Below are 56,853 nucleotides of genomic sequence, written 5' to 3'. Positions count from 1 at the left end.
CACCTCCGCCGAAGCGCTCGCCGGGCCGCTGCGCGATCGCGGCCACGAGGTCGAGATCGAGACGATGACGAGCGGCCTGCACGCGATCGAACGCCGCGACGGGCGCCTTTACGGCGGGGCCGATCCGCGCCGCGAGGGCGTGGCGCTGGGCGACTGACCCGACGCCCGTGCAGGGCCCCGTCGTTTCACGGCCTTGGACACGCTGGGGGCGGATCGGCGATAAGGGGGCGGGGACATCGCCCCGGGCGCGCTGTTCAACTATCAGCTCAAGGAAGACTTCGCCGGTGACCAACGTTCCCCCCGCCAAGCGCACCGCCGCGGCGCTGCTGGCCGCCGCCGTCCTGACCGGCTGCGGCAGCGACGACGGCCCCAGCGTGCAGGAGAAGCTGACCGCCAACGCGCGCGCCTCGGCGGCGGGCGAGACCAGCTACGCCCTGCCGCCGTTGTCCCGCCCGCCGGAGTTCGGCGCCCGCCCGGACATCGACAGCGAAGGCACGCTGAACGACGACGAATCCACCGTGTTCCGCCAGCCGGAAGGCCAGGGGCAGGACATCCCGCCACGGATCGCGCGGATCCCCGGCCTGTCGGACGGCAGCCGGGCGTTCCTCGCCAAGGCCGTCCCGGCGGAGGCGCGCGCCGACCCGCGCGACCGCGGCCCATCGCCCGAGTTGGTCGAACGGCTGGCGACCGGCGGCGACGTCGCCGGTCCCGGTGGGAAGGCGAACGGTGGCCGCGCGGTGCGGATCGAACGCCAGAGCGGCTGGTTCGACTAGCGGCTGGTTCGACTAGCGGCTGGTTCGACTGACCCCGCGCGCGCCCGCAGCCGCGGCGCGCGCTCACCCAAGGCCGATGAAGGAGCGCCCTTGCGACCCGGACTGCGCATTCTCCTCGCCCTGCTGATCGCCGTCGCGGTGGCCGTCTACCTGTATTTCGCGGCACTCGCCCAGGCCGCGCCGGCGGCCGGGCTATAGGCGCCGCGACGCCTCTCGAAAGGACCCCTGATGCCGCGCGCGCCCCTGACCCGACGCTCGCTTCTGGCCCTGCTGCCGTTGGCCGCCGGCGGCGCCGTGCTGTCCGCCGGCCGTGCGCGGGCGGACTGGCTCGACCGGGGCACCAAGCTGTTCAACGACTTGACCGGCGAAAGCGGGGCCGGCGGCCTGAGCGAGGGGCGGATCGTCGACGGCTTGCGGCAGGCGCTGCGGGTCGCCAGCCGCACGGTGGTCGACCGGGTCGGCCAGCCGGGCGGCTACCTCGACGACCCGCGGATCCATATCCCGCTGCCCGACTACCTCGCCAAGGTGCGCCCGACGCTGTCGATGCTGGGCATGGGGGGTCTGCTGGACGACGTCGAGACCCGCCTGAACCGCGGCGCCGAGCAGGCCGCGCCGGAGGCCCAGCGTCTGTTCCTGGACGCGATCGCGGCGATGACCATCGAGGACGCGCGCGGCATCCTGGACGGCCCCGACGACGCGGCGACGCAGTACTTCCGCCGCACCATGGGACCCGAGCTGCGCGAAGCCTTCCGCCCGATCGTGGAGAGCGAACTGGAGCAGGCCGGCGCGGTCGCCGCCGTGCAGGAGGTCGCGGCCGGCCTGGACAGCGTGCCGTTCGCAGGCTCGCTGGGCGCGCAGGCGACCGACCGGCTGGTCGGCCACGGCCTGGATGGCGCGCTCGACGGGCTGTTCCACTACCTCGCCAAGCAGGAGGCGGCGATCCGCACCGACCCGGCCGCGCGCACGACCGAGGTGCTGCAGGAGGTGTTCGGATGAGCGCCCCGGCCAAGCAGCGCATCCGGGTGGCGGCGGCGGAGTGGAACGAGCCGCTGGCGTTCGCGCAGGCCACCCGGGTCGGCGACCAGCTGTGGCTCGCCGGTCAGGTCGCGGTCGACGGCGACGGCACCCCGGTCGGCGTCGGCGACCCGGAGGCTCAGGCGGAGCGGGTCTGGGCGAACCTCGCCGGCGTTCTCGCGGCGGCGGGCGGCGGCCTGGACGATCTGGTCGCGACCACTACCTACATCGTCGACCGCGCCTACCGCGACGCGGCGACCGACGCGCGCCGGCGCTGGCTGGCCGGCACGACCTATCCGACCAACACCTTGCTGATCGTCGACGGCCTGGGCCGGCCGGAATATCTGCTGGAGGTGTCGGCCGTCGCGGTTCTGGGCGGCGGCGGGTGATGCCGGGGCCGTTGCGATCGCGCGCGCGGCCTGCCAAGAAGCCAGGGTCATGACCCAGCCGAACCATCCCCAGCCGACCGCCGCCAGGCAAGCCGGCCTGGCGGCGGCGCTCGATCCGGCGGCGCGCCCGACCGTCCGCCTGAAGCCCGCGGGCAAGAAAAAGCGCCCGCACTTCGGCTCGCCCTGGATCTACGCCAACGAGGTCCAGATGACGGCGGAGACCAAGGCGCTCGAGCCCGGCACGCCGGTGCGCCTGGAAACCGCCGAGGGCGCGCCGCTCGGCTGTTTCCTGTTCAACCGGCATCCGCTGATCTGCGCCCGCCTGATCGCGCGCGATTCCCGTGCGGTGCTCGACACCGATTTTTTCGAGCGGCGGGTCCGCGCCGCCGTGACCCTCCGCGACCGGCTGATCGGCGGGCCCTACTACCGCCTGGCGCACGCCGAGGGCGACGGCCTGCCGGGCACGGTGATCGACCGCTACGGCGACACGCTGGTGCTGCAGGTCAACACCGCCGGGCTCGACCGGCTGTGCCCGCAGCTGCTGGACGCGTTGGACCGGGTGGTCGCGCCCGCGACGGTCGTGCTGCGCAACGACAGCCCGGCGCGCGAACTGGAAGGGCTGCCCACCCAGGTCGAGGTGGTGAAGGGCGCCCTCGACGGCCCGGTCGAGCTGGTCGAGAACGGCGCGCGCTTCCGCGCCGATCCGGGGACCGGGCAGAAGACCGGCTGGTTCTACGACCAGCGCGCCAACCGCGCGTTCGTCGCCGGGCTCGCCGAGGGCGCGCGGGTGCTCGACTGCTACGCCTTTTCCGGCGGCTTCACGGTGCAGGCCGCGCTCGCCGGTGCGCGCCAGGTGACCGCCGTGGACCGGTCGAACGACGCGCTCGAGCTCGCGCGCGCCTCGGCCGAGCTGAACGGGGTCGCCGACGTCTGCCGGTTCGAAAAGCGCGAGGTGTTCCAGGACCTGGAGGCGCGCGCCCGGGCGGGCGAGCGCTACGACCTCGTGGTGGTCGATCCGCCGGCGTTCGTGAAGTCCAAGAAGGACTACTGGCAGGGCATCAAGGGCTACCGCAAGATGACCCGCTTGGCGGCCCCGCTGGTGGCACCGGGCGGGATCCTGGCGGTCTGCTCCTGCTCGCACCACGTCGAGCCCGACACCTTCGCCGACCAGGTCCGCCGCGGCCTCGGCCAGGCCGGACGCGACGGCCGGATCCTGCGGTTTGCCGGCGCCGACGTGGACCACCCGGTCGACCCCTGGCTGCCGGAGACCGGCTACCTGAAGTGCCAGGTGCTGGCGCTGGATTAGGGGCGGTCGGCGGGGGTTTGACGAATGCCCGGCGGGTGCCCTCCTCACCAGGAGGAGGGGCATCAGTTGGGCCGGCCCGAGCCGCTGCAGCGCCCGCGCGCACGCCCCTAATAGAAGCGCGCAAGCCCCTTGAGAGAAGAAGGAGGTCCCATGTCCGCGCACGATTTCACGTTTCCCGCGCTGGAAGGCGGCGACATCAACCTGGCGACCTTCGCCAACCGCGCGCTGCTGTTGGTCACGACAGCGAGCGAATGCGGCTACGCCGGCCAGTTCGCCGAGCTGCAGCAGCTCTACGACGCGCTGGGCGGGCGCGGGCTGATGGTGGTCGCGGTGCCGTCGAACGACTTCGGCGCGCAGGAGCCGCGCGACGAGGCCGAGATCTCACGCCATTACCGCGCGGACCTGGGCCTGAACTTCCCGGTCACCGGCAAGCAGCAGGTGATCGGGGCGGGCGCGCACCGCTTCTTCCACTGGCTGCGCGAGGAAGCCGGCGAGGCCGCCGAGCCGCGCTGGAACTTCCATAAGGTGCTGCTCGATACCGACGGCGAACTGGCCGGGGTCTGGCCCAGTTCGGTCAGCCCCCAGGACCCGGAAGTCGTCGAGGCGATCGAGGCGGTGCTGCCGCGGTGACCCCGCCGGGGCGTGCCGCCGGGGTCAACCCGCCGCGACTTGGTAATTTCCTGTCGCCCGCGGGCCCGGCCGCGCCATCTTTAGAAAAAGCTGCGATCTGAACGGCTTAACGCGGTGTCCCCGGCGCCCGACGACTTGAACGGCCTTGACTTCTCATCGCCGTTCTCGCATATCAAGAGGACGGCGCTGGGTCGCGAGATCCATCGGCACGACACGCATTCCAGCCTGTCTCCCGCGATCGGCGGAGCCGGGCTGCGAGGGCGGACCCGGGCAAAGCACGGTCGTCGTCGATCACGCGTCGTATACCCGAACGGACGGACGGTGCCGGGGCTTCAAACGCCACCCACCCCGTCCGTTGTTCTTTTTCCGGGCTTGGCTTGCGCGCGCAATCGCGGGGGCCTGAGCGCGGACGCGATGGAGTGCCGGGCGCCCGGATCGATGGCCCGGCCTTCTGGTTCATCTGCTGGTTTAGGGGGTCCTAACGAATGCCGGCCACTACCACCCTCAAATTGGGGATGAACTCGGACGCGTTTCCGAGCGACGCCCAGGCTGAGATCTACCGCTTCCCGCACGAGGGCGAGGCTGCCGTCGAGCAGACCGCCCAGCGACAGGCCGCGGTCCACCCCGCTCCCGTCCAACCCGTCGAGGGGTATGGCGCCGACACCGCCTCGGACGAGAACGCGGACCACTTCATCACCCGCGACGGCAAGACCTATGCCGGCACGCACCTAATCATCGACGTCTACGGCGGCAGCCGTCTGGACGACATCGAGCACATCCGACAGATGATGCACGATGCCGTGACGGCCGCCGGGGCGACGCTGCTGCACACCCACCTGCACCACTTCACGCCCAACGGCGGCGTGTCCGGTGTGGCCGTGCTGGCGGAGTCGCACATCTCGATCCACACCTGGCCGGAGCGCGACTACGGCGCGCTCGACGTGTTCATGTGTGGGGACAGCGCGCCCGAAAAGGCGGTCGAGGTGATCCGCGAGGCGTTCCAGCCGAGCCATCTGGCCGTCGACACCCACCTGCGCGGGGACGAGGTCGACGCGGCCCCCGCGCGCAGCGCGGGCTGAGCGACCGACACACGGTCGACCGACTGAAAAAGCCGCCGGGGCGGGCGCCCCGGCGGCTTTTCCGTGCGGTTTTAGATGGTGAGCGTGGGGTAATTCCCCTCTCCCGTGACGGGAGAGGGAGCCGCCCGCGCGGCGGCGCGGCGTGGGAGGGTGAGAGTCCGCGCCGTACGCCGGGGAGTCCCACCCTGACCCTGTCCCATCGAGGGAGCGGGAACCCGCCGAGACGCCCGTCACGCGCGCCCGGCGGCAACGGCTACTCCGTCTTGCGCGTCTCGATGCTGGCGAGGACGGTGCGCTTTTCCTCGGCCGTCATGATCGGCCAGTCGCGGATTTCGTCCATCGTGCGCAGGCAGCCGACGCACAGGTCGTCCGGGCCAAGCTGGCAGATCGCGATGCACGGCGAGGCAACCGTGCTGTCGAACGTGCGCTCGCGCACCCGGCGCCGGCGCTCGGCGCGCCGCTGGGCGCGCGCGTCGTCGTCGGCCGGCCGGCCCTCCGCCGGTCGCTCGACCTCGGGGTGTCCGCTGTCGCGGTCGTCGCGGAACTCGTCGCTCACGTACCCTCGCCGCTCGTCAGGTGTGGGGATGCGGCGGGCGTGACCCGGCCCGCCAGATTAGGGCCGACACCCTACACATGCCGCGGGGCCGGTCAAACGGCTGGCGGCGACACCGTCTGATACGGATGCGACGCCGGCGCGGCTCAGCCGCTCGGCAGCAGGCGTTCGATCCGGCTGACGATGGCGTCGTCGGTCGGGCGGACGCCGGACCGCCAGCCGCCGACCGGCTGGCCCCGCGGATCGATCAGCACCTTGTGGAAGTTCCAGCGCGGCCGGCCTTGCGCCCCCAGCTTGCGGCCCAGCCACTGGTAGAGCGGATGCGCGTCCTGGCCGCTGACGTGGCTGATCCCGGTCATCGGGAAGGAGATGTCGAAGGTGGCCTCGCAGAACTGCTTGACCGCCTGCTCGCTGCCCAGTTCCTGGCGGAAGTCGTTCGACGGCACGGCGATCACCACCAGGCCCTGGTCGCGGTAGCGGTCCCACAGCGTCTCGAGGTCGGCGTACTGGTCGGTGTAGCCGCAGCGCGAGGCGGTGTTGACCAGCAGGATCGGCTGCCCGGCGTAGCGCGACAGGTCCAACTCCGCCCCCGCGATCGAGGTGAAGGAGAAGGCGTGCGCGCTGGCCGCCGCGCCGTCGGCCGCCGCGCCCTGGCGCGCGGGCAGCACGGCCAGCATCAGGGCCGCGCACAAAACGGTGGTCACACGCATCGCCGGCATCGCCGAAGTCTCCCTTGCCGCCGGCCGGGGGCGTCGCGCGACCCCGGCGATCCTGTGGTGCACGAGAAGTGGCGGCGGTGGCCGGCAAGTCAATCGGGCCCGCGGGCGTCGGGGGCCGGGCCGATGCCCGCGTCGGTGCCCTGGTCGATCCCGGTTTGATGGCTTGCACGCGGGGGTGCCGGTCGCTATCCCGGCGCGGACTTGACGTTGAAGCCCCCGGAGCCCGTTCCCGATGCTGTCCCGCGCCGCCGGCCTCGCCCGCCCGTCGATCGCGTTCCTGTTCGGTCTGCTGCTGCTCGCCCTCGCGGCGCTGCCGGCCGCCGCGCAGTCCGGCGACGGCGGGTCCGCCGCGGTCGACAGCTTGCCGTCCGGCGCCGTCTCGGCGAGCGCGCAGGAACTGCGGAACCTGGTCGACACGCTGCGGGACGACCAGCAGCGCCAGGACTTCGTGCGCAAGCTGGAAACGCTGATCCAGGCCAAGCAGGCCGGCCGTGCCGGCGCCGCGCCGACGGCCGCGGCCGCCGAGCCGGAGCCGGCCGGCCTGGGCGGTCAGCTGCTGCAGGCGATCACCGACCGTCTGGACCAGGCCGGCGACGCGCTGGCGGCGATGGTGGACACGCTCGAGCGGGTCCCCGGGATCGCCGTGGAACTGTGGACCACCGTCCAGGACGCCGACCTGCGCGAGGCCTGGACGGCCACCGCGATCAACCTGGTGCTGATCATCGGCGCGGCGATCCTCCTGGAACGCCTGGCGCACGGGGTGCTGCGCGTGCCGCGCCGGCGGATCGAGGCGCGGGCGAACGACAACCTGCTGGTCCAGGTGCTCTACCTGATCGCCCGCACGCTGCTCGACGCGCTGGCGATCGCGCTGTTCGCGGCGGCCGCCTTCGCCACCATGGCGGTCGTGCAGCCGCGCGAAGTCACGCAACTGATCGCGGTCGCGCTGATCAACGCCAGCGTGCTGTCGCGCGTGGTGGCCCTGCTGGGCCGCGCGGTGCTGGCGCCGGATGCGAACGGGCTGCGTCTGCCGCGCCTGACCAACGAAACGGCGAACTACCTGTTCATCTGGCTGCGCCGCGTCGCACGCACGGTGATCTACGGCTACGTCGCGACCGAGGCGCTGGGTCTGCTGGGCCTGAGCGCGACGGCCGTGGTCACGATCCAGAAGCTGATCGGCTTCGCGGTCGCGCTGATGGTGATCGTGTTCGTGCTGCAGAACCGCCAGCCGGTGGCCCGCTGGCTGCGCGGGCCGGCGGACGAATACGCCAGCATCCGCGGCCTGCGCGCGCGCCTGGCGGAGCTGTGGCACGTCCTGGGCGTGCTCTACGTCCTGGTCGTCTACGGCGTCTGGGCGCTGGGCGTGCCGGGCGGTTTCGTGTTCCTGGCGCGCGCCACGCTGGTCACGATCGCGGTCCTGATCGGCGCCCGGGTGATCAACCTGGGCCTGGACCGGCTGATCAACCGCGGCTTCCAGCTGAGCGACGACATCCGCCAGCGCTACCCGGGGCTGGAGGCGCGCGCCAACCGGTATCTGCCGAGCGTCAAGCGGATCCTGCGCGCGCTGGTCACCGCGGTCGCCGCGCTGATGATCCTGCAGGTCTGGGGCGCCGGCACGCTCGACTGGCTGAGCTCGTCGGTCGGGCGGGACCTGGTGTCCACCGCCGCCACGATCGCGGTGATCCTGGGCCTGACCTTCGCCTTCTGGGAGGTCGTCAGCGCCACCATCGAGCGCGTGCTGACCCGCTCCAGCCAGCGCGACACGGCCAAGCGCAGCCAGCGTCTGGCGACCCTGCTGCCGCTGCTGCGCAACGCGCTCCGGATCCTGCTGATCGTCGTGGTCACGCTGATCGTGCTGTCGGAGATCGGGGTCGACATCGGCCCGCTCCTGGCCGGTGCCGGCGTGATCGGCCTGGCGATCGGCTTCGGCGCGCAGACGCTGGTCAAGGACGTGATCACCGGCGTGTTCATCCTGCTGGAGGACAGCCTGGCGATCGGCGACTGGGTCGACCTGGGCGGCCACGGCGGCGAGGTCGAGAGCATGACCATCCGCACGATCACGCTGCGCGACCTGCACGGGCACATCCACGTGGTGCCGTTCTCCGACGTGACCTCGATCCTGAACATGGCGCGCGACTACGGCTACGCGGTGATCGACGTCGAGGTCGCCTATCGCGAGGACACGGATGCGGTGATCGCGCTGTTGCAGGAGGTCGCCGAGGAGCTGAAGGCGGATGCCGAGTGGGGCCCGAAGATCATCGGCGAGTTCGAGGTGTTCGGCGTCAACGACCTGGGCGAGTCGAGCGTGCAGATCCGCGTGCGCCTGAAGACCAAGACGCTCGCCCACTGGGGCATGCGCCGGGAATTCCTGCGCCGGGCCAAGCAGAAGTTCGACCAGAACGGCGTGGAGATCCCGTATCCCCACCGCACGCTGTACTTCGGCCAGGACCGCGCGGGGATGGCCCCGCCGGCCCGCGTCGCCCTGCAGCGCCCGCCCCGCGAAGGCGAGGGCGCGCTGGAGGAAGGCACGCCGCAGCAGCCCACCTCGACCACGCCCAGCGACGATCCCGACGCGGGGTAGCCTGCGCGCCGCCTAGCCGAGCGGGCCCGGCTGGGCGCCGGCTTCCTCCTCCAGCGTCTCCAGGTCGTCGGTCAGCACCACCTGGCGGGCGAGGTCGAGCGAAAAGCCCTTGCGGGCGAGCGCGGCCATGTCGCGTTCGGCGTTCGCCGGACGCTGCTCCGGCGCGCGGTAGGGACCGAGCCGGCGCTTGCGGGCGTAGCGCAGCGCGGCGGCCAGTTCCGGCGCCTCCGCCTCCTCCTCGAGGCTTTCCAGCGCGGCCCCGGCGGTGTCCGCGTCGACCCCTTTCTGGCGCAGCTTCATCCGGATCGCCTGCGCGCCGTGGCCGGCGCGGTGCAGGCTGATCGCCCGGCCCCGGGCATAGGCCGCGTCGTCCAGGTAGCCGGCCCGGGCCAGCCGGTCGAGCAGCTGCTCGACCGCCCGCGCGCCGTCGTCCCGGTCGGTGCCGTGGAACCGGGCGGAGCGCTCGACCTTGCCGATCAAGACGCGCCGCAGGTTGGCGCGCGACGAGGCGTAGCGCTCCAGGTAGTGCAGCGCCGCCTTCTCCAGGTAGTCCGGCGTGGCCTTCTTCGGCCCCTTCGGCTTGCGCCGCTTGCCGGGGCGCCCATCCAGATGGGCGCCGCGTTCGCCGCCGTCGTCGGAATCCGCGCGTTCGGTCATGCCGGCAGGGATAGCGCGCGCGGCGCGGATGCGCCAAGAGGCGGGCCGGGCTGGCCGGATAAACATGCGGATCGCCGCGGCGACGTGGCGGGCAATCACTTTTAAGATGAAGGTGCGGTCTGACGGACCCGTTGGCCTCCGTCGGGCGTGGTCCATCGGCCTCCACCCGCCGCCGCCCGATACACGACGTTGTATTCGCACGGGCGAAGAATCTTTTGACATAGGTTAATTGGTTTCGTGCCGACGGTGGGGCGTCGAGATTGCGCGAACTCGGCTGGCCGTTATGAAATATAGTCGTTCTGTATTTGGGTAATAGTAAACTCAGATCGTAGTGTAGGCCTCCGGCGAGCTTGCGGGTTAACAATTCGGCAAGTCATGAGCGCTTAAGAGGTTCGAGACGACCGGAAGCGGGCCGCTGTTACCGGACCCGCGGGACAACAAGGAAGCACCAATCCCAATGACGACCGAGAATGTGCGGCCCGGCCGCGTGACCGATCTGACGATCGCCAAGAAAATCCTGCTGCTCGTGCTGGTTCTGCTGGGCGGCACTCTGCTCGCCGGCGGCGCCGGCCTCTGGGCCGAAACCAGCCTCTCGAGCGCCACCCGCCTGCTCGGTGATGCGGCGCAGGAGGTCAAGCACGGCGCCCGCAGCAACCAGTCCGTCCTGAACCTGCGCCGCCTGGAGTATCGTCTGGCGGCCAACCCGAGCTTCGCCGGCGAGGCGCGCGAGCGCGTGGCGACCATGGAGGCCGACCTGGACAGCCGTTTCGACGTCCTGCAGCAGACCGCCGTCGGTCAGCAGGAGCGGATGCTGCGCGAGACACGCGCGGCGGTCGATGCCTACCTGGGCGCGGTCCGCAAAACCATCGTGCAGGCCGAACAGGCGGCGGGCGTCGCCAACTCCCCGGCGCGCGAGGCGATCGTCGCCGCCATCAGCGCCAACGAGCAGATCGCCCAGGCCGCGGAAACAGAGGTCGGCGCCTACGTCGATCATGCCGAAGCGGTCGGCCATCAGGCGAGCGTCTCGGCCGAACAGACCGGCCAATTCGCGCGGCAGGTGATCTACGGCGTCGGCGCGCTCGCGGTGCTGGGCGGCTTCGCGCTCGGCTGGGCGATCGCGCAGGTCGGCGTGGTCAAGCCGCTGAATAACGCCCTGCGCTCGCTCAAGGGGCTGGCGTCCGGCAAGCTCGACACCGAGGTGTTCGGCGTCGGTCGGCGCGACGAGATCGGCGACATCGCTGCGGCGATGCAGGTGTTCAAGGACAACATGCAGGAGACCGACCGGCTGCGCGCCAAGCAGGTCGAGGACGAGAAGAAGGCCGCCGAGACGCGCAAGCGGGAGCTGGACGAACTGGCCAGCAAGTTCGAGCGCCAGGTCGGCCAGATCGTCAAGTCGATCAGCGCGACGATCACCGAGCTCGACACCACCTCGCAGTCGATGAGCGCGATCGCCGAGGAGACCAGCACGCAGGCGACCACCGTCTCCGCCGCGGCCGAGCAGTCCGCCAACAACGTCCAGACGGTCGCCTCCGCGACCGAGCAATTGACCGCATCGATCGAGGAGATCAACGGCCAGGTCACACAGTCGACCCAGCTGGCGTCCAAGGCGGTCCAGAACGCCGACGGCGCCGCGTCGAAGGTGAAGGCGCTGGCCGAGGCGGCCGACAACATCGGCAATGTCGTCGAACTGATCCAGGACGTCGCCGAGCAGACCAATCTGCTGGCGCTCAACGCGACCATCGAGGCCGCGCGCGCCGGCGAGGCGGGCAAGGGCTTCGCCGTGGTGGCGCAGGAAGTGAAGAACCTGGCGACCCAGACCGCCAAGGCGACCGAGGAGATCTCCAGCCGGATCGCCACGGTGCAGAAGGAAACCGGCGCCGCCGTCTCCGCGATCGAGGAGATCGCCGGTCAGATCCGCACGATGAACGAAACCGGCACAGCGATCGCCTCGGCGGTCGAGGAGCAGGGCGCGGCGACGCGCGAGATCGCCCGCAACGTGCAGGAGGCGAGCCGAGGCACCAGCGAGGTCACCAGCAACATCTCCGGCGTCACCCAGGCCTCCCAGGCGACCGGCGCGGCCGCGACCCAGATGGTGCAGGCGGTGGGCGAACTGAACCAGCAGGCGAACCGCCTGGACAGCGCCGCCGGCGACTTCGTGCAGGAGGTGCGGGCGGCGTAAGGCAAGGGGTTCCCTCTCCTCCACTGGGCCAGGGAGAGGAGGTTGCCCGCGGCGCTTACGCTCGTGGCGCCTCCTCCCCTAGCCCCTCCCTTGGTGGAGGAGGGGGATTAGTTTTTCGTCCACCTGATCCTCTTTAGCGCATAACCCGGTTGCACAGCGCGCGCTTGCACGGCTGGCGGCTGGGCTCTATGTCGCGCGCCATGGCCTTCGAGAAAATCTCCTCCACCCCGCCGCGGCCGCGGCCGATCGGCCGGGTCAACTGGCTCGGGCTGTGGACGTTGTACCGCAAGGAAGTCATGCGGTTCGTCAACGTCTTCACCCAGACGCTGGCGGCCCCGGTCGTGACCGCGCTGTTGTTCTTCGCCATCTTCAACCTGGCGCTGGGCCGCGCGGCGCCGGCTTGGGAGGGCGTGACCTACGAGGAGTTCCTGGCCCCGGGGCTGATCATGATGACCCTGGTGCAGAACGCCTTCGCCAACACCTCCTCCTCGATCCTGATCTCGAAGGTCCAGGGCAACATCGTCGATGTGCTGATGCCGCCGTTGGCGCCCTGGGAACTGACGGTCGGCTTCGCCATGGGCGGGGTCAGCCGCGGCCTTGTGGTCGCGCTCGCGGTCCTGCTGGGCCTGTTGCCGTTCGCGCCGATCGAGATCCATAGCCCGCTGATCGCGGTCTACTTCGCCTTCATGGCCTCGCTGATGCTCTCGCTGCTCGGCATGATCGGCGGCATCTGGGCGGAGAAGTTCGACCATATCGCGGCCGTCACCAACTTCGTGATCACGCCGCTGTCGTTCCTCTCGGGGACCTTCTACTCGCTCGAGCGGCTGCCGGAGAACTGGCACATCGCCGCGCACGTCAACCCGTTCTTCTACATGATCGACGGGCTGCGCTACGGCTTCACCGGCTATTCCGACGGTGACGTGCTGGTCGGCGCGCTGTTGGTGCTGCTGGTCAACGTCGCGCTGTTCGCCTGGGCGCACCGGATGATGGCCACCGGCTACAAGCTGAAGGCGTGAGCGCGCAGGACCCCCGCGAAGCCCTCGGCGACGCCCCGCGGGTGCGTCCGATCGGCCGGCCGCACTGGCGCGGCCTGTGGACGATCTACCGTTTCGGCGCGGTGCGCTTGAGCCGGATCGTCCTGGAGACGATCGTCGGCCCGATCTTGTCCGCGCTGTTGTTCCTGGCGGTGTTCGCGATCGCGCTGGCGGACACCCAGGGGTTCGGCGGCGAGGTCAGCTTCCTGCAGTTCCTGGTCCCCGGCATCGCCGCCTTCGCGATGATCCAGGCATCCTACGAGATGGCGGCCTTCCCGGTGGTCTACGACAAGCTCGAAGGCACGCTGGCCGACCAGATCATGAGCCCGCTGATGGAGTGGGAGATCGCGCTCGGCTACGCGCTGGTCGGCGCGACCGCCGGGCTGATCGTGGGCGCGGGCGTGCTCGCGGTCGCCTGGGCGTTCGTGCCGCTCGCCTTCGCCAACCCGTGGATGGTCGTGGCGGTGGCGCCCCTGGCCGCGCTCGCGTTCGCGTTCCTGGGCACGGTCACGGGGCTGTGGGCGCAGAAGTGGGACCAGCTGTCGGTGGTCGACACCTTCCTGATGCTGCCCTTGGCGTTCCTGTCGGGCGCGTTCTTCGCCCTCGACCGCGTGCCCGCGGTGGGCGAGACGCTGATCCGCCTGAACCCGGTGACCTACGCGATCGACGCGGTGCGCTACGCGGTCTCCGGCTGGCACGCGACCGAGCCATGGTTGGCGCTGGCCGTTGTCGCAGCCCTGACGGTGGGGGCCGCGAGCCTGTCGCTGCGGCTGTTCTCGATCGGATGGAAGATCAAGGCGTGAGGCGCTTGACCACGTTAATTTTCCATGCCACAAATGAGGAATTTTAACGAGGCATGCGATGCAACCGACAATCATCATTTCTGACCCTGAGCAGGCCGAGGATAGGCTTAAATCCTTTGGTGTAACGAAAGACGATATAGCCGTGGTTGTGGATGCTGTCGTGGCCGCAAAAGGAGACATGATTGCCGCGGATGCGGCAATTGCAGCAGGTACTCAGGCCTACCTAGCGGGAGTGCGCCACACGCGCCTATTGTTCCTGTCGAAAGGTTGGGAAAAGCATAACGAAAGTAATATTGAGGCAGTAAAAAGCTCTGAGAATGGTATCAGAGTAATATATCAGAATGTGGACCAGGCATGTCGCGAAAGTGTAAGTCCACAGGCAATATCCGGAAAAGGAACAGCGGCGAGAAGGATGATCGAGCCGCAAGGCATGCTGTTCTCACCGAAAGCTTTGCCGGAGATGGTGAACCCAAAATTTTTTCAGAATGAGACACAGTATTGGTTTTTATGTATCTCGGCAATTTGGGTGCCTTCGGATGATGGCAGTGGCGAGCGCATTTCCGTCGCAGCGGAACTTTCTTGGCGCAATTCTACGTGGGTGTGGATAGGCCGTCTCGGAGCAGCTTGGCGGCCTCAAAGCCGGGCGACCTGATGGCGCGCAGCCAGCCCAGGTAGAGCGGCAGGTAGCGGGTCGAGACGCCGCGAGCGCCCCGGTTCACGAAGGTTTTGACGCGCTCGTGGTGAGCGTTGACGTGCCCCAGGCCGAGCCGGCCTGGACGTCGGGGCTTGCCGCCGATCGCCTTCTTCAGCCAGTCGGTCCGTGGGGGCTGGATACGCCGGTGCTCGGAGCCGGCGGCAACAGCGACGTTCACGTAGGCTTTCAGCCCGTCCGAGCAGATGACCGAGCCGGGCTTGATGCGGCCGCGCAGAGCCGGCTCGATGCCGGCGCGACTGCGCAGCACCTGCTCGATCACGGCACCACCGCGGTCCACGGCGGTCAGCACCGGCACCCGCTCGCCGGAAATGCCGGGGCTGAGCGCCGGCCCGCCCCGGTAACGCGGCGGGCGGTTCTCGGGCGGAGTTCCGCGGACCCAGCCGCGATGGCCCTTGTAGGACGTCCGAAAGAAGGTCTCGTCGGCCTCAACGACGCCGCCGAGCTGGGCGGCCTGGGCGTCGGCCTGGGCCTTGAGCAACCGATGACGCCAACGCCAGGCCGTCAGTCGGGAGATCCCGAGATCGCTGCTCGCGACCTCGTCGACGCTCCGGAAAGCGCCCATCCGCTCAGCGAATTCCAGCCATTTCTCGGGCTTGCGCATCCGGGCCAGTGCCGTGCCGGTCAAGGCGTTGAACGTCCGACCACAGCCGGCCTCCGCGCTACGCCGGCATCGGAACCGCTGACGCCCGGCCTTGTCCCGACCGTGACGGACCACGTCGTCGTGACCGCAGTGCGGGCAATGCCCGGCTTCCGTCACCTCGCGCGTTCGCTCGACGAGAGACGTCTCGGAGGCCCGGCTGGCGACAACCTCTCGGAGATGCGCTTCCAGGTCGAGGCACTGTTCAGCCGTCAGATCGCGCGCCACGGCCGTCTTCAGGCGCTGAAAGCGTTTCCGGTCCATACCCGCCTCCGCGAAAGAAGCGAGAAGCTACGCCGCTATGCCGCGGCCCGCAAGGCTTTTCGACCCATATCCACACCTATGTAGAATTGCGCCACTTTCTTTGCCTGCGAAAGTAGAGGATAAAAACTTCGGTGGTTTCATTGAACGAATTTTCATAATTAATGATGACGATTGGCGTTCGCCAGTGCTTGACACGAGCGATGGTCCAGTCGGTGACGGTAGCGAGCACGACTTTACCGTTCCTAGGAAAACATGACGTATTTCAATCCAAAGCGACTCGATCTGGCTCTTAGGCGGCGTCGAATGACGGCTCGTCAGCTATCAGAAGAAACTGGTATTACGAACGTTAGCCTTTCCAGAATTAAACAAGGTAAGCAAGGCCCAGAGAGTGAGACGGTCGATCTGATCGCTAAAGCTCTTAAATATCCTAAAAGTTTTTTCTATGGGGGCGATATTGACAAAATACAAGGTACGTATGTGAGCTTCCGAAGTCTTGCCGCTGTGACTCAGCGTGAGCAACATGCCGCTCTAGCTGCAGGGTCGATCGGGTTTATGATTTTTGACTGGGTTGAGAAGCGATATGATTTACCTGAGCCAGATTTGATAGATTTTGGGCAAGAAAGAGACCCTAGCGTCGCAGCTCGAGTTCTTAGGCAGCATTGGTCGCTCGGTGAACGACCAGTTAGTAATATGGTTCGCCTTTTGGAGTCAAAAGGAGTAAGAATTTTATCATTGAACGAAAATACGAAAAATATTGATGCATATTCCTGTTGGAGGGATGGGACTCCCTATGTCTTCCTGAACAATTTTAAGACTGCGGAAAGAAGTAGATTTGACGCAGCCCACGAGCTTGGTCATTTGGTATTGCATAAGCATGGAGGCGCTAGCCAAGGAAAAGAAGCTGAGAACGAGGCTAACAGTTTCGCAAGTTCGTTCCTTGTACCTAAAGCTGACTTGTTAGCGAATACGCGAAATTTGCGTACTTTAAATGAGGTTATCGAAAAGAAGCGACGGTGGGGAGTATCGGCCGCTGCATTGATTTATAGAGCGCATAAGCTTGGACTAATTACGGAATGGCAAAATAGAACACTCAATATACAGCTCCGCTCGACGTACAAGAGCTCTGAGCCTAATCCTATGAGTAAAGAGACATCAGTGATTTGGTCTCAAATCTTGAAAGATCTGTGGCGGCAAGGGGCGACGCGTGAGAGAATAGCTAGAGATCTTGGGTTTCCCTCTGATGAGATAGAAAGCTTGCTTTATGGGTTGGCGGAAACTGAAAATGTAATGGCTCCTGTCCAAAATGGGCCCAAATTGCGTCTGGTTTGATACGCATCAGTATGTTATTGGATAGAGGGCGACGATATTATCGAATGAGTTTTACATGAGAAAGCATCCGCGGCGTAGTAAGGTTTATCGTTGTGTTTTAGATATCCAGTTAATAGGTGTTTAATCGGCACTTCAGGTTTTTGAAAGCGGCATCAACGTCGAAGTCTTTGCTTAGCAGGTCGTCCAGTGAGAACGGGCAAAGGGTGTCGGCCGCCAGCCGTTGCGCGTCCTGGGCAGCGAGGTCGCGGTTGGTCTGCCGGATCGCCGTGCGCCAAGCATCCGACAGGTCCAGCTTGCCGCGCATGCTGGGCCAGTAGGCTTGGCGCGCCTGATCCTGGTGCAGGTCGGCAGCGTTGAGCCAATCGGCTTGCGGCTGATCGCCCAAGCGATAGGCGGCCTTCAACAGGGAAATCAGGGTCTGGGTGAGATGGCTGTCCGCCGCGCGCAGTTCGGTTCGGCCGAGCCCAGCGACCTCCTCCGCCAGGTTCTCGACATCCAGCCGGCTGTCGCCGACCTCGCGCAGGCGGGCGGCCTGGTCCCGGGTCCAGGCGTAGAAGTCGGTGTCGTACAGGCGTTGCCGGGTCATTCCTGCGCTGCCCCAGATGGTCGTTGCCGCCGGAAGGATAGCACATTTATCGGCCTTTAAGGCGTTTGGCAGAGCAAGCGTTGCCCGTTATGCACGAATCGTGATATATGACAACTCGCTAAGGTGGCGATGAACTATAACGGAGGCTAATATGGCGGAATATCGCAAGAAAAAAAGGTAGCGATACGTGGCATTGGTGTCGCAATTGCTCAAACTGGCCGACCAGCGACTATGACACGTCGAACTCTAACCCAACCAGTGGCGAATTGGATAACGAATGCAAAGCTAAGGAAGACGCTGGTAACTTCACCTAATAGTGCCGAGCAGCCTACCTAAGCTTACGAGGGGTCGTCTGCGAGGATGGCCCCTTTTTTAATTGGCCTGTTGAAATTCCGACGCACCCCGCGTCCCGCGCGCGCCTTGACGTGTGCCTGCGTTCCCGCTTAGGTCCCGGTTCCGTTCGCGGGTCCGTACGCACCGCGTTTCACGCTGGCGCGCGAGAGGCGGCCAAGGGTCTTCATGCGCTTCAAGCCAGCTTGCGGTGTTGTCCGCACGACCAGACGCGGTTCTTGCCGCACGAGAGGAGGCCCCCTCGTGACCGACGCCCTGATGCCCACCTACAACCGGGTCGACCTCAGCTTCGAGGCCGGCGAGGGTCCCTATCTGATCACCGACCAGGGCGATCGCTACCTCGACTTCGCCAGCGGCATCGCGACCACCAACCTGGGCCACGCGCACCCGCACCTGGTGCAGGCGCTGCAGGCGCAGGCGGGCAGGGTCTGGCACGTCTCCAACCTGTGGCGGATCCAGGAGAGCGAGCGGCTGGCCAGCCGCTTGGCCGCGGCGACCTTCGCCGACCAGGTGTTCTTCTGCAATTCCGGCGTCGAGGCGTTCGAGGCCGCGATCAAGCTGGTGCGCAAGTACCACGACGACAACGGCCAGCCCGGGCGCTACCGCGTGATCACGGTCGACGGCGCGTTCCACGGCCGCTCGCTGAACGCGATCTCGGCGGCCGGCAGCGAGAAGCTGCTGAAGGGGTTCGCCCCGCAGGTCGACGCGTTCGACCACGTCGGCTTCAACAACACCAACGAACTGGTCAACGCGATCACCGACGAGACCGCGGCGATCCTGGTCGAGCCGGTGCAGGGCGACGGCGGCATCCGTCCGGCCGACCTGGAATACCTGAAGGCGCTGCGCCGAATCGCGGACGAGCACGGCCTCTTGCTGGTGCTCGACGAGATCCAGTGCGGCATGGGCCGGACCGGCAAGCTGTTCGCCCACGAATGGGCCGGCATCGCGCCCGACGTGATGATGTCCGCCAAGGGGCTGGGCGGCGGCATGCCGATCGGCGCCTGCCTGGCGACGGCGGAGGCCGCCAAGGGCATGACCGCGGGCACCCACGGCAGCACCTTCGGCGGCAATCCGCTGGCCACGGCCGTCGGCAACGCGGTGCTGGACGTCATGCTGGCGCCGGGCTTCCTGGACGGCGTCGACCGGGTCGCGCGCGATCTGTGGCACCGCCTGCAGGAGCTGGCGCCCAGGCATGCCTCGGTGATCCAGGAGATCCGCGGCGCCGGGCTGATGCTGGGCATCCGCTGCCGTGACCAGGTGGCCAACACCGACTTGGGCGCCGCGCTGCGCGGGCACGGCCTGCTGACCGTGCCGGCCGCCGACAACGTGGTGCGCCTGCTGCCGCCGCTGGTGATCGACGACTCCCAGGTGCGCGAGGCCGTCGACATGATCGACGCCGGCTGCCGCCAGGTCGCCGCCTGAGGCTGTCCCCAATACGAAGAAAGCGATCGCGATCCGATGAGCGCCGAAACCTCCCCCGGCCGAACCTCCCCCGGCCGAACCTCCGGTGGAGCTAACGCGGGCACGCCCAAGCATTTCCTGGACCTCGACCGGTTCGACCGGGAGACGCTGCGCGGCATGATCGAGTCCGCCAAGGCGATGAAGCGCGGCGACAGCCCGGGCGGCGATCCGCGGCCGCTCACCGGCAAGACGCTGGCGCTGATCTTCGAAAAGCCGTCGACCCGTACCCGCGTGTCGTTCGAGGTCGGCATGCGCCAGCTGGGCGGCGAGCCGATCGTGCTGGAGCCGTCGGGCATGCAGCTCGGCCGCGGCGAGACGGTCGCCGACACCGCGCGCGTGCTCTCGCAGTACGTCGACGCGATCATGCTGCGCACCACCGCCGAGGAGAAACTGCTGGAGCTGGCCGGGCACGCCCGCGTGCCGGTGATCAACGGCCTGACCGACCGCACCCACCCCTGTCAGCTGATGGCCGACGTGCTGACCTTCGAGGAGCACGTCGGCGCGATCGCCGGGCGCACGGTGGTCTGGGTCGGCGACGGCAACAACATGGCGACTTCCTGGCTGCACGCGGCCGCGCGGTTCGACTTCGAGCTCAAGCTCGCCACCCCGAACAGCCTGCAGCCGCCCCAGGACGTGGTCGACTGGGCGCGCGGCGAAGGCGCCGCTGTCACCGTCACCGACGACGTGGACTCGGCCGTCGCGGGCGCCGACGCGGTGGTCACCGACACCTGGGTATCGATGGGCGACAGCGACGACACGATCGACCGGCGGCGCACCGACCTGCGGCCCTATCAGGTCGACGAGCGGGTGATGAGCCTGGCGGCCGACCACGCGATTTTCATGCACTGCCTGCCCGCCCACCGGGGCGAGGAGGTCACCGACGCGGTGATCGAGGGGCCGCACTCGGTGGTGTTCGAGGAGGCGGGCAATCGCCTGCACGCGCAGAAGGGCATCCTGCTCTGGTGTCTGACATGAGCGACGGCAACGGCTCCGGCAGCCGCCACGGCCATCCCGACCTCGCGGCGGTGCGCGGCGACGACGACGTGATCCAGCCGTTCATGCTGGAGCGCACCGGCGTGCGCGGCCGGTTGGTGCGCTCCGGCCCGATGGTCGACGCGATCCTGACCCGCCACGCCTATCCCGCCCCGGTCGCCCAGCTGCTGGGCGAGGCGCTGGCGCTCGCCGGGCTGATGTCGGGGATGATGAAGTACGACGGCATGTTCACCCTGCAGATGGTCGGCGACGGACCGGTCAAGATGCTGGTCGCCGACTTCACCAGCGACGGCGCGGTGCGCGGCTACGCGGACTTCGACGCCGGGCGGGTGGCGGCGCTCAACCTGGACGACCAGGCGCCCAACGCGGAAGTGGTCAAGCTGCTGGGCCAGGGCCGGCTCGCCTACACGGTCGACCACCAGGGCGCGCGCGACCGCTACCAGGGGATCGTCGAGCTCAACGGCGCGACCCTGGCGGAATGCATGCACCACTATTTCCAGCAGTCCGAGCAGGTGGTCTCCTCGATCCAGCTCGCCTGCGGCCGTCTGACCGAAGGCGACGGCACCGAGCGCTGGCGCGCCGGCGGCTTGATGCTGCAGCGCCTGCCGGAAGAGGCGGGCGAGCGCACCGTCGAGGACCCGGACGAGGACTGGCGCCGCTCGGTGATCCTGATGTCCAGCGTGACCCAGACGGAAATGGTCCGCCCGGACATCACCGCCCACGAACTGCTGTTCCGCCTGTTCCACGAGGAGGGCGTGCGCGTCTTCGATACCTGGCCGCTGAAGGACCAGTGCCGCTGCTCGCGCGAACGGGTCGAGACGGTGCTGATGCAGATGGACCAAGACGAACTGCAGGACCTCAAGACCGACCGCGGCCTTGTCGAGGTGACCTGCCAGTACTGCTCGACCGTCTACGAGTTCGACGACGCCCAGATTGAAGCCCTGCACGCAAGCGCCCGGCGCGGCGGGCAGCGCGGCAGCGGGTAACGCGCTTTCGTGCCGCATGGTTCGCACGGCCTATCGGCGCGTCCCCCGTCCGCCGCTGGGCCGAACGTCGTGCGCAGCTCGCGCACGATCCGTCCTCTTGATCGCCGGTCGCCCGGCTGCGCATGCTCGCGGTCAAGTTAACAAGACCGCCGTTGGGAGGCTTTCGAACATGTCCGCGCCGATCCGCGCCCTGGCATCCCTTGTGCTGGCGCTGCCGCTGCTGGCCGCCTGCACCACCCCGCCGCAAGAGCCCAAGTTCGCCGACATCACCTTCGCGCACCGGCCCGATATCGAGATGGACGTCGGCGATATCGTGGTGAAGCAGGACTACGACGCGCCGATGGCGGCGCCCAACGTCGACCACCTGTTCCCGATCCAGCCGGCCCGCGCGCTGATGTCCTGGGGTCAGGACCGGCTGGTCGCGATGGGCGACGACGGGGTGGCGACCTACACGGTCACCGACGCCTCCGCGGTCGCGGAGGACCTGGAGACCGACGACAGCCTGTCCGACTACTTCACCACCGAGCAGGCCGAGCGTTACACCCTGAAGATGGCGGTGCGCCTGTCGGTCGATCATCCCGACGGCACCGGCTCGATCCGCGTCACCGGCCAGCGCGCGACCACCGTGCCCGAAGGCGCCTCGGTGTTCGAGCGCGAGCGCATCTGGTACCAGATGACCGAAAAGCTGATGGCCGACATGGACGAGGAGCTCGAGGTCACGCTGCGCGAGGAGCTCAGCCGCTACGTCCTGTCGCAGTAGCGCCGCGCGGGCCCGTAGGGTGGGGTCGCGCAGCACCCCGCCTTCCCCGGTCCCGCGCGTGCCGCACGGTGGATTGCCGCCGTCGCGGCGACTCCACCCTACGCGACCTGCGCGAACGACCCGACTTATCGGTGGTGAAACGACCGCTTCGGCGGGTCCCTCTCCCTTGAGGGGAGAGGACAGGTGAGGGTGGGACTCCCCGGCGTCCAGCGGGGAGTCCCACCCTCACCCTCCCACGGACCTGACGGTCCGCGGGCCCCTCCCTCTCCCCTCAAGGGAGAGGGGACCCGCCGACACACCCGTCTGCCCTGATCGACTTATCCCCGTTATCCACATGTTTCCCAGGCCGCGCGCGGCCCTTCGCGCGGGGTCTGCGCTTCACGCTGTCGGGCCGGCCTGCTAGGATGGCGAAAGCTACATTTAGTGGGCGCGGCGCCATGAAGCTCTCAGATATAGATATCCGGCGGTACCTGGACGAAGGCTGGCTGGCGATCGACCCGCTGGCGGAGCGGCACATCGGGCCGATGTCGGTCGACCTGTCGCTCGCCACCCGGTTCCTGTTCTTCAAGCACTCCCAGTTGGAGCTGATCAACGTGCGCGAGCGCACGCTGAAGGAGGAACTGAAACAGGCCGATCTGATGGACGAGATCGACGTCGGCCAAGACGGCAAGTTCATCCTGCAGCCCGGCCAGTTCGCGCTCGGCGCGACGGTCGAACGGGTGGCGCTGCCAAGCGACCTCGCCGGCTGGCTGGACGGGCGCAGCAGCCTGGCCCGCGTCGGCCTGATGGTGCACGCGACCGCCCACACCCTGGAGCCCGGCTGGGACGGCGCGATCACTCTGGAGTTCTTCAACGCGGGCAACGTCGCGCTCGCGCTGCACCCGGGCGTGCGGATCTGCGCGGTCAGCTTCGAGAAGCTGACCACCCCGGTCCAGCGCGACTACGGCGAAAAGGGCGGCCGCTACCAGGGCCAGGACGGCCCGCAGGCGAGCCGGCTGAACGGCTAGCGAGTTTTACGGCGCGCTGGGGTCCCGCCGCGCGCCCACGAATAGGGAGATCAAGCGAGATGGACGCAAGCAGCGCGCAGCGCCTCTGGGGCGAACACGCCTACCTCGACATGTGCCGGCGGATCCTGGATTCCGGCGCCTACCGCAAGCCGGACGACGAGGAGGGCCGCTACGAGGCGTTCGCCCAGCCGCTCAAGTTCGACCTGCGCGACGACAAGCTGCCGCTGCTCACGACCAAGCGGATGCAGTGGAAGTCGCTCGCGGTGGAGATGCTGTGGTTCATCTCCGGGTCCTCCAAGGTCGACCTGTTGCACGAGAACAACGTCAAGATCTGGGACATCTGGGCCAACGAGGACAACGACGTCGGCCCGCTCTACGGCTACATGTGGCGCAACTGGTGGGTCGACCCGAACCTGGTCGACCTGAACGGCGGGCGCACCGAGATCGACCAGCTGGCCCAGGTGCTGACCACCCTGAAGGAACGGCCCGAGGCGCGCAGCCACGTCATCACCGCCTGGCGGCCGGACTGGCTGAAGGCGATGTCGATCAAGCCCTGCCACGTCTACCTGCAGTTCTACCGGGTCGGCGACGAGGTCTCGCTGCTGCTGACCCAGCGCTCCTGCGATACCTTCCTGGGCGTCCCGTTCAACATCGCGCAGTATTCGCTGCTGTGCCATCTGGTGGCGCACCAGCTGGGCTGCACCGCGGGCGAGTTCACCTGGGTCGGCGGCGACGTCCACATCTACGAGAACCACGTCGACCAGGTCCGCGAGCAACTGACCCGCGAGGTCAAGCAGCCGCCCAAGCTGAAGATCAAGCGCACGCCGGAGACGATCGACGGCTACCGCTTCGACGACTTCGAGATCGAGGGCTACGCGTACGCCCAAGGCCTCAAGGGCGAGATCAGCGCCCAGGGCACCCCCAAGGCCGGCACCGACATCGACAAGCTGCGCACCGTGAAGAAGGCGTGATCTATGCGATGCCGATCACTCCCATTTTTAAATAAAAGTGGAGTGGTCGGCATTTCTAACATCCGTCAGTCTTCGAGCGCGCGCCTCCTTCTTTATTTTTAACCTTCATCGTGCTGAGAGTTTGTAATTAAATAGTCTTCGCTACCAATTATGCCTGTGAGATCCCCCGCCGCCTCATGAAGTATATCGAGGTAAGGAGTGAATGCGTATACGCGGTCTCTTGAGCCTCCCCGAACTTTCTTAACGAAACCAAAATCTTCAAACTCTCTTACTAAGGAGTTTGCGGTCGGGTAAGTGATGCCCAATGCATCTTTGACTTGGGGGATTTTCAAGTATGGCCGACTGAAAAGGGTTTCTGCGAATGTGCTCGCTTTACCAGAACGCATGTCGGTTCGGGCTTTCTCAAGCATGCTCTCTCTAAGCGTAGTTATGTCATACGATGTCTTAAGTGCGGCGCGTGAGGTGGTAGTCACGCCACGGAGGAAGAATATCACCCAGCTTTCCCAATCACCATCGTCACGTACAGCCTGAAGTAGTCGATAGTATTCATCTCTATGTTGCTTGAAGAAAAGACTTAGGTATAGAATTGGACGAGACAGCACCTTTTCGCTGCACAGAATAAGCGTGATTGCCATCCTCCCAAGCCGCCCATTGCCATCCCAGAAAGGGTGTATTGTTTCGAATTGTGCGTGCGCCAGTGCGCACTTTATTAGGGGAGGTATCTGTATTTCTTCATTAACGAAAGTTTCCCAGTCGGATATCGCTGTTAACATTACATCTACAGGTGGTGGAACGAAAGTCGCTTCTTCAATAGAACACCCAGGCGGCCCGATCCAATTTTGGTTCTCACGAAATTCACCCGGGTTTTTCTCTGATCCGCGACCTTCTGACAGCAATCGCGCGTGAAGTCCTCTCATGAGTCGTGCGCATACTGGAAGTCTATTTAATTCGTCAAGACCGTAGTCCATGGCGCTCAAGTAATTGATTACTTCTGTGATATCTAGAGTTTTTTCAAGTTCCGTCCCTGATTCGAACTCAAGCACATCCTCGATAGAGGCTTGCGTGCCTTCAATTTGTGAACTAAGAACAGCCTCTTGACGCATGAATGCGTAAACAAAAAGATCTGGATTTAGCAAATATAGAGTGGCACCATCAAGACGCGCAAGCGCTCTATCTGCGGCTGATAGCGCCCAGGTTAACTCCTGATTCATTTCAAGTGGTGGGCTTGGCGGTAGAGGTTTTGGTATAAAACGGCGTTGGCGTCCTAACTTGTCATATGCGCCAGCGCGTCCGGGCAACTTCATTAGTGTCTCGTCCTGTAAGAAAGGCTGTTTTTGCATACGCGGGCGCTATTAAAATATCAAGAAAAAAATTTTCATAAGCCTCCAAGGTCTCCAAGTGCGCTTTCATAGGCGGGTCTGCACGGGCCAGCGCAGGTGCCGCTCACTCAGTCGCCAGACACGCGAGAGAAACAGAAAAAGCTTCCGGCAAGTCAAAGAAACGCGGGAGCATGAAAATTTAACAGAGCTCTCATGCGCGATATATCAATGTGAAAGGGGCGGGATTGGTGTGCCGGATTCGCGTCTCACTCGTGGCATACTGGCGGGCGCGTTTTGAGGCCGGGAATGTGAAGAGGCGATGATGCAGGGTCGGGCTGGCTGGTGGGCGCTGTTCGGGATCGGCGGAGCGGTCACCGCCGGCTGGCTGGGGGCGGCCGGCTGGTACGTCGGCCGGGCGGTCGGCTGGGCCAACCTGGGCTTCATGCTGCCGCACGAGCTGGCGGCGATGGCGGGCGGCGTGTTCGCCCCGCTGGCGTTCCTCTGGCTGGTGCTGTTGTTCGTTCTGCGCGGGCGCGAAACCCGGAAAGAAACCCGCGAGCTGCTGCACCGGCTTGGCGACCTCGCCTATCCGGACGAGCAGGCCGAAAGCCGCGTCGCCCGCCTGACCCAGCAGATGAAGCAGGAGGTCGACCGCGTCGCCGGTGCCGGCGAGGCGGCCGCCCAGCGCCTGCAGGAGGTGCAGCGCGGGGTCGCCGACGGCACGCAGGAGCTGACCGGCGCCGGCGCGCGGGCGGCCAGCCAGGCCGAGCAGCTGCGCGATCACCTGCAAGCCGAGCTTACCCAGCTGGCCGAGGTCCGGCGCGAGATCGCCGAACTCCTCGACCGCACCCAAAGCGCCACCGAGCAGCAGACCCAGGCGCTGGAAGCCGCGGCGGAGCGTGCTGCCCTGGCCGCGCGCAAGACGCGGGAGACGCTGGACGCCCCCACGGCCGAGCTGGACGCGACCGCCGGGCGCTTGACGGCGGACGGCGAGCGGCTGAACGCGACGCTGGCGGAGCGTAGCCGTCTGCTGCACGAGGCAGCGGCCCACGCCCGGGATGCCGCCCAGACGGCGCAAGCCGAACTGGACTCGCACACCGCCCGCCTGAGCGACGCGCAGGCCGAGGCCGCCCGCCGCACCACCGAGATCGGTCAGAGCCTGCACGGCCAGACGGCGGAGCTGGAAAGTGCCGGCGAGACGGTCGCCAAGCGGCTGGAGAGCGTGCAGCGCGGCTTCGCCAAGCAGTCGCGCGAGCTGACCGGGGCGGGCGTGCGCGCCGCCAGCCAGGCCGAGCAGGTGCGCGACAGCCTGGCCCAGCAGCTCGACAAGATCGCCCAGACCCGCGGCGAGATCGCCGGCATGCTGGAGGAGACGCGCGGGGCTACCGGCGAGCAGGCTGCGGCCCTGGAAGCCGCGGCCGAGCGTGCGGCCCAGGCGGCCGGGCGGGCGCGCGAGGTGCTGACCGAGCCGACCGGCGCCCTCGACGCCACGGCCGCGCGGCTGCGCGACGATACCGCCACGCTGAACGAGACGCTGGCCGAGCGCGCCCGTCTGCTGGACGGCGCCGCCGAGGCGGCGCGCGCGGCGTCCGAGGCGGCGCGCGCCCAGCTGGACGCGGAGACCGGCCGGCTGAGCGAGAGCGGCGCGCGCCTGGCCGATCAGGCCGGCAGCCTGATCGAGGGGCTGCGCGACCAGGTCGCCGAACTGGACGCCGCCGGATCGCGCACCCTGGAGCGCGCGGAGACGATGGCCGGCCGCCTGGCCCAGCGCAGCGACGATCTGTCCCGCCTGTCGGGCGAGGTCGCGGAGCGCGCCAACCAACTGGGCGCGGCCTTGAAGGAGCGCACCGGCGAGTTGCGCCAGACCTTCGACGCCGCCGACCAGCGCGCCCAGGACCTGGGCGCTCACGTCCGCGCCCAGGCGCAGGATCTGAGCGCGACCGCCGACCGGCTGCAGCAGCGCCTTGGCGAGGCAAGCGCCGCCCTGAGCCGGACGCTGGAGGAGACCGAAACCGCCGCGCACGATCGGGTGCAGAAGCTCGGCGACAGCGTCGGCCGCGAACTCGACGAGAGCGCGCGCGCCGCCGCCCAGCGCCTGACCGGCCGGGCCGAGGAGGTCGCGCAGCGCCTGAGTGCGGCGGCCGAAAGCCTGGACGATCAGCTGGGCGAGGTCGCCCAGCGGATCGAACGGCGCCTGGAGACGACGCGCGACGGGACCGCCGAGGGGCTGGCGGCGGCGAGCGCGTCCGCCGCCGAGCGGATCGACGCCGCGCGCACCCGCCTTCTGGACGGCCTGGACGGGGCGGTCGAGGAAATCACCCGCGTGCTCGCCGCGCGCGGCGCGGGCACGACGCGCGATCTGAGTGAGCAGATGAAGGCGCTGGACAGCCAGCTGTCGGAGGCGACCGAGCGGCTGAGCGCGCGCCTGGACGACAGCGCCCGCAGCGTGCGCGAGACGCTGGACAGCGCCGGCGCGGGTCTGGGCACGCGGATCGACAGCGACACCCGCACGCTGGAAACCCGCCTGCGCGCGGCGGCCTCGGAGATCGAGGTGCGGCTGCGCGAGGCCGGCGGGAGCGTGGAAAGTCAGCTGAGCGAGACGGTCGAACGGACCGCGCGCCACCTGCGCGAAACCGGCGAGGGCGAGAGCGCGCGCCTGAGTGCTGCGGGCGAGACGGCGCGCGCCGCCGTCGCGCAGGCCGGCCAGGAGCTGACCCCGCAGATCGAGGCGCTGTCAGAGGCCGGCGAAAGCGCGGTCGCGCAGGCGGCCGCGGCCGGCGCGACCTTCCGGGAAGAGGCGCTGTCGCTGGGCGCGGTCGCCGAGCAGACCGGCCAGCTGTTGATCCGCGGCAGCGGCGAGGTCGCCCGGCGGGCCGAGCAACTGGCCAAGACCGCCGACGGCGCGCTCGCCCGCAGCGAAACCGCGGCCGGCGCGATCAAGGGCCACGCCCAGTCGCTGACCGAGGCCGCCCGGCAGACCCAGGAGGAGGCCGCGCGCCTGCGCCGGGCGGCGTCGGACGAAACCGCCGATTTGGGCCGGGTCGCCGCCGAGCTGCGCCAGCTGACCCAGGAGATCGGCGAGGCGCTGGGCCAGCCGACCCGCGACCTAGTCGCCGCGGCGGGTCAGGCGCGCGAGACCTCCCGGGAAATCCGGCAGGAGCTGGAGGCCCAGGCCGGCGATCTGGCGGACGGCCAGGAGGCCGCGCTGGAGTCCCTGACCCGGGTCGGCGAACTGGCCGAGCGCAAGGCCGAGGCCCTCACCCAGGCGGCGGAGACCGCGCTGACCCGCACCCAGGACCTGGGCAAGGCGATGGAGACCCGCGGCACCGGCCTGGAGACGCGCGTGCTCGAGGTGACCCGGCGGGTCGAGGCGATGGGCCAGAGCTTCCGCGAGCAGGCGACCGACCTGATCGCCGCCTCCGACGCTGCCGCGCAGCAGGCGCGCGAGCTGACCGCCAAGGCGGGCGAGCACAAGCGCGAGATCTTCCTGCGCTCCGCCACCGTGATGATCGAGGACCTGAACGCCGCGGCGTTCGACATCGACCGGCTGCTCGAAGACGACGTGCCGGACGACCTCGTCAAGCGCTACCAGAAGGGCGACCGTTCGGTGTTCGCCCGGCGGCTGCTGCGCCAGCGCGACCGCTTCACGCGCGGCGAGGTCGAGCGCCTGTACGCCCGCGACCCGAAGTTCCGCGACCAGGCCGGGCGCTATATGAGCCAGTTCGAAAGCCTGCTGAACCAGGCCAACGACAGCGACCCCGACCAGGTCCTGAGCGCGGCGTTTTTGACCGCCGACGTCGGCAAGCTGTATCTCCTGCTCGCCCGCTCGCTGGGCCGCCAGCAGTAGCCGGGCGTGACACGGGCGCGCCGTTGCGCCATGTCACGCTCAGCGATCGGCGCGTCGCCGATTGGATGGAACCGTCATCGCAGCGGGTCCCCTCTCCCCCGATGGCGGAGAGGGGACCCGCCGATGCGGCGTGCGAACCTGTGCGCCGCGGTGTTTGGGATCGCTGGCGATCCCCGATAGCCTCAGCCAACCACCACGCCCGGATAGGCCATGCGCTCCACGACCGCGTCCAGCGAGGCCAAGCTGGAGTTCAAGAAGCAGCTCCAGGTGGTCCGCCGCCTGCTGCCCTACCTGTGGCCGCGCAACCGGCGCGACCTGCGCATCCGTGTGGGCATCGCGCTGGTGCTGATGATCGCGGCCAAGGTGGCGAACGTCTACGTGCCGATCGTGCTCAAGTACGCGACCGACTCGCTGGCCCCGGAGGCGGAGAACCTGCTGGTCGCGGTGCCGATCGGGCTGCTGCTCGCCTACGGCGGCGTCCGGCTGGCCAGCCGGGCATTCGGCGAGGTGCGCGACGCGGTGTTCGCCCGGGTGGCGCAGAACGCGATCCGCCGGGTCGGGCTGCAGGTGTTCCGCCACCTGCACCGCCTATCCCTGCGCTTCCACCTGGACCGGCGCACCGGCGGACTGTCGCGGGCGATCGAGCGCGGCACCAAGGGCGTCGAGTTCCTGCTGTCGTTCGTCCTGTTCAACATCGTGCCCACGCTGATCGAGATCCTGATCGTCTGCGGCATCCTGTGGGTGATGTTCGACTGGCGCTTCGCGGCCGTGACCTTCTTCACGATCGCCGCCTACGTCTGGGTCACCTACAAGATGACCGAGTGGCGGATCCGCTTCCGCCGGGAGATGAACGACGCCGACAGCGGGGCCAACACGCGCGCGGTCGACAGCCTGCTCAACTTCGAGACGGTCAAGTACTTCAACAACGAGGAGCACGAGGCCGAGCGCTACGACCGCGGCCTGCGGGTCTACGAGGATGCCGCGTCGAAGTCCAAGGTCTCGCTGTCCGCGCTCAACACCGGCCAGGCCGCGGTGATGGCCGTCGGGATCACCGCGCTGATGACCATGGCCGCGTTCGGCGTGGCGGCGGGCAGCATGACCGTGGGCGACTTCGTCATGGTCAACGCCTACCTGATCCAGCTGTCGATCCCGCTCAACCTGCTGGGCACCGTGTACCGCGAGATCAAGCAGTCGCTGGTCGACATGGAGACGATGTTCGAGATCCTCGACCAGCCGCCGGAGATCGTCGACAAGCCGGACGCCCAGCCCCTGCGGGTGACCGACGGTCGGATCGACTTCGAGCACGTCCACTTCAGCTACGACGCCCGGCGGGAGATCCTGCACGACGTCAGCTTCGCCGTGCCGGCGGGCGCGCGGGTCGCGATCGTCGGGCCCACCGGGGCCGGCAAGTCGACGATCAGCCGGCTGCTGTTCCGCTTCTACGACATCTCCGCGGGCGCGGTGAGGATCGACGGGCAGGACGTGCGCACGGTCACGCAGGACAGCGTGCGCAAGGCGATCGGGATCGTTCCCCAGGATACCGTGCTGTTCAACGACACGATCTACTACAACATCAACTACGGCCGGCCGGAGGCGAGCGCGGCGGAGGTCTACGAGGCCGCCCGGATGGCGCGCATCCACGACTTCGTCGAAAGCCTGCCGGACGGCTACGCCTCGGTGGTGGGCGAGCGCGGCCTCAAGCTCTCCGGCGGCGAGAAGCAGCGGGTGGCGATCGCGCGGGCAATCCTGAAGCGCCCGGCGATCATGCTGTTCGACGAGGCGACCAGCGCGCTCGACACCAAGACCGAACAGGAGATCCAGGCCTCGCTGGCCGAGGTGGCGCAGGGGCGGACCACGCTCGTCGTGGCCCATCGCCTGTCCACGGTGGTCGACAGCGACGAGATCCTGGTGCTCGACCACGGCCGGATCGCCGAACGCGGCACCCACACCCAGCTGCTCCGCTTCGGCGGGTCCTACGCCCAGATGTGGACCCGCCAACAGGCCGACGCGGATGCCCTGCCGGAGCCGGAGACCCGTAAGGCGGGGGAGTAGGGGCGTTCGTCTCTCGCCGGTTCATCGGACGAGGCGCTCACAGTCACCTCTCCCCCGACGGAGACTTTTACACGGGAGCTTTGGATAGCCATCAGGCGTCCTTCGACACGCACGCTGCGCGGCCTGCTCAAGATGCCGTCAAAGTCTTAAAACGGATAGTAATATCAACATTTTAAAGATATTGACGTCATCCTGAGCAGCCGACCGCAGGTCGGCGTGTCGAAGGACGCCTGACGGGTATAGCCACCATCGTGCAAAAGTCTTCTCGACGGGAGAGGGAGGGGCCCGCGCGCTGACAAGCGCGTGAGAGGGTGAGGGTGGGACTCCTCGGATAGAGCCTGGGAGTCCCACCCTCACCCTGGCCCTCTCCCGTGAAGGGAGAGGGGACCCACTGCCATGGCTGCTGAACCTCCGACAGGTGGATTGACTGTACCGTCCGGCCGGTATAGCGTGCGCGACATGGCCCAGAGCGACACCCGACAGCGCGTCCTGCATGCCGCCGGCCGGGTCGTCCTGCGGCAGGGGGTGCGGGCGCTGACGCTGGAGGCCGTCGCCAGGGAGGCGGGGGTCAGCAAGGGCGGGCTGCTCTACCACTTCGCCTCCAAGGACGAACTTTTGACCGGCATGGTCGGGCAGTTCGTCGAGCTGATCGAGGGGCGGATGCAGGCCTCGATGGCGTCCGACGAGGCCCCCGGCGCCTGGACCCGGGCCTACCTCGACGCGTCGACGGTCGACCGGGCGGGCGACGATCCGATGGACCGGCTGGCGACCGCGATGCTCGCCGCCGGCGCCTCCAACACCGACCTGCTGCAGCCGCTCTACGCCCGCCAGCGCGCCTGGCAGGATGCGCAGCGCCAGGACGGGATCGATGCCGCCACCGCGGCGCTGGTCCGGCTCGCCGCCGACGGGCTGTGGATGAACGACCTGTTCGGCATCCAGGTGGTGTCGGACGACGAGCGCCAGGCGGTGATCGACCGGCTGCGCGACCTCACCCGCGGCTGACCTTGCCGCCCGCGCGTCCCCGGCCCGCGCCGCGTCCACCCGCGTTTCCGAGCGGACCCATGAAATGACCCCCAGCCGCACCACCACGCTCGCGACCCTGTTGGTCGTCACGACCGGCAGCCTGTGGGGCTTCTACTGGCTGCCGGTCCGCCGGCTGGCGGACCTCGGCCTGCCGGGCGCCTGGGGCACGCTCGCGATCGTCGCCGCGGCGGCGCTGGGGCTGGCGCCGTTCGCGCTCGCCGGCCGCCGCCGGCTGGCGCGGTCCAGCCCGGTCGCGCTCGCCTCGACCGCCCTCGGCGGGGTGGCGTTCGTGCTGTATTCGACCGGTCTGGTCTACGGCAAGGTGGCGATCGTCGTCCTGCTGTTCTTCCTGACCCCGGTCTGGAGCACGCTGCTCGCCCGCTATGTCATGGGGTGGTCGACGCCCTGGCTGCGCCTGGTCGCGATCGCGGTCGGGGTGGTCGGCCTGGTGTGCGTGCTGAGCGCGGACGGCGGCCTGCCGGTGCCGCGCGGGCTGGGCGACTGGCTGGGCCTCGCCTCCGGGGTGCTGTGGGCGGTCGCGACGACCGGCATTCGCGCCCGCTCCGACACCGGGCCCGGGGAAAGCGCGTTCGTGTTCGCGCTCGGCGGCTGCCTGTGCGCGGGCGTGCTCGCCCCGCTGCTGGCGCCCTGGCCGAACCTGGCCGACGCGGCCGTGCTGCCGGCGCTTGCGTTGGCCGCGGGCGCGGGCGCGTTCTGGTGGGGGCTGTCGATGGCCGCGCTGATGTGGGCGGCCGCACGGCTGGAGCCTGCGCGCGTCGGTATCCTGCTGATGGCGGAGGTGCTGTTGGGCACCGCCTCCGCTGCCTTGCTGGCCGGCGAGACAGTGGGCGCGCTGGAACTGCTGGGCGGCGCCCTGGTGCTCGCCGCGGGCGTGCTGGAGGTCTGGCCGGTCCGCGACAACGCCCCGGCGCCGGGTCGCACGGGCGCGCGTGGAAATCTGCCGGCTGAGAAATAACTGCCGGCTGGGACACAACCGGCCAGCCGCGGGCTTTGCCTTGCCCGGGCGGTTCGCGCACACTTCCCTGTAAGCCGCTTATAAAAAGCACGACGTTCGGGGAGGACGGTCATGGCGGCAGCCGAGCTGTCGGACTGGATCGGCCGGGTCGAGACGCGCGAGGTCGCGCTGTCGCCGGTGGTGATGCGCCAGCTCGCCGCGACCGTGCCGGAATGCGGCCACAGTCCCGAGGCGGTCGCGCCGGGTACCCCTCTGCCGCCGCTGTGGCACTGGCCCGCCGTGCAGCCGCACGTGGCGATGCACGACCTGGGGCCGGACGGCCACCCGCGCCTGGGCGGCTTCCTGCCGCCGGTCGACCTCGGCCGGCGAATGTGGGCCGGCAGCCGGGTCGCGTTCCTGGCCCCGATGCGGGTCGGCGAGACGGTCAGCTGGCGCTCCGAGATTCGCGGCATCCAGGAAAAGCACGGCAGCGCCGGGCGCATGGTGTTCGTCACCGTGGGCCACGAGGTCGCCGGCGAGGCCGGCCCGGCGGTGCGCGAGGAGCAGGACATCGTCTACCTGCCGATGCCCGATGCCTACCGCCCGCCGGCGCCCAGGCCCGCGCCCGACGCGCCCGAGTTCGACCAGCAGGTCGCGATCGATGCGCCGCGGCTGTTCCGCTATTCCGCGGTCACCTTCAACGCCCACCGGATCCACTACGACCGGCCCTACGCGACCGAGGTCGAGAAGTACCCTGGCCTGGTCGTGCACGCGCCGTTGCAGGCGACCCTGCTGCTGGGGGCGGCGGTCCGGCACACGGGCTCGGTGCCGCGGCACTTCGGCTTCCGCGGCGTGCACCCGATGTTCGACACCCACGACCTGCGGTTGATCGGCGTTGCCGAGGGCGACGGCCTTGAGCTCTGCACCGCCGCGCCGGCCGGGCACCAGGGCCTGCGGGCGCGGGCCGATTGGACCGCGCCCACGGCAGCCGGGGCATGACCGGCATCCTGTCCGGCATGCGGGTGGTCGAGGGGTCGGCGTTCGTCGCCGTTCCGCTCGCCGGGATGACGCTGGCGCAGATGGGCGCGGACGTGATCCGCTTCGACCGGATCGGCGGCGGGCTGGACTTTCAGCGCTGGCCCGTGACCGACCAGGGCCGCAGCCTGTTCTGGGCCGGCATGAACAAGGGCAAGCGCTCGATCGCCGTCGACCTGAAGTCGGAGCGCGGGCGCGAGCTGATCTCCGAGATCGTCACCGCGCCGGGCGCGGACGCCGGGCTGTTCCTGACCAACCTGCGGGTGCGCGGCTGGATGGACTACGAGACGCTGTCCCAGCGCCGCCGCGACCTGGTGATGCTGTCCCTGGCCGGCGACCGGCGCGGCCGGCCGCAGGTCGACTACACCGTGAACCCGCAGGTCGGCTTCCCGGCGGCGACCGGGCCGGAAGGCGCGCCCGAGCCGGTCGCCCACGTCCTGCCCGCCTGGGACTGCATCGCTGGCAACCTGGCGGTCGCCGGCCTGCTGGCGGCCGAGCGCAAGCGCCTGCGCACCGGCGAGGGCCAGGAGGTGACGGTGACGCTGAAGGACGTCGCCGCCGCGATGGTCGGCCACCTCGGCATCATCGGCGAGGCGCAGGTCAACGGCGTCGACCGGCCGAAGGGCGGCAACGCGCTCTACGGCGCCTATGGCCAGGATTTCGTCTGCGCCGACGGCGAGCGGGTGATGGTGATCGGCCTGACCGACCGGCAGTGGCGCAACCTGCTGCAGGCGACCGGCACCGCCGGGGCGATGGCCGAGCTGGAACGTAGCCTGGGCACCGACCTGCGCCAGGAAGGCAACCGCTGGCGGGCGCGTCACGCGATCACCGACCTGCTGCGGCCCTTCTTCGAGACCCGGCGCGTGGAAGAGTTCGCCGACGCTTTCGATGCCGCCGGCGTCACCTGGTCGGTGTTCCGTACTTTCGCCCAGGCGGCGCGCGAGGATCCGGACCTGACCCCGGACAATCCGCTGTTCCAGGAGCTGGAGCAGCCCGGCATCGGCCGCTACGCCATGCCGGGCTCGCCGCTTGGCTTCTCCGGCAGCGCGACGGTCCCGCCGCAGCCCGCCCACGAACTCGGCCAGCACACCGAGGAAATCCTGGCCGACGTCGCGGGCCTCGGGTCCGGCGAGATCGGCCGCCTGTTCGACGCCGGCGTGGTGGCCGGACCGAAGGGGTAGGTGCGTTTCTTAGGTTTGGCAGGGCGCTCAGCGGGTCACCTCTTCGTCCGCTGAAAGAACGTTGCCGAGGCGCGTCGACCCCCGTCAGTCGTGCTTCGACACGCCACCCTACGGGCGGCTGCTCAGCATGAAGGTGATTGTTTTTGCTATATAAATATCGACTTCATCCTGAGCAGGTCGCGCCAGCGGCCGTGTCGAAGGACGACTGACGGGGGCATTGGTAGCTCTTTCAGAAGTCTCTTCGGCGGAGGAGAGGGAGCTCGCCGCTATACCGTGCCTCCTAGGCCGAAAGCGCGCCCTCAATACCCCTGCGAGAAATCCACCATGGGGCTTGGCGCCTCGCCGCGCTCCATCTTGCGGATGTTCTCCGCGATCGTCGCCGCGGCCGTCTCGGCGGGCGTGATCGCGGCCTCGTGCGGGGTCACGGTGATCCGCGGGTGGTCCCAGAAGGGGTGGCCGGCGGGCAGCGGTTCCTCGCGAAAGACGTCGAGCGTCGCCTCGGCGAGCTGGCCGGTCCCGAGCAGTTCCAGCAGGTCCGCCTCGACCAGGTGCCCGCCGCGCGCGGCGTTGACCAGGCAGGCGCCCTTCGGTAGTTCGCCCAGGGTTTGGCGGTTCAGGATGCCGGTGGTCGCTTGCGTCAGGGGCAGCAGGTTCACCAGGATTTCGCTGCGCGCCAGGAACCGCCCGAACTCCGCCTGCCCGGCGAAGCTCTCCACGCCGTCGATCTGTTTGCGCCGGTTCGACCAGCCGGCGACGTCGAAGCGCATCGCCTTGAGCGCCCGGGCGGCGTCGGCGCCCAGTTCGCCCAGGCCCATCACGCCGACCCGGCGGCTCGGGCCGAGCGGCACCTCCAGCCGGGCCCAGCGGTGCTGGGCCTGCTGCTGGCGGTATTCGCGCGTGCGCCGGTGGTGGCCCAGCACCGCCCAGACGACGTATTCGGTCATGCCCCAGGTCAGCCCTGGATCGACCAACCGCACGACCGGCACGTGGGTCGGCAGGTCGGGGTCGCTCGCCAGGTGATCCACACCCGCGCCCAGCGACAGGATCGCCTTCAGGTTCGGGTACTGCTTGAGCAGCCCCTTGGGCGGCTTCCAGGCGACCGCGTAGTCGACCTCCGCCGGGTCCTGCACCGCCTCCGCGCCGATCCTGAGCTCGGCCTCGGGCAGCGCGCCGGCGAACGCGCGGCGCCACTGCTGTGGATCATCGGTCTTGGACTGGAACAGGATCACCATGCGCTTCGCGGGACCTCTGGATGGAAACGGCGGACGGGGCACGGGCGCCGGTCGCCAGACCCGGCCCGCGCGCCCTCTCGTGTCCCATATCCCGCGGGGCGAAATCCACGGCCGAGGACCGCCGGCGGCCCTCGGCCGCGCGCATTAGGCGGGTTGCTTCGCCTGGGCGAGCGTCGCCTGGACGGTCTCGCCGATCTCCGAGGGGGTCGGCGCGATCGCCACGCCGGCGTCCTTCAGCAGCTCGACCTTCTCCGAGGCCGCTTCGCCGGCGGCCTGGATGATCGCACCGGCGTGGCCCATCCGGCGGCCGGGCGGGGCCGACAGACCGGCGACGTAGGCGATCACCGGCTTGGTCATGTGCTGGCGGATGTAGCTGGCGGCCGCACCTTCCTGCGGGCCGCCGATTTCGCCGATCATCACGACCGCGTCGGTCTCCTCGTCCGCCTCGAAGCGCTGCAGCACGTCGACGAACGAACTGCCGTTGATCGGGTCGCCGCCGATGCCCACACTCGTGCTGACCCCGATGCCGAGCGCGCGCATCTGGTCCGCCGCCTCGTAGCCCAGCGTACCCGACCGGCCGACGATGCCGACGCGGCCGGGCAGATAGATGTGCTCCGGCATGATGCCGAGCAGCGCCTTGCCGGGCGAGATGATGCCCGCGCAGTTGGGCCCGATCAGGGTCATCCGCGTTTCATCCGGCAGATGCCGGAGGAAGCGCTTCAGGCGCATCATGTCCTGGGCGGGAATGCCGTCGGTGATCACCACGCACAGCCGGATGCCCGCGCTGGCGGCTTCCATCGCGGCGTCGGCGGCGAACGGCGGCGGCACGAACACGATCGAGGTGTCGGCCGCGGTGTCGGCGACCGCCTCGCGCGCCGTGTCGTAGACCGGCACGCCGTGCACGGCCTCGCCGCTGCGCCCGGGGGTGACGCCGGCGACCACGTTGGTGCCGCCCTGCATCATCTCCTGGGTGTGGAACTGGCCGATCCGGCCGGTGATGCCCTGGACCAGGACCTTGTTCGTGGCATCGACGAGAATGCTCATGCCGGAACCTCCGTGTGCGCGGCCGACTGGCCGTCCAGCGCGGCGACCGCCTTTTGCGCGGCTTCTTTCAGGGTGGCTGCGGTGGTGATGGCAAGTCCGCTGTCGGCCAGGATACGCCGGCCCTCCTCGACGTGCGTGCCCGACAGGCGGACCACCAGCGGCAGGTCCAGGCCGGTCTGCTCGACCGCCTGCACGATCCCCTGGGCGACCCAGTCGCAGCGGTTGATGCCGGCGAAGATGTTGACCAGGATCGCCTTAACCTCGCCGTCCTGGCGGACCAGCTGGAACGCCTCGGCGACCCGCTCCGGCGTGGCGCCGCCGCCGATGTCGAGGAAGTTGGCGGGCTCGCCGCCGGCCAGCTTGATCATGTCGAGCGTCGCCATCGCCAGCCCGGCGCCGTTGACGATGCAGCCGATCTGGCCGTCCAGCCCGACGTAGCTGAGGCCCCGGTCGACGGCGTGGGTCTCCCGCGGGTCCTCCTGCGAGCGGTCGCGCATGTCGGCGACCTCGGGCCGGCGGTAGAGGGCGTTGTCGTCGACCTGCATCTTGCAGTCGAGCACCAGCACGTTGCCTTCCTGCGTCACCACCAGCGGGTTGATCTCCACCATGGTGGCGTCGAGGTCGCGAAACGCGCGATAGGCGCCCTGGATTACCTTGATCGCCTGCGCGATCTCGCCGCCGCGGAAGCCCAGCGCGAACGCGAGGTCGCGCGCCTGGAACGCGGGCAGGCCGACCGATGGGTCGACCAGCCGGCGGTGCATGCTCTCGGGATGCTGGCGGGCGATCTCCTCGATCTCCATGCCGCCTTGGTCGGAGCCGACGATCACGATGCGCTCGTGCTCCCGATCGAGCACGAAGCCGAGGTAGAGCTCGCGCGCGATGTTCTGCCCGGCTTCGACCAGCAGGCGGTAGACGCCCTTGCCGGCCGGGCCGGTCTGGTTGGTCACCAGGGTGTGGCCCAGCATCCCGTCGGCGGCCTGCCAGACCTCGTGCCGGTCGCGGCAGAGCTTGACGCCGCCGGCCTTGCCGCGGCCGCCGGCGTGCACCTGCGCCTTGATCACCCAGGCGTCGCCGCCCAGCTCGCGCGCCCGGTAGGCGGCCTGTTCGGGGCTGTACGCCAGCCCGCCGGCCGGCACCGGCACGTTGAAGCGGGCCAGCAGTTCCTTGGCCTGATACTCGTGGACGTCCATGACACCTCCCCAGGGTCGTCTGTGTGCCGTCGTCTGTGTGCCGTCGTCGGTGGCTGGTTGTCGGTGAGCGCGCTGGTGTGGCTTGGGCCGGCGCGTCGCGACCATCGCGGCCGATTTGGCGCGGGCCGGTTTGTTGTTGAGTCCATTATCCACACAGATGCACGTCGCGCACGCGGCTTGAAGCGACATGCGTCGGTTCAGGGGCGGCGTCAGGGTGGGATGCGCCCGGGGCGATCCGGCCGGACCATCCCGGTGCGGGCCGCACGTGCCGTACCGTCAGGCTTCCAAAATATATATTTTTAGAGCGAAAATATTGGAAAAAACAAATCGGAGTTTACGCCGGAAGAGTTAGTATGCGCCAGTCCGCGTTCAAAATAGATCGGTTATCGAATGCGCACATAAGCGCGTTCTGATAGGCTGATCTGACATTTGTTTATGGCTGGTGGGCGATGACGTCGCCGAAACTTGATGCGCCGATCCGCACCATGCTGGAAGCGGCCCTGGATTGCTGCTTTCGCAACGCGAGCGGCCGGCACGACGTGCTGCAGTTTCTGGACGCGGTGCGGATCCCGGTGATCGTCACCGACGCCGGCGCCGGGCCGTCGGGCCCGAAGATCCTGCATGCGAATGCCGAGATGTGCGCGCTCTGCGGCTATCCGCGTGCCCAGTTGGTCGGCCGGTCGCCGCGTGTTCTGCAGGGGCCGGCGACCGATCGGGCCCGAGCCCGGGCGTTCCGCGCGGCATTGGAAACGCACGGCCGGGCGAGCGTGCGGCTGATCAACTACCGCGCCGACGGCGAAGCCTACCCCGTGCTGATTCGCGCCGGCCGGCTCGACCTCGGCACGCGGCTGGACGACCAACTGCGGATCGCCTTCGAGACCGAGGTCGCGGATCCGCCGGGCCGTGGGGCGTGAGCGACGGCGCGGGCCCGGTCGTGGGGCCGCCTAAAGCCAGCCCAGGCGCTTGAACAGCCAGATCTCGACCGCCGCCACCCCGGCCGATCCGGCGGCCACCGCGGCGAACGCCCAGGGCGTGTCCGTCCCCGGCACGCCGGCGACGTTGACCCCCAACAGGCCGGTGACGAACCCCAGCGGCAGGAACACCGCCGCCACGACCGAGAGCACGTACATCCGCGCGTTCAGCCGCTCGGCGACCGCGTTGGCGAGCTCGTCCTGGATCACCGCGGCGCGCTCGCGCGCGGTGTCCAGCGCCTCGACGTAGCGGGTGACGGCGTCCAGCGCCTCGCGCAGGCGCGCGCGCAGGCCCGCGTCCAGCCAGTCGGGCGCGAGGTCGAGCAGCCGCTGCAGGGCCGCGCGCTGCGGGGCCAGGTAGCGGCGCAGGGTCAGCGCCTGGTGGCGCAGGCGCAGCAAGCGCGGCCGCACCCGCTGGCCGGCCGTGCCGCCGGGCGCGGCGACGGCGACCTCCAGCGCGTCCAATTCGTCGTCCAGCCGGTCGATCGTGGGCGCCATCCGCTGGGCCAGCCGCTCGGCCAGCTGGACCGCGACCGCGCCGGGGCTGGCGGGCCCGCGCCCGGCGTCCAGCGCGTCGACCACGTCCTGCACCGCCATCAGCCGGCGCAGCCGCACGCTGACGATCCCTGGGCGCTTGGGCTGCCGGACTTGCCGACCGCCGCGGTCCGGCTGGGCGCCGGTATCGTCCGCCGTGCCGCCGGGCGCGATCCAGACCCTCAGGGAGACCATGTCGTCGGGATCGGCGCTGGCGTTCAGGTTGACCCCGCGCAGGATCAGCAGGAGGCCGCCGTCCACCGCCTCGCAGCGCGGCCGCGTCTCCGGCGCCAGTAGCCCGTCGACCGCCAGCGGCGGAATGCCGCTCTCGTGCCTAAGCCAATAGACGCTGTCGGGCCTGGTCGCATCCAGATGCAGCCAGTCCGCGAACGGCGGATCGACCGCCGGCCCCGCGCCGTCGCCGCGCAGGGCCCGCGCGTGCACCACGCCTTCGAGCAGTTTCCGGGGGTCCGAGGTCATGGCCGCTGAATGGGCGGGAAGCGGCGTGGGGTCAAGCGGGATGTTGGGGGCGTTGACCATAGGTGGGGTCGCGCAGCAGCCCACCTTACCGACATCGTCGGCCGCACGGCGGGTTACCGCCAGGCGCGGCGCGCCCGCCTTACGGACGGCCGACCTGGTCGAGCGCTTCGACGACGGCCTGCGGGTTGCGGTCCATGACGCGCAGCAGGGTTAGCGCCGCACCGCCGGGGCGCCGGACGCCCTGCTCCCATTTGCGCAGGCCGGAGACGCTGACGCCCATCAGCGGCGCGAAGCGGGCCTGCGACAGGCCGACCTTTCGGCGGATTTCGCGGACGCGATCGGCCGGCACGTCGACCTGCGTCACGCGCATGTCCGTGGGCTCGCCGCGAACGTGCGCGCGGGCCTCACGCAGGGATTCGATCAGTTCGTCGCCGAGGTTTGCGTGGTCGCTCATGATCGTCTCCCTGCCGGATCACCAGCCGTCTTGATGTCCTGCGCCAGAGCCTTCACCTGTCGAAGCTGTTCGCCCGTCAGATCGGCCTGTTCGCCCTTGCCGTAGATCAACAGGGCGTAGATCGGGATCGTCGTGCCGGCGACGAAATCGATCACCCGGATGCCGCCGCTGCGTCCCTTGCCCTTGGCGGCGAAGCGCACTTTTCTGACGCCCCCGGTTCCCTGGATTTCCTGCCCGGCGTCCGGGTTCCAGGCGAGGAAGTCAATCAGGGTGCGCAGCTCTTCCGCGCTCAGCAGCTTTTCCGCGCGGCGCCGGAAGATCGACGTTTCGACGACCGTCTGCACGAGAAAATGTGCCCCAATGGGTTACCGAATGCAAGACGGTCGCGGTTGAGGCGCCGACGCCTCACACACTCACCACGCCACTCTCCGTCGCCTCCAGCTCGAACGCGGCCTTCATCAGCGCCTGCGTGTACGCCGCCTTCGGGCGGTCGAAGATGTCGGCGGCGGGGCCCTGTTCGACGACCTGGCCGTCCTTCATCACGATCACGTCGTCGGCGAGCGCGCGCACGACGCGCAGGTCGTGGCTGATGAACAGGTAGGCCAGTTCGTGGCGGCGCTGCAGGTCACGCAGCAGGTCGACGATCTGGGCCTGCACGCTCATGTCGAGCGCGCTGGTGGGTTCGTCGAGCACGACGAAGCGGGGCTTCAAGACCATCGCGCGGGCGATCGCGATGCGCTGGCGCTGGCCGCCGGAGAATTCGTGCGGGTAGCGGAAGCGGCTGTCGGGGTCGAGGCCGACCTCCTCCAGCGCCTGCACGATCCGGGCCTCGCGGTCCTTCTCGCTCATCGCCGGCTCGTGGACCTTGAGGCCCTCCTCGACGATCTGCCCGACCGACAGGCGCGGGGAGAGCGAGCCGAACGGGTCCTGGAACACCACCTGCATCTCGCGCCTGAGCGGGCGCAGCGCCTTCGGGCGCATGTCGGAGATCGGCCGGCCGTCGAAGCCGATCGCGCCTTGCGACTGGGTCAGGCGCAACAGCGCCATGCCGAGCGTGGTCTTGCCGCTGCCGCTTTCGCCCACCACGCCGACGGTCTGGCCCGCCTGGACACGCACGTCGATGCCGTCGACCGCGCGGACGTGGTCGACCGTGCGCTTCAAGAGGCCCTTCTTGATCGGGAAGTGCACCTTGACCCGATCGCCCTGCATCACGACCGGCGCGTCGGCGCGCGGGCCGATCGGCTGGCCCGACGGCTCCGCGGCCAGCAGGCGCTGGGTATAGCTGTGCTGCGGGTCGGCGAAGATGGACTTGGCCGGGCCCTGTTCGACCGCGCGGCCCTGGGTCATCACCACGACGTCGTCGGCCATCTTGCGGACCACGCCCAGGTCGTGGGTGATCAAGAGCAGCGCCATGTTGAATTCGGCCGCCAGCTGGCGCAGCAGCTTCAGGATCTGCGCCTGGATGGTGACGTCGAGCGCGGTGGTCGGCTCGTCGGCGATCAGCAGGTCCGGCTCGTTCGCCAGCGCCATCGCGATCATCACCCGCTGGCGCTGCCCGCCGGAGAGTTCGTGCGGGTAGGCGCTCAGGCGCTCGCGCGCTTCGGGAATGCCGACCATGTCCAAGAGTTCCAGGCAGCGCTTGCGCGCCTGGGCGCGGTCCATCCCCTTGTGCACCAGCAAGGGCTCGGTCACCTGCTTCTCGATGTGGTGCAGCGGGTTCAGCGAGGTCATCGGCTCCTGGAAGATCATCGCGATCTCGTTGCCGCGGATCTGACGCATCCGTGCCTCGCTCGCGTTCGCCAGTTCCTCGCCCTTGAAGCGGATCGAGGAGCCCGGCGTGTGGCGCGCCTGCGGGTAGGGCAAGAGCTGCATGATCGACAGCGCGGTCACCGACTTGCCGCTGCCGCTCTCGCCGACCAGCGACAGCGTCTTGCCGCGGTCCAGGCCGAAGCGGAGCTCGCGCACGGCCGGCACGGCCGTCGCGCCGCGGCCGAAGGTGACGCCCAGGTTCGCGACCTCGAGCAGGCGGTCGGTCATGGTTGCGGCTCTTCGCTCGTTGCGGTGGGGGATGGCTGTGGTCGGCGGCACGCGCCCCGAACTCCCGTCTCCTCCGCATGAGAGGAGAGGGTTAGGGAGAGGAGGTTCGCACGGCGTGGACGTGGCACGGCGTCCGGGACGCGCGGGGCGTGCGGAGCCACCTCACCCTGTCCCTCTCCCCCCGGTGGCGGAGAGGGGACCCGCCGGCACGCCCGTCGAACACGCTGACAGGTCGTGTTGGTTCGACCGCCGCCGCGGCGGGTCCCCTCTCCCTTGAAGGGAGAGGGACAGGGTGAGGGTGCCACTCCCCGCCTTACGCTGGGGAGTCGCACCCTCACCCTCCCACGCCCTACGGGCGCGGGCCCCTCCCTCTCCCCTGAAGGGAGAGGGGACGTGGACCGTGCCGCTTGGACGGGTTGCCAAGCCATCACGCGCCGCCGCCCTGGGCGCGGCTGGCGGCGACGCTGCTTGCCGGGCCCACGCCCGGTTCGGCCGGGGTGGGTTCGTTCTGGAACAGCTTGCGCGGGTCGAACGCGTCGCGCACCGCTTCCCCGATGAAGAACAGCAGGCTCAGCATCACCGCCAGCACGAAGAAGCCGGTCAGGCCGAGCCAGGGCGCCTGCAGGTTCGCCTTGCCCTGCGCCAGCAAGTCGCCGAGCGAGGCCGAGCCGGGCGGCAGGCCGAAGCCGATGAAGTCGAGCGCGGTCAGGGTGGTGATCGATCCCGCCAGGGTGAACGGCAGGAACGTCAGCGTCGCCACCATCGCGTTGGGCAGGATGTGGCGGAACATCACCATCGAATCCGAGACGCCCAGCGCCTTGGCCGCCTTGACGAAGTCGAAGTTGCGGGCGCGCAGGAACTCCGCGCGGACGTAGCCGACCGGCCAGGGCCAGCCGAACAGCACCATCACCCCCAACAGCCACCAGAAGTTGGGTTCGACGACCGAGGCCAGGATGATCAGCACCATCAGCATCGGCAGGGTGCCGAAGACCTCCATCACCCGCTGGAAGATCAGGTCGGTCCAGCCGCCGAAATAGCCCTGCACCGCGCCCGCGCTCACGCCGATGATCGTGGTCAGCGCGGTCATCGCCAGGCCGAACAGCACCGAGATGCGGAAGCCGTAGATCACCCGGGCGACCACGTCGCGCGCCTGGTCGTCGGTGCCCAGCCAGTGCTCGGCCGACGGCGGGGTGGGCGCGGGATCGGTCAGTTGCCAATCGACCGTGCGGTGGTCGTAGGGGATCAGCGCGCGGATCATGAAACCGTTCTGGGCGATCCGGCGCTCGACGAACGGGTCGGAGTAGTCGGTCTTGGTCGGGAAGAACCCGCCGAAGGCGGTCTCCGGATAGTCGTGGAAGATCGGGGTGTACAGGTCGCCCTGGTACCAGACCATGATCGGGTCGTCGTTCGCCACCACCTCCGCGAACAGCGAGACCAGGAACATCGCCAGAAAGATCCACAGCGACCAGAAGCCGCGCTTGTTCGCCCGGAAGTTGGCCAGCCGGCGTGCGGTGATCGGCGAGACGTCGCGGCCCAGGAAGGTATAGCGCGGCGCGGCGGTCATGGCGCGGGCTCCAACCGTACCCCCTCTCCTCCAACTGGGAGGAGAGGGCCGGGGAGAGGAGGTAGGCAGGGCAGATGCCGCGGGCACCGTCCTCCCCTAACCCCTCCTCCCAGGTGGAGGAGGGGGATTGTGTGGGTGGACCAGATCACCATCCCGCTCACGCCTCCCGCGCCTCGAAGTCGATCCGGGGATCGATCACGGTGTACATGATGTCGTTGATCAGCTGCAGGACCAGCCCGAGCAGCGTGAAGATGTAAAGCGTGCCGAACATCACCGGATAGTCGCGATTGACCACCGCCTCGAAGCCGAGCAGGCCGAGGCCGTCGAGCGAGAACAGGATCTCGATCAGCACCGCGCCGGTGAACAGGATGTTGACGAACGCGACCGGGAAACCGGCGATCACGATCAGCATCGCGTTGCGGAAGACGTGGCCGTACAGCACCCGGCGCTGCGCCAGGCCCTTGGCGCGGGCGGTCACGACGTACTGCTGGTTGATCTGGTCCAGGAAGGAGTTCTTGGTCAGCATCGTCAGCGCCGCGAACGAGCCGACGACGAGCGCGGTGATCGGCAGCGCCATGTGCCAGAAGTAGTCGACGATCTTCATCGGCCAGCTGAGCGTCTCCCAGTCGTCGGAGACCAGCCCGCGCAGCGGGAACCAGTCGAGGTAGGCGCCGCCGGCGAACACCACGATCAGGAACACCGCGAACAGGAACGCCGGGATCGCGTTGCCCACGATCACCACGACGGACGTCCAGAAGTCGAACGGCGTGCCGTCGCGCGTCGCCTTCGCCACGCCCAGCGGGATCGAGATCAGGTAGGTCAGCAGCGTGGTCCAGAGGCCCAGCGAGATCGACACCGGCAGCTTGTCCAGGATCAGCTCGGCGACCGAGCGCGAGCGGAAGAAGCTCTCGCCGAAGTCGAAGGTGGCGTAGTTGCCGACCATCATGATGAAGCGTTCGTGCGGCGGCTTGTCGAAGCCGAACTGCTCCTCGAGGTCCTTGATGAACTCCGGCGGCAGGCCCTGCGCGCCGCGGTACTCGCCCCGGACGTTGGTACTGCCGCTCTGCTGCGCGCTGGCGGAGCCGCCGGCCCCTTCCAGCTCGCCGCCGGCCTGGGTGATCCGCTGCGTGGCGGCGACGCCGGTGCCGGTGACCTGGCTGATCACCTGCTGCACCGGCCCGCCGGGCGCGGCCTGGACGATCAGGAAATTGATCAGTATGGCGCCCAAGAGCGTGGGCACCATCAGCAGGATCCGGCGGATGATGTAGTTGGTCATGCGCTCACCATCCGGGTCATTCCGCGCCCTGCTGACCCGGCCGGCGGGCGAAGCCGCGGCGGAACAGGACGAACGCCAGCCCGCCCAGGACGAGCATACCCAGCCCGGTCAGCCAGCCGGGCCCGCCGCCGCTCTCGCCGGCGCCGTCGCCACCGGTGGCCTCGGCCTGCGCCTGGGCGATCTCGTCGGTCTTGTCGGGGGCGACCCACCAGGTGTCCAGGAAGTTCAGGCCGTAGGGCGCCATCGTCTCCGGCCGGCGGAACTTGTCCCAATACAGGATCCGCCAGTAGTCCAGGTGCCAGTTGGGCACGACGTAGTGGTGCCACAGCAGCACGCGGTCGAGCGCGCGCGTGCGATGCACCAGTTCCTCGCGGCTGGGCGCGCCGATCACCATCTGGATCAGCTGGTCGATCACCGGGTCCTGGATGCCCGCCCAGTTGCGCGTGCCGTTGCGCTCGGCCGCCTGCGAGCCCCAGTAGCTGCGCTGTTCGTTGCCGGGCGACAGCGACTGGCCCCAGCCGCCCAGGATCATGTCGAACGCGTAGGAGTCCAGCCGGTTCTGGTACTGCGCGCTGTCGACCACCGAGACGTCGACCTGGATCCCCAGCTTGTTCAGGTTCGCGACATAAGGCAGCACGACCCGCTCGAAGGCGGTGTTGTTGAGCAGGAACTCGAAGCGCACCGGCCGGCCGGTCTGCGCATTGACCAGCTGCATGTCGCGCACCTCGTAGCCGGCCTCGCGCAGCAGCTGCAGCGCCTTCTTGAGATTTTCCCGCGGATAGCCGTCGCCGTCGGTCTCGGGCGGGTTGTAGTCCTTGGTGAACACCTCCTCCGGCACTCGGCCCCGGAACTGCTCCAGGATTTCCAGTTCCCGGCCCTTGGGCAGCCCGGAGGACGCCAGTTCGGAGTTGGAAAAGAAACTCTCCGTGCGGGTGTACTGGCCGAAGAAGAGGTTCGTGTTGGTCCAGCCGAAATCGAAGGCGTAGTTCATCGCAAGGCGCACCTTGCGGCTGTCGAACGGCTCCCGGCGGGTGTTCATGACGAACGCCTGCATGCCGGTTGGCTGGTCGTGCTCGATCTCGACCTTCTTCAACCGCCCGTTCTCGACCGCCGGCACGTCGTAGGCGTTCGCCCAGGACTTCGCCTGGTTTTCCAGCCGGAAGTCGACGTTGCCGGCCTTCACCGCCGAGCGGATCACCGTGGGATCGCGGAAATAGTCGTAGCGGATCCGGCCGAAGTTCCAGCGCCCCGCGTTCACCGACAGGTCCCGGCCCCAGTAGTCCTCGACCCGCTCGAACACGACGTAGCGCCCCGGCTCGTGGTCGGCGACGCGGTAGGGGCCGCTGCCCAGCGGCGGCTCCAGGGTGGATTCGCCGAACTTGCGGCCGTCGGCCGTCCAGTAGTGCTTGGGCAGCACGGGCATCTGGCCGACGATCAGCGGCAATTCGCGGTTCAGCCCCTCGGCGAACTCGAAGCGCACGGTGCGCGGACCGATCTGGCGGGCCTCGATGACCGACTTGTAGTAGAAGCGAAACTGCGGGTGGCCCTTTTCCTTCAGCATGTTGAAGGTCCAGACCACGTCCTCGACCGTGACCGGCTCGCCGTCGTGCCAGCGCGCGTCCGCGCGCAGGGTGTAGGCGACCCAGTCGCGGTCCTCCGGCATGTAGATGTGTTCGGCGAGCAGGCCGTACTGGCTGAACGGCTCGTCGTCGCTGGACGCCATCAGCGTCTCGAACACAAGCCCCATCGCCTCCGCGGGCTGCCCCTTCAGGACGTACGGGTTGAAGGAATCGTAGGTTCCCTCCGCCGGCATCTTGGCGATGCCGCCCTTCGGCGCGTCCGGGTTGACGTAATCGAAGTGGTCGAAGGTCGGCCCGTACTTGACCGTGCCGTGCATCGCCACGCCGTGGCGCGGCGGGACGCCCTCCAGCGCGCGCAGGGTCCGCTGCGGCAGGTCGGGATCGGGCGCCTGCGCGGTCTGCTTGGTCTGGGCGGCGGGGGCCTGCCGGGCCGTCGCCCGCGACTCGCCGGATTGCGGGTCGCCGGATTGCGCGGCCGCGGGCAGCGCCAGCAGGCTCAGCAGCAGCGCCAGCGCGCCGGCGGCGAGGGAAAACGTCCGGATCGTCACGTGCGCACCTGCTCGAGCGCCTGGGCGTGCAGCGTGCGGTCGCCGGCGGCCAGCACCCGGCCGTCGGATCCGGGGCCGAGCGGGCGGCCCCGCCAGTCGGTAATCACGCCGCCCGCGCCCTCGATCACCGGGACCAGCGCGGCGAAGTCGTAGTAGCTCATCCCGGCCTCGCAGACGAGGTCGAGGTAGCCCGCGGCGAGCAGGCCGTAGTTGTGGCAGTCGCCGCCGTAGAGGGTCAGCTTGCTGGCCGCACGGAGGCGCTCGAACGCGGCGTTGTCGGCGGCGTGCGCGAACATGCCCGGCGAGGTGGCGCACAAGGTCGCCGCGTCCAGCCGCGCGCAGCCGCGCGACCCCGCCGCGACCTCGCCGTGGGCGTCGGTGAACAGGGTCGGCCGGCCGGCCGCGCCGACCCAGCGCTCGCCCAGCGCCGGCATCTCGATCACGCCCAGGACCGGGCGGCCGCGGTGGACCAGCGCGATCAGGCAGCCGAACGTCGGCTTGCCGGAGATGAACTGCTTGGTTCCGTCGATCGGGTCGAGCACCCAGACGTACTCGGCGTCGCCGCGGACCGTGCCGTGCTCCTCGCCGACGATGCCGTGGTCGGGATGGATCTCCTCGATGATCCGGCGCATCGCCGATTCGGCCTCCCGGTCAGCGATCGTGACCGGGCTGGCGTCGGGCTTGTCGTCGACCGCGACCGGGGTGCGGAAGTGATGGCGCGCCGCCTGCCGGCCGGCGTCGGCCAGCCGCTCGGCGAGCGCGAGCAGGGCGTCGCCCGGGGTCGCGTCGGCGGATGCGGCCGGCGGTGCGGCGGCGGGGCGGGCGTGGGCGTCGCTCACGTTGGCCTCTCGCGGATGGGGGCACGCTAACCCCGGGATGCACTTTCGCATGGGTGCGGGGCCGCGCGCGTCCCAGGATTGCCTGAGCCATCACTGTATCTGTCCCGGCCCGTGGGCGCCTAGAGCTTACTTCGCATTGCCAAGAACCGGCGCCGGGCGCGCGCCGGCCGCGACGCGTGCCGTACGCGTGTAACGTTCCGGTCGCTTGACACGGACCGGCCCCAGCGACGGGGATTGCATCGCTGGCGACGGTCAACACATCGCGGGCCGGACTTGACGCATGGAACGGGAAACGCGGGACCGGACGGACGGGACTGGAGATGAGCGCGCGCACGACGCCCGATGGCGGGAGCGACAGCATCAAGGGCACGCTGCAGGCCCTGAAGCGGGCGGCCGAGGCCGAGCGGGTGTCGCTGGGCACGCTGATCGACCAGCTGGGCCAGCGGACTTACGGCCCGTTGCTGTTCACGATCGGGCTGATCGCGATGTCGCCGATCGGGGCGATCCCGGGCGCCTCGGTGGTCTGCGCGACGGTGGTCGTGCTGCTGGCGGTGCAGATGAGTTTCGGCAGCCGGGCGCCGTGGGTGCCCGGCATGCTGCGCCGGCTGGAGGTCGACGGCGATCTCAGCCGCCGGTCGATCCGCCGGGTCGAGCCCTACCTGCGCTGGCTCGACCGCGTGACCCGGGCGCGCTGGACCGCGCTTCTGTCCCGCCCAGCGTTGCACGCGGTGGTACTTGGCCTGTGCACGCTCGCGGTTCTGATGTACCCGTTGGCGCTGGTGCCCTGGGGCGTGTTTCCGGTGGCGGGCGCGATCACGGTGATCGGCCTGGGCCTGCTGACCGCCGACGGCCTGCTCACCGCGCTCGGCCTCGCCCTCGCGCTCGCCGGGGCCGGCGGGGGTGTATACTTTCTGTCGGGGTGATGGCGGCGCTGGCGGTGTAGCAAGCGCGCCGGCCCAACGGCCGCGTCAGTCGTGTTTCGACAGCCCGCCTTGCCGGCGGCGGTTCGCCGTGGCGTCGCTTTCATTTAGGCAATGCTAGAGCAAAATCGATGAAGGCCGAACCGGCCTTCGGGCTGAATTTTGCTCTAACTTCTCGAAGAGAGGGCAAGATGCTGAAAGGCGGTTCCACCTCTCAGCGTATCGCCCGAGACCGGAAAAAAAGCCGGCGGGTGTCGCCACCCGCCGGCGCGCTTCAGGCTGCGGTATTAAGGCGGAGGCCTACTGGCTGCCGCCTTGGTCCGACTGCTGCAGCATGTAGGCGATGATGGCGTGGCGCTTCTTGTCGTCCTTGACGCCCGGATAGGTCATCCGGTTGCCGGACGCGAACTTATTCGGGTTCGCCAGCCACGCATTCATCTTTTGCAGCGTCCACTCGCCTTCCTTGCTGGCGAGCGCGTCCGAGTAGTTGAACCCGTCGACGCTGGCGATGTCGGAGCCGATCACGTCGTACAGGTTCGGTCCGACCTTATTCGGGCCCCCCTGGTTCCAGGAATGGCATGCGCTGCACACCGCCGCGGCGGACTGCCCGGCCGACGGATCGGCGGAGGCGATCTGCTGGCGCAACGCGGACCCGCCGCCGGATCCGCTGTCGCCGCCGCCGGTCGCCTTGGCGGTATCGGCCTCGGCGGTCTGGCTCTCACCGGCCGTCTGGCGCGCGGCCTGGCCGCCCGAGCCGGCGTCGCCGCTGCCGCTCGACGGCATGTCGGCCGATTGCGTACCGCCGGACTGCATGTCGCCGGCGCCCGACCCGTCGGCGGCCTGCTGATCGCCGCCACCGTCCGCGCTCTGGCCGCCGGAGCCGCTGGCCTCGGCGGTCTGGGCTTCCGGTTCGGGCAGCGGCGGCGGATTGTCCGACTGCTGGCGCAGGTAGGCGATCACGTCCGCGCGCTTCTGCGCATCCTTGATGCCCGGATAGGTCATGCTGGTCCCGGAGGCCCAGCCGCTCGGGTTCTTCAGCCAGGCGTTCATCTTCTCGTACGTCCAATCGCCTTCCTTGCTGGAAAGCGCGTCGGAGTAGTTGAAGTCCTCGACGCTGGCGATGTCGGCGCCGATCACGTCGTACAGGTTCGGGCCGATCTTGTTCGGGCCGCCCTTATTGAAGGAGTGACAGGCCGCGCAGGCGCGCACACTCTGTTCCCCCTCGCTGGCGGATGCGTTGGCCAAGAGCGTCGCCAGATCCGGCGCCTGCTCCTCTTGGCCGCCGGATCCCCCGCCGGACGCGCTACCGCCGCCGCCGGTGCCGTTCTTCAGCGCGACTTTATAGACCGGCTCTTCCGGCGCGTGCGGGTTGACCAGCAGGTTGGCGACGAAGCCAGTACCCATGGCGACCACGCCGGCCGTCAGGACAGCAGCTGCGATCTTGTTCAGTTCCAGAGACATTCGGACTTTCCTTGCAGCCTCTCGTGTGAAGCGGCGAGACCATAGCCGCACCCTTTCAGGCGTTCAATAGCCCGGCGCGCGGCAGCACGCGCGAACCGCCCCATGATCGTCGGACCGGTGACTTCGTCCTGCCAACGTGACAGCCAACGGTGTGCGGCGGTATGCCGCGCCCGTTGGCGCCAAGCCGTCGCCGTGGCGCGCTTGCGCCGCGGCCGACCTGGGTTTGGGACGGCGCGTTGACACCCCCGCGCCGCCTCCCGATACTCCGGCGCGTTTTGCGCGCCGCGGTGCAGCCCGGGGCGCGCCGCCGCCTTGCCGAAGCCGGCCCATCGACGCGCGGGCCGGCCCCCGCCGAACCGGGAAGACCGATGTCCGAGACTGCCGCTTCCGCGCTTGAGGGCGCCGACGCCGAGACCGATCCGCAGCACCGGATCGCGTTCCAGGGTACCCACGGCGCCTATTCCGACATGGCCTGCCGGATGGTGTTTCCCAACTACGCCACGGTGCCGTGCCCCTCGTTCGAGGACACCTTCGCCGCCGTGCGCGAGGGCGCGGCGCGCTACGCCATGATCCCGATCGACAACTCCTCGGCCGGGCGCGTCGCGGACATCCACCACCTGCTGCCCGAAAGCGGTCTGCACATCGTGGGCGAGCATTTCCAGCCGGTGAATCACAACCTGCTGGGCGCGCCGGGCGCCACCCTGGACGGCATCCGCAAGGTGCACAGCCACATCCAGGCGCTCAGCCAGTGCCGGCAGTACCTGCGCACGCGCGGGCTGCAGCCGGTGGTCCACGCCGACACCGCCGGCGCGGCCGCCGAGGTGGCCGAGCGGGGCGATCCGGCGGAGGCGGCGATCGCCTCGCGTCTCGCCGCCGAGATCTACGGCCTGGATTTCCTGGCGAGCGACATCGAGGACCTCGAGCACAACACCACCCGCTTCCTGATCATGGCGCACGAGCCGATCGATCCGGACCCGGAACAAAGTCCGGTGGTGACCTCGCTGGTGTTCCGGGTACGCTCGGTGCCGGCGGCGCTCTACAAGGCGCTGGGCGGGTTTGCCACCAACGGCGTCAACATCACCAAGCTGGAGAGCTACATCCTGGATTCCCGCTTCAACGTCGCGCAGTTCTACGCCGACGTCGAAGGACATCCGGACAACCGCCTGGTCCGGCTGGCGCTGGAGGAACTCGGCTTCTTCTCCCGCGAGGTGAAGATCCTCGGCGTCTACCCGGCCTCGCCGTTCCGCGAGGGGGCGGAGGCCGGCTGACGGTGCGCCCCGCAGGACCTGAACCGGGACGTATGCAGGGCGTGGACCGATCCCGCCCGTCGCGCGTTCATCCCCGGGAGGGCTTGTCCGCGGCGCGGGCATCGTCATATGCACACGGGATCGCGAAGGCACGGACCGGGTGCCGGGCGACAGCCGCCACAGCCTGGCGCCGGCACCTGTCCACGCCTTTTCGATCGACGCCGACCCGGCGCATGTCCCGCGCCATTCAACAAGCGAGACACACAAAATGCGGCGCGAGCCGCCCTGCCTGCGCCGGAAACGGCGTCGCGGCATAGAGCGGGTCGCGTCCCAACGATGGGAACGCACATAACATGGTGACCAAGATCGTCGACGGGCTCGACAGTGTGATCCGCGCCTGGCGCTACCACCTGGCCGTGCCGACCACCCGGGAGGAGTTCCGCAAGCTGATCCGGAACGGGCCGGAACCGATCAATTCGGATGCCGTGACCCCTGGCGGCAAGGGCCACAACCGGCCGCCGCTGGGCCTCAGCCTGGACGGCTTCGATCCGTTCGCCCTGTTCAATGCCTTCTGGGAGGTCGAGTACGACAAGGGCCCGCAGAAGCCGTATCACGCGTTGGTCGACCTGCTGGACATCCCGGAGATCGACGACAAGGCGGCCTGGAGCCTGTACGAGCACGGCATCACCTCGGTCGACGATGTGCGCCGCTGCGACCCTGATAAGCTGGCCCGGATCCCCAACGTCGGCGAGCAGACGCTGGCCTACCTGAAGACGCTGTAAGCCGACGCCGCGCGCGGGCGTCGTCACCCGACCGGAGCCGCGATGAGCGAATTCGCGCTCGCCGCAATCGTCTTCCTGGCCGCGCACAGCCTGCCGTCGATCCGCCCGCTGCGGGCGTGGCTGCGGGCCCGGCTGGGGCCGCGCGGCTATGCGCTCGCGTTCAGCGTCAGTTCGCTCGGGCTGCTGGGCTGGCTGCTGTCGGCGGCGGTGCGGGCGCCCTACGTCGCGCTTTGGGCGCCGCCGCCCTGGGCCTTTCACCTGACCCTGCTGCTCGCGCCGATCGGCACCGTGCTGGTGGTGGCCGGGCTGGTCCGGCCGAACCCGTTGTCGATCGGCTTCGTGAGCCGCGGCTTCGATCCCGCCCGGCCTGGGTTGGCCGGGATCAGCCGGCATCCGGTGCTGTGGGGCTTTGTGGTGTGGGCGGTCGGCCATCTGCCGGCCAACGGCGACCTCGTCTCGGTCAGCCTGTTCGCCGCGCTTGGCCTGTTCTCGCTCGCCGGCTTCTGGCTGGTCGACCGCCGGCATCGCCGCCAGTTGGGCGCGGCCGACTGGCGGCGGCTGAGCGCCCGGGCGCCCGCGCTGCCGCTCGCGCGCGGCTGGCCGCGGTTCCAACCGGTCGACGCCGGTGCCCTGCTGCTGGGCGCGCTCGCCGCGGCCGCGCTGTTGGGCGGCCTGCACCTCTGGCTGTTCGGCGTCGACCCGCTGATCGGCCTGCGGATGGTGTGAGTGGTCGAAGAACCGCCATCCCCTGCCGGCGAAACGACCGTATCGGCGGGTCGCTCTCCCTTGATGGGAGAGGACAGGTGAGGGTGGGACTCCCCAGTGGACGGCGAGGAGTCCAACCCTCACCCTCCCACGCCCTGACGGGCGCGGGCCCCTCCCTCTCCCGTCGAGGGAGAGGGGAGCGCCATGCGCCAGCCTCTTATCCACTCTAAGCCGCGCCGTGCAGCCAGGCCTCGATCAGGCGGCGGGCGATCGAATCGCTGCGGGGCAGGCTGAGGGTTTCGTCTTCCGGGGCGTTCAGCAGTTCGTCGCGGTGGAACCAGCGCGCGGTCACCAGTTCCGCTTCGTCCACCGTCAGCGGGAGGCAGTCGCAGGCCGCGTGGAAGCCCAGCATCAATGAGGCCGGGAACGGCCAGGGCTGGGAGGCGAAGTAGCGGATGCCGTCCAGCGGCACGGTGATGCCGACCTCCTCCTTGACCTCGCGCGCAACCGCTTCCTCCAGGCACTCGCCCGGCTCGACGAAGCCGGCGAGCGTCGAGTGCATGCCGGGGGGAAAGCGCGCATGGCGGCCGAGCACGCAATGCTCGCCGCCGTCGTGCACCAGCATGATCACGGCCGGGTCGGTGCGCGGGAACTGCGTCGTGCCGCACGCGCGCCCGCGGCAGATCCGGGCGAAGCCGGCGTCCTTGCTCTCGCTCGGCTGGCCGCAGCGCGGGCAGTATTGGTGCCGGCCGTGCCAGTGCACCAGTGCCCGGGCGTAGGCCATCAGCGCGCCGTCGCCCTGGGCCATGTTGGGCCCGACCTCGCGCAGGTCGCGGAAGCTGCCCTCGCCGCCGACGGCCTGGTGCGCCTCCTCGCCCTCCAGCGGCGACAGGTCGACCGCGAACAGCGCCGCGCCGTCCTCCAGGCCGAGCAGCACCACCTCGTCCGCCAGCTCGAGCGCGAGCGAGGCCTGTTCGCCCATCAGGAAGCGCGGCCGCGGGCGCTGCGCGTCGGTGACCAGGTTGCGGTTGTTCCATACCGGCACGAACCGGGTCTGCCGGTCCAAAAGACGCGCGGCAACCCAGGCCGGGTCGCTGCGCCAGGGCGCGGCGCGGTCGAGGGAACAGCCGGTGTAGGGGATTGGGCCCGAAGGCGACGTCGGCACGGATTCCATTACCCCGCAGCAATCGCACAGCCGTCCGGCGCTGGCAACGGAGCAGGCGGCGGTCGGGTCGCGCCGGTCCGGGTTGCGAGCCTTGATTCGTGTCGGCCCAGGGTCCATAACCTGGGGCCAGGGAGGCTGGCGGCGGACGGGCCGCCGGGTAACCCGGTCAGGTCCGGAAGGAAGCAGCCGTAACCGGTCGCGCCCGGGTCGTCCGTTCAGTCTCCCACCCTTAACCGCCGCAGCACGCGGGCGCCGCGCGCCGCCGGGCCGAATGCGTCCGGCCGGCGCCTGTTCAGCGCCGCGGCACCGGCGGCGGCGCAGCTTTGTTTGCCCGACAGCGGTCCCGGCGCTTCCTATGTCCGATTCGAACGACGCCGCACCGCCCGCCGATCCCGCCGATGGCGGGACCGGTCCGGCAGCCGCGTCCGGCGGCGCGGGCGCGGCGGCGTCCGGGGTGCCCGATCCCTACCGCGTGCTTGCCCGCAAATACCGGCCGGCGAGCTTCGACGACCTGATCGGTCAGGACGCGCTGGTGCGCACCCTGACCAACGCGCTGGACGCCGGGCGGATGCCGCAGGCGTTCGTGCTGACCGGCGTGCGCGGGGTCGGCAAGACCACGACCGCCCGGATCATCGCGCGCGCGCTCAACTGCATCGGCCCGGACGGACAGGGCAAGCCGACCCCGCAGCCCTGCGGCCAGTGCGAGCACTGCACCGCGATCGCCCAGGACCGCCACGTCGACGTCATCGAGATGGACGCCGCCAGCCGGACCGGCGTCGACGATATCCGCGACCTGATCGACGGCGTGCGCTACCGCCCGGTGACCGCCCGGCGCAAGGTCTACATCGTGGACGAGGTCCACATGCTCTCCAAGAACGCCTTCAACGCGCTGTTGAAGACGCTGGAGGAGCCGCCGGAACACGTCACCTTCGTGTTTGCCACGACCGAGATCCGCAAGGTCCCGGTCACGGTGCTGTCGCGCTGCATGCGCTTCGACTTGCGCCGGGTCGACCAGGACACGCTGGTCCAGCACTTCCGCAACCTGCTGCGCCAGGAAGGGATCGACGCCGACGACCAGGCGCTCGCCATGGTCGCGCGCGCCGCCGACGGCTCGGTGCGCGACGGGCTGTCGCTGCTCGACCAGGCCTCCGCGCTGTCCGGGGGCAAGATCGACGAGCCGGTCGTGAAGGACATGCTGGGCCTGGCCGACCGGGGCCGGATCTACGACCTCTACGACGCGGTCCTGGGCGGGCAGGCGAAACAGGCCCTCGACGTCCTCGCCGACCTGTACGACGCCGGCGCCGACCCGGCGGTGGTGCTGCAGGACCTGCTGGAGGTCACCCACACCCTGACCCGCCTGCAGGTCGTGGGCGCGGGCGAGGCGCTGGCCGGCCTGCCGGAGGTCGAGCGGACCCGCGGCGCGGAGATGGCGAAGGCCCTCAACCCCGCCCAGCTGGCGCGCAACTGGCAGATGCTGCTGAAGGGCCTGCAGGAAACCCAGAACGCCCCGCAGCCCAGGCAGGCCGCCGAGATGGTGCTGCTGCGGCTGGTCTACGCCGGCGAACTGCCGACCCCGGGCGAGCTGGTCAAGCAGCTCAAGGGCGACGGCGGCCTGCCTGGGCTGCGGGGCGTTCTGGG

General features: G+C 69.0%; 50 protein-coding genes and 1 other RNA gene (1 of these 51 only partly in view). 32 read left to right on the top strand and 19 right to left on the bottom strand.

Annotation, left to right across the window (positions count from 1 at the left end; all coding sequences use genetic code 11):
• The 7 genes from ggt to speD form a co-directional block, all read left to right on the top strand.
• Positions 1–157 carry the final stretch of a gamma-glutamyltransferase gene (ggt, locus tag CKO28_RS07745; RefSeq protein ID WP_200340057.1) on the top strand. 1,571 nt of this gene lie to the left of the window's left edge, so only the last 157 of its 1,728 coding nucleotides appear in the window; its start codon lies beyond the left edge, outside the window; the stop codon is at positions 155–157.
• A 127-nt stretch (positions 158–284) separates the two neighbouring features.
• A complete protein-coding gene (locus CKO28_RS07740) occupies positions 285–773 on the top strand; it encodes a hypothetical protein (RefSeq protein ID WP_200340056.1) in 489 nt (162 codons plus the stop codon).
• 228 nt (positions 774–1,001) lie between these two features.
• On the top strand, positions 1,002–1,769 hold the full coding sequence (locus CKO28_RS07735; RefSeq protein ID WP_200340055.1) for a DUF4197 domain-containing protein: 768 nt from the start codon (positions 1,002–1,004) through the stop codon (positions 1,767–1,769).
• Complete coding sequence (locus tag CKO28_RS07730) at positions 1,766–2,176, top strand: RidA family protein (protein ID WP_200340054.1); 411 nt, start codon at positions 1,766–1,768, stop codon at positions 2,174–2,176. Before CKO28_RS07735 ends, CKO28_RS07730 begins: the two co-directional genes overlap by 4 nt.
• Before the next feature lie 49 nt (positions 2,177–2,225).
• Positions 2,226–3,482: a class I SAM-dependent rRNA methyltransferase gene (locus CKO28_RS07725; protein ID WP_200340053.1), complete on the top strand. Its 1,257-nt coding sequence runs from the start codon at positions 2,226–2,228 to the stop codon at positions 3,480–3,482.
• Positions 3,483–3,632: 150 nt separating this feature from the next.
• Positions 3,633–4,112, top strand: coding sequence for a glutathione peroxidase (locus CKO28_RS07720; protein ID WP_200340052.1), 480 nt, complete (start codon positions 3,633–3,635; stop codon positions 4,110–4,112).
• A 485-nt stretch (positions 4,113–4,597) separates the two neighbouring features.
• Entirely contained in the window at positions 4,598–5,191 is a 594-nt protein-coding gene (gene speD / locus CKO28_RS07715) for an adenosylmethionine decarboxylase (protein WP_242480409.1), read from the top strand.
• A 253-nt stretch (positions 5,192–5,444) separates the two neighbouring features.
• Here the strand turns inward: speD and CKO28_RS29105 are convergent, their stop codons facing one another.
• Both CKO28_RS29105 and CKO28_RS07705 read right to left on the bottom strand, forming a co-directional pair.
• Entirely contained in the window at positions 5,445–5,747 is a 303-nt protein-coding gene (locus CKO28_RS29105) for a DUF1289 domain-containing protein (RefSeq protein WP_338050073.1), read from the bottom strand.
• Positions 5,748–5,890: 143 nt separating this feature from the next.
• The gene (locus tag CKO28_RS07705; protein ID WP_242480408.1) at positions 5,891–6,463 is read right to left on the bottom strand and encodes a glutathione peroxidase; all 573 of its coding nucleotides are present in this window, start codon (positions 6,461–6,463) and stop codon (positions 5,891–5,893) included.
• A 232-nt stretch (positions 6,464–6,695) separates the two neighbouring features.
• On the opposite strand from CKO28_RS07705, the gene CKO28_RS07700 reads away from it, so the two are divergent.
• Positions 6,696–9,041 carry a mechanosensitive ion channel family protein gene (locus tag CKO28_RS07700; protein ID WP_200340051.1) on the top strand — a complete coding sequence of 782 codons (2,346 nt, stop codon included), beginning with the start codon at positions 6,696–6,698 and terminating at the stop codon, positions 9,039–9,041.
• A 12-nt stretch (positions 9,042–9,053) separates the two neighbouring features.
• Here CKO28_RS07700 and CKO28_RS07695 read toward each other — a convergent pair whose 3' ends face one another.
• Complete coding sequence (locus CKO28_RS07695) at positions 9,054–9,698, bottom strand: regulatory protein RecX (protein ID WP_200340050.1); 645 nt, start codon at positions 9,696–9,698, stop codon at positions 9,054–9,056.
• Positions 9,699–10,155: 457 nt separating this feature from the next.
• On the opposite strand from CKO28_RS07695, the gene CKO28_RS07690 reads away from it, so the two are divergent.
• From CKO28_RS07690 to CKO28_RS07675, 4 genes are all read left to right on the top strand, one after another.
• Positions 10,156–11,877: a methyl-accepting chemotaxis protein gene (locus CKO28_RS07690; protein WP_200340049.1), complete on the top strand. Its 1,722-nt coding sequence runs from the start codon at positions 10,156–10,158 to the stop codon at positions 11,875–11,877.
• Positions 11,878–12,077: 200 nt separating this feature from the next.
• Positions 12,078–12,893: an ABC transporter permease gene (locus CKO28_RS07685; protein WP_200340048.1), complete on the top strand. Its 816-nt coding sequence runs from the start codon at positions 12,078–12,080 to the stop codon at positions 12,891–12,893.
• A complete protein-coding gene (locus CKO28_RS07680) occupies positions 12,890–13,714 on the top strand; it encodes an ABC transporter permease (protein WP_200340047.1) in 825 nt (274 codons plus the stop codon). Before CKO28_RS07685 ends, CKO28_RS07680 begins: the two co-directional genes overlap by 4 nt.
• A 58-nt stretch (positions 13,715–13,772) precedes the next feature.
• Complete coding sequence (locus CKO28_RS07675) at positions 13,773–14,366, top strand: hypothetical protein (RefSeq protein WP_200340046.1); 594 nt, start codon at positions 13,773–13,775, stop codon at positions 14,364–14,366.
• On the opposite strand, the gene CKO28_RS07670 is transcribed toward CKO28_RS07675, so the two are convergent.
• The gene (locus CKO28_RS07670) at positions 14,305–15,330 is read right to left on the bottom strand and encodes an IS1595 family transposase (protein WP_200340045.1); all 1,026 of its coding nucleotides are present in this window, start codon (positions 15,328–15,330) and stop codon (positions 14,305–14,307) included. The genes CKO28_RS07675 and CKO28_RS07670 overlap by 62 nt on opposite strands.
• A gap of 252 nt (positions 15,331–15,582) precedes the next feature.
• Between CKO28_RS07670 and CKO28_RS07665 the strand changes: the two genes are divergently transcribed.
• Entirely contained in the window at positions 15,583–16,659 is a 1,077-nt protein-coding gene (locus CKO28_RS07665) for a helix-turn-helix domain-containing protein (RefSeq protein ID WP_200340044.1), read from the top strand.
• A 109-nt stretch (positions 16,660–16,768) separates the two neighbouring features.
• Here CKO28_RS07665 and CKO28_RS07660 read toward each other — a convergent pair whose 3' ends face one another.
• Positions 16,769–17,245 carry a DUF29 domain-containing protein gene (locus CKO28_RS07660; RefSeq protein ID WP_200340043.1) on the bottom strand — a complete coding sequence of 159 codons (477 nt, stop codon included), beginning with the start codon at positions 17,243–17,245 and terminating at the stop codon, positions 16,769–16,771.
• A 594-nt stretch (positions 17,246–17,839) separates the two neighbouring features.
• Between CKO28_RS07660 and CKO28_RS07655 the strand changes: the two genes are divergently transcribed.
• The 6 genes from CKO28_RS07655 (at position 17,840) to thyA (ending at position 23,774) form a co-directional block, all read left to right on the top strand.
• Positions 17,840–19,018 carry an acetylornithine transaminase gene (locus tag CKO28_RS07655; protein WP_200340042.1) on the top strand — a complete coding sequence of 393 codons (1,179 nt, stop codon included), beginning with the start codon at positions 17,840–17,842 and terminating at the stop codon, positions 19,016–19,018.
• Positions 19,019–19,054: 36 nt separating this feature from the next.
• On the top strand, positions 19,055–20,032 hold the full coding sequence (gene argF / locus CKO28_RS07650) for an ornithine carbamoyltransferase (protein WP_200340041.1): 978 nt from the start codon (positions 19,055–19,057) through the stop codon (positions 20,030–20,032).
• Complete coding sequence (gene hslO / locus CKO28_RS07645; protein WP_200340040.1) at positions 20,029–21,036, top strand: Hsp33 family molecular chaperone HslO; 1,008 nt, start codon at positions 20,029–20,031, stop codon at positions 21,034–21,036. Before argF ends, hslO begins: the two co-directional genes overlap by 4 nt.
• A 169-nt stretch (positions 21,037–21,205) precedes the next feature.
• Positions 21,206–21,796: a hypothetical protein gene (locus CKO28_RS07640; RefSeq protein WP_200340039.1), complete on the top strand. Its 591-nt coding sequence runs from the start codon at positions 21,206–21,208 to the stop codon at positions 21,794–21,796.
• A 437-nt stretch (positions 21,797–22,233) separates the two neighbouring features.
• Entirely contained in the window at positions 22,234–22,803 is a 570-nt protein-coding gene (gene dcd, locus CKO28_RS07635) for a dCTP deaminase (RefSeq protein WP_200340038.1), read from the top strand.
• Between the two features lie 59 nt (positions 22,804–22,862).
• A complete protein-coding gene (thyA, locus tag CKO28_RS07630) occupies positions 22,863–23,774 on the top strand; it encodes a thymidylate synthase (RefSeq protein ID WP_200340037.1) in 912 nt (303 codons plus the stop codon).
• 98 nt (positions 23,775–23,872) lie between these two features.
• On the opposite strand, the gene CKO28_RS07625 is transcribed toward thyA, so the two are convergent.
• Positions 23,873–25,078 (bottom strand): Fic family protein, encoded by a 1,206-nt coding sequence (locus CKO28_RS07625; protein ID WP_200340036.1) that lies wholly within the window; start codon positions 25,076–25,078, stop codon positions 23,873–23,875.
• 337 nt (positions 25,079–25,415) lie between these two features.
• On the opposite strand from CKO28_RS07625, the gene CKO28_RS07620 reads away from it, so the two are divergent.
• From CKO28_RS07620 to CKO28_RS07595, 6 genes are all read left to right on the top strand, one after another.
• Positions 25,416–28,940, top strand: coding sequence for a coiled-coil domain-containing protein (locus CKO28_RS07620; RefSeq protein WP_207168768.1), 3,525 nt, complete (start codon positions 25,416–25,418; stop codon positions 28,938–28,940).
• Positions 28,941–29,150: 210 nt separating this feature from the next.
• The gene (locus CKO28_RS07615; protein WP_200340034.1) at positions 29,151–30,992 is read left to right on the top strand and encodes an ABCB family ABC transporter ATP-binding protein/permease; all 1,842 of its coding nucleotides are present in this window, start codon (positions 29,151–29,153) and stop codon (positions 30,990–30,992) included.
• Positions 30,993–31,451: 459 nt separating this feature from the next.
• Positions 31,452–31,994, top strand: a complete 543-nt coding sequence (locus tag CKO28_RS07610) for a TetR/AcrR family transcriptional regulator (protein WP_200340033.1) — start codon at positions 31,452–31,454, stop codon at positions 31,992–31,994.
• A 64-nt stretch (positions 31,995–32,058) separates the two neighbouring features.
• Positions 32,059–32,991 (top strand): DMT family transporter, encoded by a 933-nt coding sequence (locus CKO28_RS07605; RefSeq protein ID WP_200340032.1) that lies wholly within the window; start codon positions 32,059–32,061, stop codon positions 32,989–32,991.
• A gap of 111 nt (positions 32,992–33,102) precedes the next feature.
• On the top strand, positions 33,103–33,969 hold the full coding sequence (locus CKO28_RS07600) for an HTD2 family dehydratase (protein WP_200340031.1): 867 nt from the start codon (positions 33,103–33,105) through the stop codon (positions 33,967–33,969).
• Entirely contained in the window at positions 33,939–35,186 is a 1,248-nt protein-coding gene (locus tag CKO28_RS07595) for a CoA transferase (protein WP_242480407.1), read from the top strand. The genes CKO28_RS07600 and CKO28_RS07595 overlap by 31 nt, the downstream gene beginning before the upstream one ends.
• A gap of 299 nt (positions 35,187–35,485) precedes the next feature.
• Here CKO28_RS07595 and CKO28_RS07590 read toward each other — a convergent pair whose 3' ends face one another.
• From CKO28_RS07590 to CKO28_RS07580, 3 genes are all read right to left on the bottom strand, one after another.
• On the bottom strand, positions 35,486–36,418 hold the full coding sequence (locus CKO28_RS07590) for a 2-hydroxyacid dehydrogenase (protein WP_200340030.1): 933 nt from the start codon (positions 36,416–36,418) through the stop codon (positions 35,486–35,488).
• 144 nt (positions 36,419–36,562) lie between these two features.
• A complete protein-coding gene (gene sucD / locus CKO28_RS07585; RefSeq protein WP_200340029.1) occupies positions 36,563–37,462 on the bottom strand; it encodes a succinate--CoA ligase subunit alpha in 900 nt (299 codons plus the stop codon).
• A complete protein-coding gene (locus CKO28_RS07580) occupies positions 37,459–38,652 on the bottom strand; it encodes a malate--CoA ligase subunit beta (protein WP_200340028.1) in 1,194 nt (397 codons plus the stop codon). The genes sucD and CKO28_RS07580 overlap by 4 nt, the downstream gene beginning before the upstream one ends.
• A 449-nt stretch (positions 38,653–39,101) precedes the next feature.
• On the opposite strand from CKO28_RS07580, the gene CKO28_RS07575 reads away from it, so the two are divergent.
• Complete coding sequence (locus tag CKO28_RS07575; RefSeq protein ID WP_200340027.1) at positions 39,102–39,566, top strand: PAS domain-containing protein; 465 nt, start codon at positions 39,102–39,104, stop codon at positions 39,564–39,566.
• Between the two features lie 30 nt (positions 39,567–39,596).
• Here CKO28_RS07575 and CKO28_RS07570 read toward each other — a convergent pair whose 3' ends face one another.
• From CKO28_RS07570 to hisN, 8 genes are all read right to left on the bottom strand, one after another.
• Positions 39,597–40,637: a zinc transporter ZntB gene (locus CKO28_RS07570; protein ID WP_200340026.1), complete on the bottom strand. Its 1,041-nt coding sequence runs from the start codon at positions 40,635–40,637 to the stop codon at positions 39,597–39,599.
• Positions 40,638–40,776: 139 nt separating this feature from the next.
• A complete protein-coding gene (locus CKO28_RS07565; RefSeq protein ID WP_200340025.1) occupies positions 40,777–41,091 on the bottom strand; it encodes a helix-turn-helix domain-containing protein in 315 nt (104 codons plus the stop codon).
• Complete coding sequence (locus tag CKO28_RS07560; RefSeq protein WP_200340024.1) at positions 41,088–41,435, bottom strand: type II toxin-antitoxin system RelE/ParE family toxin; 348 nt, start codon at positions 41,433–41,435, stop codon at positions 41,088–41,090. Before CKO28_RS07560 ends, CKO28_RS07565 begins: the two co-directional genes overlap by 4 nt.
• A gap of 61 nt (positions 41,436–41,496) precedes the next feature.
• Positions 41,497–43,128 (bottom strand): ABC transporter ATP-binding protein, encoded by a 1,632-nt coding sequence (locus tag CKO28_RS07555; protein WP_200340023.1) that lies wholly within the window; start codon positions 43,126–43,128, stop codon positions 41,497–41,499.
• A 427-nt stretch (positions 43,129–43,555) separates the two neighbouring features.
• Positions 43,556–44,692, bottom strand: a complete 1,137-nt coding sequence (locus CKO28_RS07550) for an ABC transporter permease (RefSeq protein WP_200340022.1) — start codon at positions 44,690–44,692, stop codon at positions 43,556–43,558.
• 157 nt (positions 44,693–44,849) lie between these two features.
• The gene (locus CKO28_RS07545; RefSeq protein WP_200340021.1) at positions 44,850–45,968 is read right to left on the bottom strand and encodes a microcin C ABC transporter permease YejB; all 1,119 of its coding nucleotides are present in this window, start codon (positions 45,966–45,968) and stop codon (positions 44,850–44,852) included.
• Positions 45,969–45,984: 16 nt separating this feature from the next.
• Positions 45,985–48,096 carry an extracellular solute-binding protein gene (locus tag CKO28_RS07540; RefSeq protein WP_338050072.1) on the bottom strand — a complete coding sequence of 704 codons (2,112 nt, stop codon included), beginning with the start codon at positions 48,094–48,096 and terminating at the stop codon, positions 45,985–45,987.
• Complete coding sequence (hisN, locus tag CKO28_RS07535) at positions 48,093–48,935, bottom strand: histidinol-phosphatase (protein ID WP_338050071.1); 843 nt, start codon at positions 48,933–48,935, stop codon at positions 48,093–48,095. The genes CKO28_RS07540 and hisN overlap by 4 nt, the downstream gene beginning before the upstream one ends.
• Before the next feature lie 320 nt (positions 48,936–49,255).
• Between hisN and CKO28_RS07530 the strand changes: the two genes are divergently transcribed.
• Positions 49,256–49,858 carry an exopolysaccharide biosynthesis protein gene (locus CKO28_RS07530; RefSeq protein ID WP_200340019.1) on the top strand — a complete coding sequence of 201 codons (603 nt, stop codon included), beginning with the start codon at positions 49,256–49,258 and terminating at the stop codon, positions 49,856–49,858.
• Positions 49,859–50,155: 297 nt separating this feature from the next.
• Here CKO28_RS07530 and CKO28_RS07525 read toward each other — a convergent pair whose 3' ends face one another.
• A complete protein-coding gene (locus CKO28_RS07525) occupies positions 50,156–51,316 on the bottom strand; it encodes a c-type cytochrome (RefSeq protein WP_200340018.1) in 1,161 nt (386 codons plus the stop codon).
• Between the two features lie 368 nt (positions 51,317–51,684).
• On the opposite strand from CKO28_RS07525, the gene CKO28_RS07520 reads away from it, so the two are divergent.
• The 3 genes from CKO28_RS07520 (at position 51,685) to CKO28_RS07510 (ending at position 54,071) form a co-directional block, all read left to right on the top strand.
• Positions 51,685–52,584, top strand: coding sequence for a prephenate dehydratase (locus CKO28_RS07520; protein ID WP_200340017.1), 900 nt, complete (start codon positions 51,685–51,687; stop codon positions 52,582–52,584).
• 332 nt (positions 52,585–52,916) lie between these two features.
• Positions 52,917–53,345, top strand: coding sequence for a helix-hairpin-helix domain-containing protein (locus CKO28_RS07515; protein ID WP_200340016.1), 429 nt, complete (start codon positions 52,917–52,919; stop codon positions 53,343–53,345).
• A gap of 42 nt (positions 53,346–53,387) precedes the next feature.
• Positions 53,388–54,071, top strand: coding sequence for an NnrU family protein (locus CKO28_RS07510; RefSeq protein WP_200340015.1), 684 nt, complete (start codon positions 53,388–53,390; stop codon positions 54,069–54,071).
• A 205-nt stretch (positions 54,072–54,276) separates the two neighbouring features.
• Here CKO28_RS07510 and nudC read toward each other — a convergent pair whose 3' ends face one another.
• On the bottom strand, positions 54,277–55,215 hold the full coding sequence (nudC, locus tag CKO28_RS07505; protein WP_338050070.1) for an NAD(+) diphosphatase: 939 nt from the start codon (positions 55,213–55,215) through the stop codon (positions 54,277–54,279).
• A gap of 130 nt (positions 55,216–55,345) precedes the next feature.
• Here nudC and ffs point away from each other — a divergent pair.
• Positions 55,346–55,442: signal recognition particle sRNA small type (gene ffs / locus CKO28_RS07500), an RNA gene on the top strand.
• A 128-nt stretch (positions 55,443–55,570) separates the two neighbouring features.
• Positions 55,571–56,853, top strand: a 1,283-nt coding sequence (locus CKO28_RS07495) for a DNA polymerase III subunit gamma/tau (protein WP_200340013.1), incomplete at its 3' end; no start/stop codon positions are given.

The sequence above is a fragment of the Rhodovibrio sodomensis genome, from assembly GCF_016583645.1.
Classification (GTDB): Bacteria; Pseudomonadota; Alphaproteobacteria; order Kiloniellales; family Rhodovibrionaceae; genus Rhodovibrio; species Rhodovibrio sodomensis.
The sequence above is the reverse complement of the archived record's forward strand: the minus strand, read 5'-3'. Positions and strand labels throughout refer to the sequence as shown.

Bases quoted from the DNA above. Each gene is read 5' to 3' on its own strand.
- CKO28_RS07565 (WP_200340025.1), bottom strand. From the start codon at position 41,091: ATGAGCGACCACGCAAACCTCGGCGACGAACTGATCGAATCCCTGCGT.
- CKO28_RS07520 (WP_200340017.1), top strand. From the start codon at position 51,685: ATGTCCGAGACTGCCGCTTCCGCGCTTGAGGGCGCCGACGCCGAGACC.
- CKO28_RS07690 (WP_200340049.1), top strand. From the start codon at position 10,156: ATGACGACCGAGAATGTGCGGCCCGGCCGCGTGACCGATCTGACGATC.
- CKO28_RS07660 (WP_200340043.1), bottom strand. From the start codon at position 17,245: ATGACCCGGCAACGCCTGTACGACACCGACTTCTACGCCTGGACCCGG.
- CKO28_RS07730 (WP_200340054.1), top strand. From the start codon at position 1,766: ATGAGCGCCCCGGCCAAGCAGCGCATCCGGGTGGCGGCGGCGGAGTGG.
- CKO28_RS07670 (WP_200340045.1), bottom strand. From the start codon at position 15,330: ATGGACCGGAAACGCTTTCAGCGCCTGAAGACGGCCGTGGCGCGCGAT.
- CKO28_RS07605 (WP_200340032.1), top strand. From the start codon at position 32,059: ATGACCCCCAGCCGCACCACCACGCTCGCGACCCTGTTGGTCGTCACG.
- argF (WP_200340041.1), top strand. From the start codon at position 19,055: ATGAGCGCCGAAACCTCCCCCGGCCGAACCTCCCCCGGCCGAACCTCC.
- CKO28_RS07555 (WP_200340023.1), bottom strand. From the start codon at position 43,128: ATGACCGACCGCCTGCTCGAGGTCGCGAACCTGGGCGTCACCTTCGGC.
- CKO28_RS07615 (WP_200340034.1), top strand. From the start codon at position 29,151: ATGCGCTCCACGACCGCGTCCAGCGAGGCCAAGCTGGAGTTCAAGAAG.
- CKO28_RS07525 (WP_200340018.1), bottom strand. From the start codon at position 51,316: ATGTCTCTGGAACTGAACAAGATCGCAGCTGCTGTCCTGACGGCCGGC.
- CKO28_RS07675 (WP_200340046.1), top strand. From the start codon at position 13,773: ATGCAACCGACAATCATCATTTCTGACCCTGAGCAGGCCGAGGATAGG.
- speD (WP_242480409.1), top strand. From the start codon at position 4,598: ATGCCGGCCACTACCACCCTCAAATTGGGGATGAACTCGGACGCGTTT.
- CKO28_RS07545 (WP_200340021.1), bottom strand. From the start codon at position 45,968: ATGACCAACTACATCATCCGCCGGATCCTGCTGATGGTGCCCACGCTC.
- CKO28_RS07550 (WP_200340022.1), bottom strand. From the start codon at position 44,692: ATGACCGCCGCGCCGCGCTATACCTTCCTGGGCCGCGACGTCTCGCCG.
- CKO28_RS07620 (WP_207168768.1), top strand. From the start codon at position 25,416: ATGCAGGGTCGGGCTGGCTGGTGGGCGCTGTTCGGGATCGGCGGAGCG.
- CKO28_RS07590 (WP_200340030.1), bottom strand. From the start codon at position 36,418: ATGGTGATCCTGTTCCAGTCCAAGACCGATGATCCACAGCAGTGGCGC.
- CKO28_RS07705 (WP_242480408.1), bottom strand. From the start codon at position 6,463: ATGCCGGCGATGCGTGTGACCACCGTTTTGTGCGCGGCCCTGATGCTG.
- CKO28_RS07575 (WP_200340027.1), top strand. From the start codon at position 39,102: ATGACGTCGCCGAAACTTGATGCGCCGATCCGCACCATGCTGGAAGCG.
- CKO28_RS07530 (WP_200340019.1), top strand. From the start codon at position 49,256: ATGAGCGCGCGCACGACGCCCGATGGCGGGAGCGACAGCATCAAGGGC.
- CKO28_RS07695 (WP_200340050.1), bottom strand. From the start codon at position 9,698: ATGACCGAACGCGCGGATTCCGACGACGGCGGCGAACGCGGCGCCCAT.
- CKO28_RS07735 (WP_200340055.1), top strand. From the start codon at position 1,002: ATGCCGCGCGCGCCCCTGACCCGACGCTCGCTTCTGGCCCTGCTGCCG.
- CKO28_RS07665 (WP_200340044.1), top strand. From the start codon at position 15,583: ATGACGTATTTCAATCCAAAGCGACTCGATCTGGCTCTTAGGCGGCGT.
- CKO28_RS07610 (WP_200340033.1), top strand. From the start codon at position 31,452: ATGGCCCAGAGCGACACCCGACAGCGCGTCCTGCATGCCGCCGGCCGG.
- sucD (WP_200340029.1), bottom strand. From the start codon at position 37,462: ATGAGCATTCTCGTCGATGCCACGAACAAGGTCCTGGTCCAGGGCATC.
- CKO28_RS07725 (WP_200340053.1), top strand. From the start codon at position 2,226: ATGACCCAGCCGAACCATCCCCAGCCGACCGCCGCCAGGCAAGCCGGC.
- thyA (WP_200340037.1), top strand. From the start codon at position 22,863: ATGGACGCAAGCAGCGCGCAGCGCCTCTGGGGCGAACACGCCTACCTC.
- CKO28_RS07580 (WP_200340028.1), bottom strand. From the start codon at position 38,652: ATGGACGTCCACGAGTATCAGGCCAAGGAACTGCTGGCCCGCTTCAAC.
- CKO28_RS07510 (WP_200340015.1), top strand. From the start codon at position 53,388: ATGAGCGAATTCGCGCTCGCCGCAATCGTCTTCCTGGCCGCGCACAGC.
- hslO (WP_200340040.1), top strand. From the start codon at position 20,029: ATGAGCGACGGCAACGGCTCCGGCAGCCGCCACGGCCATCCCGACCTC.
- CKO28_RS07515 (WP_200340016.1), top strand. From the start codon at position 52,917: ATGGTGACCAAGATCGTCGACGGGCTCGACAGTGTGATCCGCGCCTGG.
- CKO28_RS07600 (WP_200340031.1), top strand. From the start codon at position 33,103: ATGGCGGCAGCCGAGCTGTCGGACTGGATCGGCCGGGTCGAGACGCGC.
- CKO28_RS07640 (WP_200340039.1), top strand. From the start codon at position 21,206: ATGTCCGCGCCGATCCGCGCCCTGGCATCCCTTGTGCTGGCGCTGCCG.
- CKO28_RS07720 (WP_200340052.1), top strand. From the start codon at position 3,633: ATGTCCGCGCACGATTTCACGTTTCCCGCGCTGGAAGGCGGCGACATC.
- CKO28_RS07700 (WP_200340051.1), top strand. From the start codon at position 6,696: ATGCTGTCCCGCGCCGCCGGCCTCGCCCGCCCGTCGATCGCGTTCCTG.
- CKO28_RS07625 (WP_200340036.1), bottom strand. From the start codon at position 25,078: ATGAAGTTGCCCGGACGCGCTGGCGCATATGACAAGTTAGGACGCCAA.
- dcd (WP_200340038.1), top strand. From the start codon at position 22,234: ATGAAGCTCTCAGATATAGATATCCGGCGGTACCTGGACGAAGGCTGG.
- CKO28_RS07570 (WP_200340026.1), bottom strand. From the start codon at position 40,637: ATGACCTCGGACCCCCGGAAACTGCTCGAAGGCGTGGTGCACGCGCGG.
- CKO28_RS07685 (WP_200340048.1), top strand. From the start codon at position 12,078: ATGGCCTTCGAGAAAATCTCCTCCACCCCGCCGCGGCCGCGGCCGATC.